Below are 57,671 nucleotides of genomic sequence, written 5' to 3' on the forward strand. Positions count from 1 at the left end.
ACGGCGGGGCGAGGACCGCCGTGGAGATCGAGGCTGATCCGGTAGCGGTCAGCCCGATAGTCCGCGATGGTGAACAGGACCGGCTTGTCCGCATCGTCGAGCACCACGCGCTCGATCCGCAGGAGCGCGTCGCGCGGTTCTATGCCCAGCAGGGCCGCGGTTTCGACGCTGGCATGGACCGCGGAAACGGTCTGGCGACCGCCCACGATCGTGATGTCGCCATCGTGAAGGTGCTTGAGAATGGGGGTCGAGGTCAGCGTTCGCTTGGTGATTTTCACGCCGAGGTCCGCCGGTAGCCAGCTGGTGACGACGCCCAGCGGCTCCTTGTCGGTGTGGCGGATACGGCGGGCCTTGTAGACGAGCGTGCCCACCGGCCTGTCGAGAATGGCGGCGATATCGGTCGGTGCCGGCTCCTTCGACAGGTCGAGGACTTTGACCGGCGTATTGCGGCCGAACGCCAGCAACGATTCGATGGCCTGCTCGACGTTCGCCTCGATCGGCACGGTGGACGCGCGATAGACCACGCGGGTGCCGGTGCGCCGCCGGCGTTCGACCAGCTTGTTGGCGGCCAGTTCGTGCAGCGCACGCCTTGCCGTGATCCGCGAGACGCCGTGCTGCGCCGCCAGTTCATGCTCGGTCGGCACAGAAGCGCCGAACGGAAGGCGTCCGCCCAGGATGTCGTCGCGCAGGGCGAGGAAGATCTGGTGATAGAGCGGAACCGCGCCCGCCCATTGCGGGGGAGCGGCCTCTGCGAAGACGGTTTCGGTTTCTCGCGCCATCCTGTCTTCGTAGTCGAGCGGCGCCCTTCGGTACAGTGCGAACCTTACGGCATTTATTTGTTATATTGATATATCAAATAGGCCTGATATGGTCGCGGCATGACCAGGACATTGTTCGAAAAGATCTGGGACGCGCACGTTGTCGCGGACCTGGGAGACGGTGCCGCACTGATCGCCATCGACCGGGTGCTGCTGCATGAACGGACCGGCGGCGTCGCCTTGCGCAGCCTTGCAGCCGCGGGCCACGCGGTGCTGGCACCGGAACGGGCTTTTGCCACGATGGACCATGTCGTCGATACCCGTCTGGGCCGCGGCGATGCCACCGTCATGCCCACGGGCACCGACTTCATCCTCTCCACGCGCGAAGCCGCACGCGAGGCGGGCATCACCGTCTTCGACATCGGCGATCCGCGACAGGGCATCGTTCATGTCATCTCGCCGGAGCAGGGCATCATCCAGCCCGGCTACACACTGGTCTGTCCCGACAGCCATACCTGTTCACAGGGCGCGCTCAGCGGGCTGGCCTGGGGTATCGGCTCCAGCGAAGCGGAACATGCACTGGCCACCGGGACGCTGCGCATCCAGAAGCCGGGAACGATGCGGATCACCGTGACCGGGCGGCTGGCGCCGGGCGTGACCGCCAAGGACCTGGCCCTGCACATCCTTTCGCGCATCGGGTCTGCCGGTGCGCGCGGCATGGTGCTGGAATATGCCGGGACCGCGATCGCCGACCTCGACATCGAGGCACGCCTCACCTTGTGCAATATGGCCACCGAGCTGGCCGCCTTCACCGCGATCATCGCGCCGGACGCGAAGACACTTGCCTATCTTGCCGACCGGCCGTTCAGCCCGAAGGGAGAAATGGCCGAGCTTGCCCGCGCGGCATGGCGTGACCTCGCCAGCGACACCGGCGCCCGCTTCGACCGCGAAGAGCAGTTCGACGCGGCGGAAGTGGCGCCGATGATCACCTGGGGCACCAGCCCGCAGCATGCAGTGCCGCTGGGTGCGGAGGTCCCACGCGCTGCCGACCCGGCCCGCGACGCGGCGGAGGCCGTGGACCGTGCGCTGGACTACATGGGGCTGGCTCCGGGACAGGCGCTCAAGGGCCTGCCGATCGACGCGGCCTTCATCGGTTCCTGCACCAACAGCCGCATCTCCGACTTGCGCCGCGCCGCCGATGTCCTGCGCGGGCGGAAAGTTGCGCCGAACATCCGCGCCATCTGCGTTCCCGGTTCCACCGCAGTGCGCATGGCAGCGGAAGCCGAAGGGCTTCACCAGGTCTTCCTCGACGCCGGTTTCGAATGGCGCGAGGCGGGCTGCTCGATGTGCTTTTTCGCAGGCGGAGAAAGCTTCGGCCCGCAGGAGCGCGTCGTCAGTTCGACCAACCGCAACTTCGAAAGCAGGCAGGGACCGGGAACCCGAACGCACCTTGCCTCGCCGGAAACCGTGGCGGCTTCGGCCGTTGCGGGCCGCATCGCCGCCCCTGCCGAACTGGGAGACGCATGATGACGCCGTTCACTTCGCTTACCGCAGGCGCCGCGCCGCTGCTGCGCGACAATGTCGATACCGACGCAATCATTCCCTCGCGCGAGATGAAGACCGTCGGCAAGACCGGCCTGAAGGACGGGCTGTTCGCGGGCTGGCGCTATACCGAAGTGGGAGGCCGCGAGCCCGAGCCCGGCTTCGTGCTGAACCAGCCCGCTTTCGCAGAGGCCCGCTTCCTCCTGTCGGGCAGCAATTTCGGATGCGGCTCCAGCCGCGAACACGCCGCCTGGGCGCTTGCCGAATATGGCTTCCGGGCCGTGATCGCCGGATCCTTCAACCCGATCTTCCGCGGCAATTGCGTGCGTAACGGCATCGTCCCCGTGGCCCTGCCGCAAGACGCGATCGCGACACTGGCACAGGAAGCCCCGGAAGCGATGACCGTCGATCTGGTCGCACGGAAAGTCCGCGCGGCATCGGGCGCAGTCTGGACATTCGAGATCGAGGACGAAAGCCGTCAGATGCTGCTGGAAGGGCTCGACGCGATCGCCCTCACCCTCCTGCGCCGCGCGGAAATAGAGGCTTTCCTGGACGCCGACTGCCGCCGCCGCCCCTGGATCTATCCCGGGGCGACGACCGGCACGGTCAACTGATCGTCAGGCCGCCGCCAGCAGGGCGGCGGCCGCGAAGCCCGCGAGCTTTCCGAAAGTGGTCGCGGTCAGCAGGCCGTTGCCTGCAAGATATCCATCGGCGCCCGGCCCGGACACCCCCCGCGCCGCGCCGCCACCGGCGAAGAGGTTCGGGAGCGGCGTGCCGTCCGGTCGCAGGACCCGCGCATCGCCGTCCACCACCAGCCCGCCCTGCGTATGGAAGAGCGCTCCGGTGACTTTCGCCGCGCGATAGGGCGCCGCCAGTAGCGGTTTGCCAGTGAAGTCGCGGCCAAAGGCGTCCTCCTCATGGCCCGCGACCATGTTCGCCACACCGGCAATCGTTGCCGCCAGCACGTCTCCGGGAAGACCCGTCGCCCCGGCGAGCGCAGCTTCATCCGCAGCCTCGATCACGGCACCTGCGGACAAGGCATCGCGATAATCGTCGAACTGCAGCATCAGCCGGTGCAACCGCTCGTCGAAGATCGACCAGGCCACACCCCCCGGCTGGGCATTGACCTTGGCGGCCTGCTCCGAATAGCCGGCCGCCTCGTTGGAGAAGCGTTCGCCGCGGGCGTTCACCTGGAAACCGCCCTCCACGATCAGGGGCCAGAGGATCGGCACGCCGTGGCCTGCGGCAAGGCCGCCATGCCCCTGATATCCGCTCATGTCCGCAGTCGAAGCGCCCAGAGCCTCGCCCCAGGCGACGGCATCGCCCTTGTTACCGGGATGACCGTGGAAGACGGCCCCTTCCATTTCCGGGATGAAGCGGCGCACCATCTCGCCGTTTCCGCCGAAGCCGGAGCAGGCCAGAATCAGCGCGTCGCAGCCGATGTCTTCCTCCGCGCCGTCCGGGCGGCGGATACGCACACCGGTCACGCGGTCGCCATCGGCGTGAAGTCCCTCGACGGTCGCTTCGGTCAGCAGCGTCACTTCGGCACGCGCGCCCGCCGCTTCCAGCGCGCCCATCAATTCGCCGCCCGAGCGGTGCGGCGTTCCGTACATGCGGCGCGCGCTGTGGCCGGGGTAGAGAAAGCCGTCCACAAGTTCCAGCGGCACGCCGTGGCCATCGCGGAGCCAGGCCACCGTATCCGCCGACTGTTCCGCCAGCCGCAGCGCGAGTCCCGCGTCGGTCCGGCCCTTCGTCTTGCCGAGCATGTCGGCGGCGAAGCGCTCCGGGCTGTCGTCGATCCCGGCCGCGCGCTGCTCGGGCGTACCGGCCGCCGGGATCAGGCCGGTCGACATCGCCGTGGAGCCGAGAGGCGTGCGGTCGCGTTCCAGAACCAGGACTTCGACGCCCCGATCGCGCAAGGCCAGCGCTGCGCTGAGGCCGGTCGCGCCGCCGCCGATCACGATGGCCGGAAACGCCATCTCGAAGGCGGACGGAGAGGTTGTTATGATGTTGGGCATGCAGTTTTTCCGGTCGTTCAGCGGGTCATCGAAGGCGGCGTGGCAAGCAGTTCCATGAGCGAACGGCAGCTTTCGGCATTCTCGAGGTCGGCAACGGCGCGCTCGATCGCGCTGGAGACGGCCTCGCCCCAGACCGGGTGCGCAAGCCTGCGGAACTTCGCCAGGATCTCGTCCGGGGCGTAAGGGGTTTCGGTATCGCCGCGATTGACGCGCGTTTCGCCGGTAAGCCGCCGACCGTCCTTCAGCGTGATGGCAAGCCGCGCAGGCCTTTCGGCAGGAAGCGCCGAAGTCATGGCGCTATCCTCGCGCACACGCACACGGGAAGCCAGGTCCAGGATCGCGGGGTTTTCCAGCGCCTTGGGACGGAAGGCCTCGGGCGATGCTTCGCCGTGAACCAGCGTCGTGGCGATCGCGAAGGGGATCGAAAACTTGCCGGCCAGCATCGTGCGCGGCGCGGGCCCGTCGAGCTGGGCGGCCCAGATGTAGGTATCGACGTCGATGGACTCGATCCGGTCGGGATCGATGCGCCCACCCTCGCCTGACACCAGCGTTTGCAGCACGTCGAGCGATGCATGGGTATAGCGGCAAGCCGCATGCATCTTGAAATAGTTGCGGGCGATCTCCCAGCGCTTACCAAGGTCTTCCACCATGGCGTCGGGAGAGAAATCCTCGGCGACAATCCCGCCGTAGACGGTGGCGACCGCATCCGCTTCGCCCTTGATCCCGGCGCAGGCCATATCCCATGCGAGCAGGCCGAGCTGGTTGGAGAGGCCTGCGAAGCTGTTGCGCACTGTCGCACCTTCCAGCATTGTCCGGCGGCTCGTCGCGATGCCGAGCCCGGCAGCGATGTTGATAGTATTGGCCATCCCGGCGCTATCCGCGCCTGCAAGGCTTGCAGCAGCAACGGCGGCGCCGACCGTGCCCCAGGTGCCGTGCGGGTGCATCGTCACCCGCAGTCGCGAGGCGATGCCGATGCGCGACCCGATCTCGTAGCCCAGCACCAGAGCGCGCAACAGCGCCATGCCAGCACAGTCACGCGCGGCGGCGAGCACGGCAGGCACGACGTGGATCGCCGGATGGCCCCGCGCGAACTGGTTGCCTTCGTCCAGCTCCAGAGTGGTCCCGGCAAGGCCGCCGAGAAATGCCGCCTCGCCTTCCGATGCAGAGGCGCCGCTGCCGATCACGCTTGCGGGACCGCCTTGCGCGCGTCTCGCCACCAGGGCAGCGACATCCGTTTCCTGCATTCCGGCGGCGATCACGCCGATACTGTCGAGAAGGACGAGGCGGGTTCGGTCCAGAACGGCCCGGGGCAGCGCGGCGGCGCGCTGTTCCACGGCGAAAGTCGCCCATCGGTCCAGCCATCCCGAGACGGGCTGGGTCAACAGGACACTGGCGGGGACAACATGGCTGTCGGTCATGACGGGTTCCTGTTCGGTTCAGCTATCGGTTGCGGAAAGGTCGCCCAGGCGGGCTGCGAGTGCGGCGAGCAGTCCTGCGGCGACCAGCGGGACAGCAAAGGACGCGAAAGTGACCCAGAGCGGCAGCTTGGCGGCAAGCAGCGCGCCGCCGGCCATCGGGCCGATGATGGCGCCGCCGCGCCCGATACCCACGGCCCAGCCGATCCCCGCTCCGCGTATCCGGGCCGGATAGAGCTTTGCGGAAAGCGAATAGAAGCCGGTGAAGCCGCCCTGGAGCGTCAGGCCGAGTGCGAAAGCGGTCAGGAGCACCAGAGCCAGCGGCATCTGCTGGGCGAAGATCATCATAAGGACCGCACAGATCACGAAGAAGACCGCGATCAGTCGGCCGATGGGGCGGCGAATGGCAAGCCATCCGATCAGCAGGCCGCCGACCGCACCGCCCATGTTGAAGATGCTGCCCGCCCACAGGGCCTTGGCCTGACTCAGCCCGCCTTCGACGGCCAGCTTTGGGATCCAGCTCGTCACGAAGTAGAGCACGGAGAAGCTGAGGAACGTCGCAAGCCAGAGCGTTATCGTCGGGCGCAGGAGAGCGCCGGAGAGGAGGTCGCGCGGCTTGGGCAGGCTGCCCACCTCGTCGCGAGGCGGCAGAGATGCCAGATCAGCCCAGCCCATGCGGCGGCGCAGGCCGTTGCTTCGGGCAAGGGCACCGGCAGGCTGGCGCGTCTCCAGGAAAGTCACCGATTCCGGCAAAAGCGCCCAGACGATGGGAAGCAGGATCGCGCTGATCACACCGGCGCCGATCAGGGTGGCCTTCCAGCCGAAAGCGGGAATGGTGACGAGCGACACGAGGCCCGTGACGACCGCCCCCACCGGATAGCCCGCCTGGAAGATGCCGATCGCCAGCGAACGGTGTCCGGGCGGTCCATATTCGCTCACCAGTGCGGCGACGCTGGCCAGCAAGGTGCCGATACCGATGCCGGTGAGCGCACGCAGCGCCGAGAACACGACGATGTTATCGGCGAAACCGCTGCCGATGGCGCCGACCGTCATCAGTACGAGCGCGAGCAGAACCGTAGGCCGCCGCCCCCAGGTGTCGGCAAAGGGTGCCACAGCCACGCAGCCCACCATCATGCCCGCAAGGCCCGCACTGAAGACCACGCCGAGCGCGGCAAGGCCGATGTTCCAGTCCGCCGCCATGGCCGGGGCGACATAGGACATGATCAGCAGGTCCATGCCGTCGAGAGCGTTGATGGCCGCGCAGATCGCGACGACCAGAACCTGCAGCGACGTCCAGCGGCCCGGGCGAACCTCCTTCGCCATCCGTGCATCGGCCGCGATGCTCGCGTTCATCACGAGCGCTCCGGCAGCACTGCGGCCGGGGCCGAGGGCCATGGCACATATGCAGGGACACATCCCCGATTTTCGGGCTTCCGCATCGCTTCTCTCCTAATGACAGTCGCCGCATCCGAGGCTTGCGGCATATCTGCTCGGCCCGCTTGGGACCGCAGTGCGGCCCGGCAGAAGCCGGCCCATGCTATGGACCGGGCAGGTCGAGTCAAGCTTATTATGTATTATTGATATAACAATTTATACCACATCACAGCAGCAGGTAGATCGTGCCGGAAAGGTTCAGGGCATCCTTGAACCGGCCGATGAACGAGGGGTTCTTCAGGTAGGCGGCGGCAGGGGTCAGATAGAGCCCGTTCGTCACGTGAAACGTATAGCTGCCCGTCACCGAAAACTGGTGATCGTTGGCATGCAGCCCCCGCGCCCGGTTCGAGCGGATCGCATCGGGCGAGTACTTCGTGTAGCCCACGCGCAAGGCCGCGGAATCGAGCGGCCGCGAGGCGAAGGGAGCGATCTGGTAGATCCGCCCCTCGTAGAACTGCGTCATCGTATTGACGTCGTCGGGCGCCCAGAACACGCTTGCCCCTGCATAGAAGCCTTTGCCGGGGCGGGTGACATCGGGCTGGGTCAGCTGGAAGTCCGCAGCCCCGTAGAGCGTCTGGTTGGCCGAAGTCCCCCGGCCGTCGAAGCGGGTATAGTCGGAATCGTTGTACATCGCGCCGGCACGCACCCAGATCTGCTTGCCCGACGGCGATGCGGCGCGCTTCACGCCGACCTCCGCTATGCCTAGCGGCCCTGCCCCCTTCATGGTAAGCGCGACGCCCGGTCCGTTATGATCCAGTTCGTAGTTGGTGCCAGCAGGCGCAGTGCTGCGCTGCACGCCCAGCTTCACGTAAGTGCCTTTCTTGAAATGGAAGGTCAGGTTCGCCGTGGGCGTCGAGGCCGGGTCCGCACTGAGGCCGGCCTGGATCGGAATAAGCCCGGTGAGACCGGACGACAGAATCGGACTGCCTCCGGCGAAAAGGCCGACGAATTCGTAGTAGTTGGGCATGATGCCGAATTTCAGCTCGATCTTTCGGTCGGCAAAGCTCTGGTAGAAGGCCAGGTTGCGGATGCCGACGGTATTCTTGCCGTTCGGATCGAAGCTGGTGAGCTGCGAGTTGTACCCCAGGATCAGCCGCGAATTGGGCAGGCCGACCTTGTTCAGGCCGATCGTCGCGATGACGTTGGTCGCCTGGAACTGCAGCGTCGGGCGCTGACCGTTGTAGCGCTGCGGGCTGCGCGGCTGCCCCGTTTCCAGCGGATTGTAGACGCCGACGACGCTGATCCGCGCCTGAAGGCCGATATCCCGCTCGGCCAGCCAACTGCGGAACCCTCCCGTATCGCGCAGGACGGAGTCGGCCGCACCGGGGACGCTCGTGGTGAGACCGGGCTCGGCGAGTTCGTCGAAATGCCGGAACTTGGCGGCCTCGTCATCTGCCTGCGTCCGCGGCGCTATTGCCGGATCGCGCGGCAGCACGGCCGCTTCGGTCGGTGCCTGAGCATCGGGTGCCTGAGCATCGGGTGCCTGAGCATCGGGTGCCTGCGCCTGTCCGGCGTCCGCCGCGCCGTCAAGGCTCTCCTGCGCGATCGCCGGAACGGAAAGGAAGCTGGCTGCAATGGCCGTGGCCGACAGACCGCTCGCACGGCAAAGGGTTCGCGCAATCGCGAGTGACATGGTTATTCTCCCTGTAGGTATCTGCCCGCCAAGCGGCGGCTTATTTCATTTCATCGAGCCGCTCACCTCTCGGGCGGGCACGACCGAAACCCGGCGACCGGCGGCTGACACCGGGCAGCATGTGATGCTGTTCACCCTGAACGATGACATCGTCATTCCCTTATCCGGCATCCTGCGACCGCCCGAACGCAAACGGTCGCTCCTCTTGGATGCGCCGGTGCCTGATCGAGTGCGTTACCCTCTCGAATCTCCTGCGAACCGGGCCACTTGCCCGGTCACCGCGAAGACAGCCGCATCCTATGAATCGTGTCGGGCGAGTCAATCATTTTGTATTATCGTTATAACAATATGATTTTTGAAAGCCTCCCCCGAGATCGAAGCGACCGCTACCGGCTCGACAAGAAGGGCCTGCGGAATTTGCAAAAGGCGAAGCCGCCTCGCGTTCCCGACGCTATTCGCTCGGGATACCTTGCAGGGCACGCCGGCCGAACGACCAGCTTAACCATATCGAAATCTGCCTGGTGTCAGTTGGTGCCTTGACGTGATCCCGCGCCAGCGCCTCTGAAACAACCTTGCCGGACGACCCCTTCCATGAAACCAACCAAGGCCGCCAACGACCCGGTAACCGCGACAGTTCCGGGGATGGAAGTCGATCCCGCCGTCTACAAGACCCTGCTGGAATCGACATTGGCCATTCCATGGAAGATCGACTGGGCAACGATGCGGTTCGCCTACATAGGCCCGCAGATCGAACCGCTCCTCGGCTGGTCCCAGGACAGCTGGATCTCGGTGGACGACTGGTCGTCCCGTATCCATCCCGAAGATCGCGAGCATGTGGTCAACTTCTGCGTCTCGCAATCGATCGCAGGCAAGGATCACGAAGCCGACTATCGCGCGCTGAACAAGGATGGCGGCTATATCTGGATTCGCGACGTCGTGCATGTGGTGCGACGCGAGGACGGTGAGGTCGATAGCCTGGTCGGCTTCATGTTCGACATCAGCGAGCGCAAGCGCATCGAGCACGAACTGATGATGATGCAGAAAAAGCTTGAAGCGCTCTCGTTCGAGGATGGTTTGACCGGGACGTCCAACCGGCGCCACTATGACGAACGGCTTAAAGCCGAGTGGAAGGCCGCTCAGGCCGGACAGCATCCCCTGTCGTTGATCCTGCTCGATATCGACCACTTCAAGGACTACAACGATTTCTACGGCCACATTCAGGGCGACGAATGTCTGGTCAGAATAGCTGGCGCGCTAAAGACGATCGGAATTCGCCCTCGAGACATTGTCGCGCGCTGTGGTGGCGAAGAGTTCGTCCTGCTGCTCCCGGAAACGGGCGAAGCCGCGGCGGCAGCTCTGGCAGAGCGTTGCCGTGCCGCGATCGAAGACCTGCAGATCCGGCACGAAAGGTCCAGTTGCAGCGCGTTCGTAACGGCAAGTCTCGGCGTCGGGACGGTCATTCCGCCTTTCGACAGCGATGCACTCCACTTCTGCGATGCAGTCGACAAATTGCTCTATTTGGCCAAGCAGGAGGGGCGCAATCGCGTCAGGTCCGCATATTCGTCAATAGCAAGCGCCACTTGCTCCGGCGAAAGCTGAGAGTGCCATGAGGAGGGTCCGGCGAGCGCCCGAACCCTCCCTCCGGCAGGATCAGAACTGATAGCGCAGCGTCAGAGTCACATTCCGCGGCTCGCCGTAGGCGAGCTGGTTGTAGAAGCCGATCTGCGAGTAGTACTTCTTGTCGAACAGGTTCTCGACGTTGATCTGCGCCGAAAGCCCGTTCTGCAACTGGTAACGGGTCATCAGGTTGACCAGCGCGTAAGGCTTGACCTTCAACCGTTCGGCATCGCCGGTGACGGCATTGGTCGTGTCGGTATAGCTCAGGCCTTCCCAGTTGACGCCGCCGCCGACGGTCAGCCCGTCGAGATCGCCGCGGAAACCGTAAGTCGTGAACAGGCGCAGCAGCTTCTGCGGATAGAGCGAATTGACGCGCACGCCGCTCGCATCCTTGGCCTTGAACTGGGTATAGTTGGTGGCGATCTGCCAGCCCGGCAGGATCTCGCCGTTGGCCTCGATTTCGAAGCCGGTGCTGTGCGCGCCCTTGGCGGCGCGATAGGCTAGGCCCAGCGTCGGATCGCCGTTGACGTACTGGTCGGGAATCTGCTGCCCGAGATTGTCCTGTTCGATGCGGAAGATCGAGATCGCCGTGTTCAGCTTGCCGCCGAAGAAGGTGCTCTTGAGCCCCCCTTCGTAGTTCGCGCCGGTCACGGGCGGCAGATAGTTGGCGTTCTGATCCTGGAAGTTCTGCGGCGTGAAGATCTTGGTATAGCTGGCGTAGATCGTGTGATTGGAGGTCAGATCGAACAGCACGCCCGCATAAGGCAGGAAGCGGTTCTTGTCCCCGTAGTCGGCCGAGGCGCCGTAGGACACGCCGCTACGCTCCCAGGATGCAAGACGGCCGCCGACGATGACCTTGAGCGGATCGGCCAGGGACAGGCGCGTGGCGGCATAGTAGCCCCACTGCTTCGTCCTGGTATCCACCACCTGGCTGCTGGCGCCCCAGCTCGGTTCGGGGAACGAACCGTCCCATTCGAAGAAGTTGCCCGGCTGGGCGGTGGCACCCGCGGCACGGCTGTAGAAGGCGAACTCCTGCGAGGCATAGCTGGCGCCTGCAATAAGGTCATGTTCGCGGCCGAACATCTGGTACTTCCCGGTAACGCGGATGCCCACGTCGTTCTGCGCGGCGCGGCCCTTGTAGTTGGCCGCCATCGCGCCGAGCCCTTCGCCGGTATCCTTGTCCACCGTGCCCGAGAGATAGAGCAGCCGCATGTCGCTCTTGTTGAGCGTGCGATTGCCATAGACCGTCACTTGCCAGTCGTTGCCGATATCCTGCTGAAGCCGGGCGAACATCGTCTGGTTGGTGGACTTCCAGCTCGTCCAGTCGGCACCGATCGTCTTCGAACGCGACCAGTCGGTGCGGGTGCCGTCCGAGAACCATACCGGCAGGCCGCCCCATTGCGTGCCGCGCGGGTCGATGTCCTGGTAGCTGATCCCGGCGCTGACATGCGTGTCCGGCGTGAGGTCGGCATCGACGACCCCGTAGAGCACCAGCTTCTTGTTGTGGAGCAGGTCCGTGAAGCTGTCGCCTTCCTCGTACTTGGCGACGCCGCGCACGCGGATCGTGCCGTCGGAGGTCACCGGCGCTCCCACATCGGCCATGACCGAATAGTTGTCCCAGCGGCTTGCCGTGGCCATGACCGAGCCGGTCAGTTCGCGCGCATCGGCGTGCTTGCGGATGAGGTTGACGGAGGCGGAAGGATTGCCGGCGCCGCTCATCATGCCGGTGGCACCGCGCACGATCTCCACCCGCTCGTAAAGCGCCACGTCGAGCAGCGTCTCGCCTGCGCTATAGGCGGTCTCGTATTGCACCGGGATACCGTCGATCTGGTAGTTGTCGATATCGAAGCCGCGCGCCGAGAACCCGTTGCGGGCATTGTCGAGCGCGCGCGAGGATACGCCGGCGGCATTGTTGATGACGTCGGACAGGGTACGGATGCCCTGGTCCTCAAGGCGCTGCGCAGTCATCACGGTAACCGACTGCGGCGTTTCCTGAAGGCTGAGCGGCAGGCCCGTCGCCGATCCCAGCTTGTCGTCCGTCGTGTAGGAACCGGTGACGACGATGTCGCCCTCCGCTGACTGGGCAAACGCGGCGCTGGGAAGGCCCGCTGCCAGCGCAAAAACCGACACGCTCCGCAGACAGGCGGAGGACTTGAGAAAACGATTTATCTGCATGGATTGCTATTCCCCGAACCGACGCGACCATCACGCTATTGCGACGCGATCGCATTTGCGAGTGCGGCTAGAAGAGCCTCCGGGAAAAGTCAATCCGCCGATCCAAGCCTCACGAAGATCTCGTCCGGCCAAGGACGCGAGTTTCCAAATGGCGCTCTGCCGGTACAAAACATCCTGTTGGCAGAATGCCGGTGCGAAAATCGCGGACTACGAAGATCATCACCTCGGCGAAATCTTTCACCGAGGCCAAGACGCGCCTTGCCGCAACCGGCAGTCGTTCGGGTTAATCCCGCAACACCTCATGATTTGCCCCGATGGACGGCGCAGGCTCGCTCCTTAGGCTAATGCGAGGCGAGTTGCGAAAGGTTGGGTTGATGAACGATCGCGCGATCGGCGAGGGCTATATCTATTTGCTGGGTCGGGCCCTGGTGGTGCGGCAGGAACATATCGACCGTGGCGCTGCGGATTTCGCGTTCAACAGGATCAAATACAACCCGCTCGGCACAGCCGATTTCGTCAATCCCAACTTCGATGTCGCCTACCTCGAAGCGTGGATCGGCGTGGATCCCCAAACGCCAGCCATCCTTGAAGTGCCCCGTATAGAGGGCCGCTACTACACCGCCCAGATCCTTGACGAATGGGGCGAAGTGATCACCAATATCAACGAGAGGATCTTTCCGAGCAAGCCCTGTGGGAAGTTCGCGTTGGTCTACCCCAATTCGTCAGCGCCGATACCGGCCGATACCGGACGGATAGAACTTCACTCGGCCAAAGCCAAACTGCTTGGGCGTGTCGAACTGAAAGGGGATCCCGATGGCGCGGTCGCGCTTCAAGAAGCGTTTAGGCTGAACAGCCTGGGCACACCGACAATAGCCGACGCTGCGCCGATGCCGCTTTTCGGTAATGACGAATTGATCGGTGTCGATATCTTCGACACTGTCGAAGCGGTGCTGGCAAGTGCCCTCGATGTCTCACCTATCGCGGCAAGCATGCAGCAGCAGGTGCGCGCTATTGCCGCTCGGATTGCAGGCGATGCGGACGAGCGGGCCCGTGTCGATGCGCTGATCCGCGAAACGATCGTGCCGCGCTTCAAGCAATACGTATTCACGCAAAGCGGGCCCTATCGCAACCATTGGGTCGGCGGCGCCGCAGCAGGCAACTACGGCAGCGATTTTCATATGCGCGGCGCGATCAACTATGCGGGAATCTGGGCCAACAACATCGGCGAAGTCACCTATTACGTCGCAATGAAGGACGCCGATGGCCAACCGCTGGACGGCGATAATGCCTATGCAATCCACTTCCCGCCCGATCAGTTGCCCGACACCGTGGTCGATGCCTATTGGTCGGTCATACTGGTGGACCGAACCGACTTCCGCGTCGTTCCCAACGATCTGAAGCGCTATAATTTCAACAACCATTCGCCCCTGGCCAAGGAGGCCGACGGGTCGCTCAAGATCGGCATCGGCGCCGCTCCGGTGGCCGGTATTTCGGAATCGAACTGGCTCCCTGCCGCAGCCGGGAAACCCTTCTCCCTGACCTTTCGCACCTATGTGCCGCGAGAAATTGTGCGCACCGGCGGCTGGTCACCCCCGGTGGTGACGCGCGTGAATTGAACCTCTTCACTGGAGAAAGCCATGTCGCAATCTTTCGCGCCGGAAACGATCGCAACCCGGATCGGGCCGCTCACCTTCAGCCATGCGATGCCCGACGGCTATCCCGCCGCCGAAACACTGGACAAGCTGTTCGACGAACGCGATTTCCAGCGGGCCTGCCAGGCCTATCTATGGTCGCTGCCGCTGGTCGGGTTCGAACAGTGGAAACATGAGGCGAGCGCGGCCCTGGGGGCAGCGAATGGCCAGATCGTCGCCTACCTCAGCTATGCCGACAAGATCGGTGTGCTCACCCCTAACGCGACGACGCCTTACTATGTCGGCTTTGCCGATCTGTCACAATCAGGCCCGCTGGTCCTGGAATTCCCACCCAGCGGGATTCGCGGTGGTCTGGTCAATGTCTGGCAGCAGGGGCTTGAAGGCACGGAACCCGGCAGGAAATATCTGCTGCTTGGACCGGGGCAGGATGCCCCCGCGGAGGCCGGAGAACTGGAAATCCGGGAACTGTCGAGCTTCGGGATCATGATCGGAATCCGCATCACGGTTACCGATCCGGCAGAGGCGAAGGAGGTCCTGTCGCAGCTTCGGGTCTATCCGTTCAGTCAGCGGAGCAATCCGCCCCCAACCGAAATCATGGCCGCGGCCGAGCGCCCTTGGCATGGCACCCAGCCGCGCGGGATTGCGTACTGGGAACGACTTGCGCAAGTGCTTGAACGTGAACCGCTGGGCGAACGCGACCATTTCTATCGCGAGATGTTGAAGCCTCTCGGGATCCAGCAAGGAAAGCCATTCGCGCCCGATGCCCGTCAAAAGGAATTGCTGGAGCAGGGCGCGCTGGTAGGCGAGGCTATGGCCAAGGCCAACACATATGACCGGCGCTTCGCGGGAACGCGCTACCGCGAGGGGACCCATTGGGACCATGCGCTGAACCTCAATCCCGACGATCCCGACGAATACTGGGGCCGGCTCGATGAACGCGCGTCCTGGTTCTACGAGGCCTATTCGGCCGCAGCGGACATGTCGCCGAACAAGCCGGGCCCGTCTTCGGCCTATCTCGGCGCCTATCGCGACAGCGCGGGCGAATGGCTTGATGGCGGCAGCCATTACATTCTGCGGGTACCATCGAATCCGCCGGCCAATCTGTTCTGGTCCGTGACGCTCTACGACCTCGACAGCCGTTCGCTGATCCTCAACTCGCAGCAGATTGCCGACCGCTCCTCCAGGATGGACCTGCGGACCAATGCCGATGGATCGGTCGATATCCATTGCGGGCCGAGCGCACCCGAAGGATTTGAGCACAACTGGATACCCACGGTTCCGGGCCGCGGCTGGTTCGCCTATTTCCGACTTTACGAGCCGACCCAAGCCTATTTCGAGGCCAGCTGGGCGTTACCGGATTTCGTGCGTCAGGACAGGGCAGGCGCTGAATCGGGTTAGTTCGGCCGCTCACCAGCGTCGGTACGCACCCAGGAACCGGCCATCCGTTTCGCAGCAGCAGTTGAAGATTCTGTGCCTTCGCTGCCGTCATGCGAGCCCTGGACGATATCGCAATGTCCACATCCGGCGATTCAGTTTGGTAGCACCACACTTTCAAGAACGACGGGTTCTGCTGGCCGAAACTGCTCTGAAAGACCGTTTGCAGTGCTACGATAGAAAATCGGCACTGCGCGATGGACGCAGTGCCGATTTTCGCTTTCGCTTGGCCTCAGCCGTTCAGCCTGTCCTTGATCGCCTTTGCAGGCGCAAAAGTCAGCTTCTTCGACGCCGCGATCTGGATGGTTTCACCGGTCGAAGGATTGCGGCCTTCACGCGCCGGCGAATCCTTGACCTTGAATTTGCCGAAACCATTCAGCGAAATCTCGTCGCCTGCGGCAGCTGCATCGGCAATCGCAGCGAAAACGGCATCGACGGCCTTCTTCGCATCAGCCTTGGTTACGCCAGTCTCGGCGGCCAGCTTCTCGGCGATTTCGGCATTGTTCATTAGGTAATCTCCTGCGCTCTTTAGGGATTGTGACGGCGTAAATTAGAACTGGTCGAAACGGCCAGCAACGCTGCCTTGGTAAACCCTGTGCACAGCTTCGCAAAATCCAGCCGCGATGTGCCCGAGATCGGACGGGTGTTGTCCGGCATTTCCTCGCGCGTTTGAGCCAAAAGCTTCATGGGCCGCCCGGCCACACCCTGAACCGCGCGGGGACGATCGCGATACCCCGCGCGACGGATCCATGCCGAAGACCGCACTACCGCCGCCATAACTGAAGAGACTGCCCCAATGACGGCAACCTCGACCGCAACGGCGCAAGCTCAGAAATAGAACTCGACCGGCACCACCAGTTCGATCCGCTCGCCGGGAACGTCGTCGGGCGGCGGAGGCAGGGGGGATGTTCGCCGGGGCAAGGCCAGCGCCTCGCGGTCCAGCAGGGCAAAGCCGCAGCCCTTTTCCAGCGCCGCGCTCAGCACCTGGCCCCGGCGATCCACCGTGAAGCGCACCAGGACCGTGCCCTGCTGGCGGCGCGCCCGCGCGGAGGCGGGATAAGTCTTCACCGCATTCAACCGGCCCAGCACGCGGGCATGCCAGGTGTCCGGCCCTTCGCTGCCGCCGCTCGGCCGCTGCGCCTTGGGCGGAGCGGCAGGCGGCGACGCGGCAGGCGCGGCAGGCGCGGCCGAGACCGGAACCGGCGGGGCTGGCTCTCCCGCCGCGATGACGATCGGCACCGGAACCGGCGGGGGAGAGGGCCGCGGAACCTCCGCGGCCGTCGGCGGCGTTTCCGCCTCGGCCTCCTCCGCCTGTTCCTCCGGCACCGGCGCTTCCTGCGGCTGCGCCTGGTCGGCGACGTCGAAGGCCGCCACATGCGGCGCAGCCGGGGCCGAGATCACCGCCGCCCCCCAGCCGAGCAGGACAATCAGCGCCAGCGGCAGGCAGAAGACCAGCGCGGTGAGCACCAGCGCCGAACCGCGCCGGGGCTCCGGGCGATAGCCGCCGCCGATCACGATGTCTTCAAGGCCCGCCCCCGTGCGCATCAGCATGGCGTCAGTACCGGGCGCGCAAGGTGCCCATGACGCGGCGCGGCGTGCCCGGATAGAGATTGTTGTCGCCCTGCACCGCCTCCACGAAGAAGCGGTCGGTCAAGTTCTCGGCATTGACCGAAACTTCCCAGTGCTGGTTGAAGGCATAGCGGATCGAGGCGTCGAAGGTCTCGTAACCGGCGATGGTGAAGCGGTTTTCGAGGTCCACCTCGCGCTTGCCCACGACGCGAATGCCGCCGCCCAGGGTAAGCCCGGAAAGCGCCCCTGCCGAGAAGCCGTAGCTGGTCCAGAACCGGCCGCTGAAGCGCGGAACCCCGTTCAGGCGATTGCCCACGGCATAAGTGTTGTCCCGCGTGATCTCCGCATCGAGGTGGCTGGCATTGGCGATCACGTTCCAGCCGGGCAGGATTTCCCCGGTCACGTCGATTTCCAGGCCGCGCACGCGCTGCTCGCCGGTGAGGATCGAGAAGTCCGGGTTGTCGAGGTCCTCGGTGGCGACATTGCGCTTCTTGATCTGGAAGGCCGCCGCCGTGATCGAGAGGCGGTCCAGCAGGTCCAGCTTCACGCCTGCCTCGAACTGTTCGCCTTCTTCGGGATCGAGCGGAGTGCCGTCCACCAGTTGACCCTGCTGGGGCTGGAAGCTCTGGGTATAGCTGGCATAGAGCGAGACCGACGTGCTCGGCTGATAGACCAGGCCGGTGCGGAAAGTCAGCGCATCGTCCTTGGTCGGGGTCTCGTCACCTGCCAGATGGTCCCAGGTATGCGATTTGGCGCGGTCGTAGCGCAGGCCAGCCAGCGCCTTCCAGTGTTCGCCCAGCGCGATCTGGTCCTGGAGATAGAAGCCCCAGTTGCGCGCCTCGAAGTCGTAGACGTTGTTCACCGTCGCCACCGGCACCGGCGTCACGCCGTGGACCGGCGCCACCATGTCGATCGGCGCGATATTGGCGCGGGCGGACCAGAACGCGAACTCGCCCCGGTTATGTTCCACGCCCGCCATGATGCGGTGCTCCAGCGGGCCGGTGAAGGCGTCGGCCAGCGCCTCGAAGCGCATGGTCAGGTCCTGCGAATCCTCGGTACGGTTGGTGATGCGGCGGCGAACCATGCCGTCCGAAAGGCCCTGGAGATCGACGGCGTTGTGGTCGGTCACCAGCGCATCGGTGTAGCGCCCGGTGAAGCGCAGCATCAGCCAGGGATTGACCTGACGCTGCGCAGCAAGGCCCAGCACCAGCTTTTCCGCGCCGGTAGTGGACCAGCGCTCGCCATAATACGTACGCGCATTGTGGACATAGTTGCCGTCCTCGTCGGCGATCAGCCCGCGATCGAAGGGGACTTTCTGGTCCACGTAATCGGCGGTGAGGTCCACTTGCGTCAGACTGTCCGGCTGCCAGCGCAGCGCCGCCGCGCCGAAGGCGCGTTCGCTCGGGCGGGCACCGTCGCGAAAGCCGTCATTGGTCTGGATCGCGCCGGTCGCGCGCGCGGTCAGCGTGCCCGAGGCGTTCAGCGGCCCGGTCACCGACATTTCCCCGCGATAGAAATCGAAGCTGCCGCCCTGGAAGCTGCCGTCGAAATGGAACTCCCGCGAAGGCGCGCGGGTGACGATATTGATGATGCCGCCCGGCTCGCTCAGGCCCACCATGACCGAGGCCGGGCCCTTGAGTACTTCCACCCGCTCGACATTGGCGAGGTCGAAGAAGGCTTCGGGCCGGTCCATGCCGCTGGTCAGCGGGAAGCCGTTGATCGCATAGCGCGCGCTGACGAAGCCGCGAATGCTGTAGGTTTCGGCGCGGTTTCCGGCGGTTCCGTTGAGCTGCACGCTGGAGACGTTCTGGATCACGTCAGTCAGGCGTACGGCGGACTGGTCCTCGATGACGGTGCGCGGGACGATCTGGATCGACTGGGGCACATCTCGGATCGCCGTGTCCGTGCGGGTGGCGGTGGCGCTGAGGGTAGCGCGATAGCCGGGCACCGGGCCGGTGGCGGTCTCTATCACGCCGCCGCGCGCAGCCGCAGCGCCCGCGCCCTGTACCCGCACCGGACCGAGCACGGTGCCGCCCGCGCCGGTGCCCTGCGGTGCGGGTGTCAGGCGCACCGAACCTGCACCGGTGGTCCGATAGCCCAGGCCCGTGCCCGCGAGCAGCCCGGCCAGTGCCTCGCCCGAGGACTTGCTGCCGGAAATCGCCGCCGAGGTGCGTCCGGCCACGTCGCCTGGTTCGTAGCCGACCTGAACGCCCGACTGGCGCATCCAGGCGACCAGGGCATTTTCAAGCGGCTGCGCGGGAATGTCGTATGTGCGCGTACCCGCCTCCTGCGCCGTCGCCATGGACGGCAGGACCGCCAGCGGCAATGCAGCGCTGGCAAGCAGCCCCATAACAAGGCGTGTCGAAACCGAATTCATGTAGTCCCCCGTCGAAAATGCCGTGACCGCCCTGAAGGGCTGATATTGCAAGGCGCTCGCAATATCGTTCATGCCATTGACGCTCGGGCGGGGGGACCACCCAAGCCGGCGCGCAAAAAAATTTGCAGATCCGGTTTGAATTTAGCGGGAGGGACGCCTCAGCACGACCACGCCGCCCGGCAGACGGAGCCGTTCAAGCCCGCGCATGGCGGCCAGCGTGTCGAGCGCCTCGTCCGGCCGGTCGGCGCGGAAGCTGCCGCTGATCGGCGGTTCGTGGGAGAGGTCGCCCATCGTGAAGACCGGCGCGCGGCGATAGCGGGCCAGCGCGCCGATCGCGGATTCCAGCGGCACCTCGCGCAGCAGGAGTTCGCCGCGCCGCCATCCCGCGATCCGTTCGGCGGGGATGGCGGCGAGCGCCGTCGCCTTGCCGTCGGCCCCGAACTGCGCCTGCTCTCCGGCGTGGAGAACGAGGCCGCCCATCGCGATCGCGCCCTCGGTAACACCGGCACGGGTGCGGCCCGAAGTGTCGTCCACCTCGAAAGCCGTGGCGATATCCCGCACCGTGCCGTCCGCCGCCGCGACCCGGAAAGGCCGGGCATCGCCGTGGCGGACCGCGAACCAGGCCCGTCCCTTGAGCAGGCGGACGCTGCGCGCCTTGTCGTCGTAATCGACGGCAATGGCGCTTTCGCTGTCGAGCACGGCCCGCGACCCGTCCGCCAGCGGCACTTCGCGGATCTCTCCGGCTGCGGTGCTCGCATCGGCGCGGGCCCAGAGCCATACGGAAGGCGCCGCGAACCAGACGAGCGCGGCGGCGGCAGCGACCGGCAGCCATCGCCAGTTCCCAGGGCTGCGCGCGGCCGGCGCGGTCTGCGGTGCGCTTTCGAAGGCGTCGCGCAAGGATTCGAGATCCTGCCAGGTCCGGCGTTCGTGCAGGAACGCTGCGCGGTTGCGCGGATCGGCGGCGGTCCAGCTGTCCAGCGATTGCAGTTCCTCGGCCGACATGGTGCCGGACGACAGGCGCACGAGCCATTCGCGCGCCTGCTCGCCGCGCATTTCGGCCGTATCCTTGCCCTGCCTGTCCATGATCGCCCTGATCTCTCCGCCCATCTACAATGACTAGACGCGCGGCGCGCGGCGCCACCCAACCCGTCGTTCCTGAATAGCCGTCATTACAATTGTGGATCGCGCCCGTCACGCGCGGCGGCCAGCGCGTTCAGCGCCCGGCGGATATGGTTTTCCACCGTGGTCGTGCTGATCCCCAGCCGCCGCGCGATGGCGGGCTGGCTCTCGCCCTCGAAGCGGTTGAGGCGGAAGATCGTGCGGGTCGGCTCCGGCAGGGCGGCGGCGGCGGCCCGCACCCGCTCCAGCACCTGACTGGAATCGACGATGCGATCCTGCCCGGGCGCATCGTCGCTTTCGGACAGTACCGTCTGCACGGCATCGGCCAAAGCCCCGCGCCGCTGCTGGGAGCGCCGGAAATCGAGGGCGAGATTGCGCGCCAGACGAAACAGATAGGCGCGCTTGGACAGGATCGGGCGCCCGTCGTCCATGGCCTGGACCTTGAGCCACATCGACTGGACGACTTCTTCCGCGTCGGCGGGATCGTCGACGATACGCTCCACCCGGCGCAGCAGGGCGGCACGCTCGGCAATGATCATGGTGGCAAGAGCAGCGGAGTTTCCAGCCATGGCGCGGCGTTAGTGCTATTGCGATGAATATGCAATATGATCCGGGCCAGGGCACTTCGTCGCTTCAGAAGAAGCGCGGAATCGGCCCGATCTGCGGCGTCCGGTCCGGCAGCGGCACTTCCTCGTCCTCGACATAACACCAGCCCCAGCCCTCGGGCGGATCATAGCCCTCGATGATCGGATGGCCGCTATGGTGAAAATGCGCCCGCGCATGGCGATGCGGGGAATCGTCGCAGCAGCCGACGTGGCCGCATTCCCGGCACAGGCGCAAGTGGACCCAGCCGCTGCCGATCCTGAGGCATTCCTCGCAGCCCCGCGCGCTCGGCGTGACGTCGCGGATCGTGGACAAGTGATGGCAGGTCATGCGGCAGGCTCCGCAAGGCGCGCGAGCGCGGTGTGGATCTGAGCGATGACGGCCGCCCCTTCCCCCACGGCGGCGGCGACGCGCTTGGTGGAACCTGCGCGGACGTCGCCGATGGCGAAGACGCCCGGCGCGCTCGTTTCCAGCGGCTGCCCTGCCCTGCCGGTGACCACGAAGCCCTTGCCGTCGGTCTCCACGCAGTCGCTGGCCCAGTCGGAATTGGGATCGGCGCCGATAAAAAGGAAAAGATGATGCAGTTCGAGCCGGGTCGTACCGCCGGGGGACCGGAAGGTTGCAGCGGTCAGCCCTTCCTCGCGATTGCCCTCCAGCCCCTCCAGCTCGGCGCCGACATGGATCTCCACATTGTCGAGCGCGGCGATGCGGTCGATCAGGTAGCGCGACATCGTCTGCGCCAGTTCGTGCCGGACGAAAAGATGCAGGCGGCGCACTTGCGGCGCGAGATAGACGATCGCCTGCCCCGCCGAGTTGCCGCCGCCGATCAGCGCGATCTCTTCCCCGGCGCAGAGGCGCGCCTCTACCGGAGAGGCCCAGTAGTAGACGCCCCGGCCCTCATAGTCCGCCAGCGCGGTAACGCCCGGTCGCCGATAGCGTGCCCCGGCGGCGATCACTACCGTACGGGCGCGGATCCGGCTGTCGTCCGCCATTTGCAGCAACAAGGTATCGCCCCCATTGCAGACCAGGCGCTGCACTTCGGCGGGGATCGCGATCTCCGCCCCGAACTTGATCGCCTGGTTGAAGGCGCGGCCCGCCAGCGCCTGACCGGATATGCCGGTAGGGAAACCGAGGTAGTTCTCGATCCTTGCCGAAGCGCCCGCCTGCCCGCCCATGACCCTGCCGTCCAGCACCAGGACCGAGAGCCCTTCCGAAGCGCCATAGACCGCCGCCGCCAGTCCGGCAGGTCCCGCGCCGATGATGGCGACATCGAAAACGCGCTGCGGGTCGAGCGGCCTCGCCAGTCCCAGGCATCCTGCCACTTGCGCATTGCTGGGACGCCGCAGCACGGAACCGTCGGGGCAGACCACCAGCGGTATCTCTTCCGGGGCGACCCCCAGCCTTTCCAGCAGGGAACGCCCCTCGTCCTCGCGCGCGGGATCGAAGACCACGTTGGGATAGCCGCTGCGGGTGAGGAAATCCTGCAGGCGCACGATATCGGCCTCATGCGGGTTGCCGATCAGGATCGTGCCCGCCGCGCCCTCTCCGATAAGCCCGACGCGCCGCAGGATCAGGGCACGCATCATCAGTTCACCGATATCCGCCGATCCGATCATCAGCCCCCGCAAGTGCGCGGCATCGAGCGGGAAGGCCGTGCAGCCGCGCTCCCCGGCGCTGGCCCCCGCGATCGAGCCGCGCCCGGAAAGCTGGTTGACCTCGCCGGTGAACCCGCCGGTGACATGAACGGTGACGACGGCGCTGCGGTCCAGCCCGTCCCGCCGCTCGACGCGCATCTCGCCATCGACCACGATCCAGCATGGCACGTCGCGATCCCCGATCCGGTAGACCGCCTCACCCGGCGCGAACCGGCGATCCGGCCCGCTGGCGAAGCGCCGGATCAGCCCGATCTGGGCCGGACTGAGCGTGGGAAACATCTGGTGCTTGCGATCGGCGGGGCTGTTCATCGCGGCAATCTCCTCGGAGGCAATTGCGAATGCAGGCACGAATGTGCGCGAAACCGGGGGCTGCGGCAACCATACCCGCGTATGCCCCGATGGACCTCGCCGAGTCCCCAACCAGCGTATAGTTACCGGGAGCGGCCGGATCGGGCATTCTCTCGGAGCCGGAGCATCACCGGTAACAACAACGGGTCCGAATTGCGTGAGTCATGTGAACACTGCTGGAAGATCGCCGCGCGCGCCCCTGTTCCGGTCGGACCGGTCGATCGCGCTGGCCGCCCTGGCATCGGGCCTGACCGTCTTCGCCCTCGACATCTTCAGCCCGCTGCAAGGCGCGGTGGCGGTGCTCTATACCTCGACCGTCCTGATCGCCTCGTGGTCCAACCGGCAAGCGGCCACCGTCCTGGCGGGCGCCGGCTGCAGCCTGATGGCCCTGGCCGGATTCTGGTACAGCCACTGGGACGCGCCGCTGGGATCGCCCGCGATGCGCCTTGGCGTTGCCCTCTTCGCCATCGCCATGATCACGATGCTCTCGGTACGCCACCGCTCCGCGCGCGATACATTGGCCGAGCAGGCCCGGATGCTCGAACTGACGCATGACACCGTCGTCGTGCGCGGCCCAGACGATACCATCCTCTACTGGAACGAGGGCGCCGAGCGTCTCTACGGCTGGACCCGCGCCGAAGCGCTGGGCAGGCCCGCGCAGCACCTGCTCCAGACCGTCAGCGAAGGGAACCCCATGGCCGCCGTCGATCTGGCGGGCACATGGTCCGGCGAGATCAGCCGCGTGCGCAAGGACGGCACCCGCATCGTTCTGGAAAGCCGCTGGCTCGCCCGCCGCGACACGCTCGGGCGCGAAACGGGCATCTTCGAGACCAGCGCCGATATCACCCGCCAGCGCGCCGAAGCCCAGGCCCGGCGGCAATCGGAGGAGCGCTACCACACGATCTTCCATGCCGCCGGCCTGCCCATGCTGGAAATAGACCTGTCCGGCGCCAAAGCGGCGATGGCCGGGGCCGCGCCGCAGGATATCGAGGGTGGCGACGGCGCGGTCATCGACATCGAACTGGTCAACCGGGCAGCGGCGAAATCCGTCATCCTCGACGCCAACGAGGCCGCCGTGCAGCTTTTCGGCGTGAACGAACGCGCCGACCTGATCGGCGGCTCCCTCCTGCGCTTCCACACCCCCTCAGCGGAACAGTCGCTCGGCCGCCTGCTCGCCGCCCTCGTCGCCGGACGCCGCGATATCGAGGAGGAGGCCCAGTTCCTGACCGAAAGCGGCGCGCTGGTCGATGTCGTGACCCGGCTGACCCTGCTGGAGGACGACGACAGCTGGAGCCGCCTGCTCATGCTCTGCATCGACGTCACCGAACGCTATCGCATGCAGCGCCGCCTTGCGCAGGCGCAGAACGAACTGACCGAAGTGAACCGCACCACCACGCTCGGCCAGGTCGCCGCCTTCATCGCCCATGAACTCAACCAGCCGCTGACCGCGATCTCCGCCTTCGCCAGTTCCGGCAAACGCTGGCTCGCGCGCGAGGCGCCGGGCGCCGTCGAGGTTGCCGACTGCCTGGACAAGATCGCCCTCAGCGGCCACCGCGCGGCCGACGTCATCGCCCGTGTCCGCCGCCTGTTCCGTAAGGGAGAGACCGAGCAGGTGGACGTGGATATGCAGGTCCTCATCCGCGAGACCGCCGGCCTGCTCGACCGGGAACTGCGCGAAAGCGCCGTGACTCTCCACCTCGGCGCCGCGACCGACCTGCCGCGCGTCACCGGCGACCGGGTGCTGCTGCAACAGGTCCTCGTCAATCTCATCCTCAATGCCCGCAAGGCCATGAGCATCGCGGCGGACAGCCCCAGGGACCTGTGGATCGAGGCCGCGCGCGCGGACGGGATGATCGCAGTGGACGTGATCGACAGCGGCACCGGACTGCTCTGCGATCCCCGGCAGATATTCGAGCCGTTCTTCTCCAGCCGCGAGGACGGGATGGGCATCGGCCTGTCGATCAGCCGCTCGATCGTCGAACAGCACGGCGGCACGATCGAGGCGGCCAATCGCCCCGAAGGCGGCGCGCGTTTCCGCTTCTCCATCCCCGTCGCCGTGCAGACTGCGACGGCCTGACATGACCCATCCGTCCTTCCCCCCTCAGGACAATCCTCTTGCTTCTGAAAAAAGTTTCGAAAACCGGGCGCGCATCGTGCCGCGCCTGATCGCCATCGTCGACGACGATCCGCTGGTGCGCGCCTCCATCGACAGCCTCGTGCGTTCCGAAGGCCTGCCGACCGCCGTATTCGCAGGCGGCGAGGAACTGCTCGGCTTCGATCGGCCCGACGAGATCGGCTGCGTGGTCACCGACCTCAACATGCCCGGGATGACCGGCCTGGAACTGCAAGGCGCCATTGCGGCCATGGGCTGGACCGTGCCGATCCTGTTCATGACGGCCTTCCCCACGCCGGAGGCCCAGATGCAGGCCCTGGCGGCAGGCGCGCTCCAGTTCCTGACCAAGCCGGTGGACCCCGACGAACTTCTCGACGCAATCGGACAAGCAATCGCATGAAGATCGGGATATGGCCATGATCGCCCAAGCTGCCTGGAAGCGCTTGCCGCCTGGAGGAATCCCCATGAGCGAATGCAGCGCGTTGCCCGGAAACGACGCGGGACTGGTGATCATCGTCGATGACGAACCGCTGGTCAGGGAGGCGATGGACAGCCTGCTGCGCTCGGCCGGTCTCGACACGCTCAGCTTCGGCTCGGCGCAGGACGTCCTCGACGCGCAGTTGCCCCTCGTCACCAGCTGCCTGGTGGTGGACGTGAGCATGCCGCAGATCGGCGGCTTCGAATTCAAGTCCCGCCTGGCCGACCGGGGTGACGACATCCCGATCATCTTCGTGACCGGCTACGGCGACATTCCCATGAGCGTGAAGGCGATGAAATCCGGCGCGGTGGACTTCATTCCCAAGCCCTATCACGATCAGGACCTTCTCGACGCCGTCACCGTCGCCCTCTCACGCGACCGCGAACGCCGCGCCGCGCGGCTCGACCGGGAGGCCGGACAGGCGCTCTACGACCGCCTCACGCCGCGCGAAAAGCAGGTCATGGCCGGTGTGTGCCGCGGCCTGCTCAACAAGCAGGTGGCAGGCGAACTGGGGATCGCCGAAATCACGGTGAAGCTGCATCGCTCCAGCCTGATGAAGAAACTCGGAACAAGAACAGTCGCCGACCTCATCCGCATCAACGACTTCCTGGCGCGTCAGCAGGCGTGATCACTCCCGGCCGATGCAGGCTTGTCACCCCATCAGGGCGGCAGGTGCCAGAAGAAGCGCGCCGGCAATGCATGCGGCGCCTGCCAGACCCCACCAGGAGATCCCTCTTGCCGCGACGCGCCACGCACCGCGCAGCCGCGTTGCGTAGATGATGACGCCCGTCACGGCCAATCCGGTCAGCAGGGATCCGAAGAGGAACCAGACGACCTTGCTGGCAAGACCGCCCCATGTGCCGAAATGCAGCGGATCGGCCATCTCGGAGATGCGCTGGTGGGCGGACAGGGCCGGTCCTTCGAACGTCAGCAGCACTTGCGACGTGGAAGGATCGATCCAGACGGAATTGGCCTTTTCCGTGGTCAGCCAGGACTGCGCCGCGCCCTGAAAGCCAACTGCACGGACACCGGGAAACGGATACTGGATGCGCCGAATATCCAGATCGGGGAAGCGTTCCCTTGCCCGGTGCGCCAGACCATCCAACGCTGCACCGACAGGCTGCGCCAGGTCCTGCGACCGATCCGTTTGCAGCACAGGGTCAAGGGGGAGCAGAACCGGCGCAGACGCCCCCAGCAGCTCGACGAGATACCAGATGCTCGTCGCGATCACGAGCGACAGGAACCACAGGCTCCACAATCCGGCCAGACGGTGCAGGTCGCCGCTGGCAGTGCGCCAGTCGCGCCAGCGGGGCCGACGCAGAAAGCCGCGCCAGAACTTCTTGTAGGTGACCAGACCGCTCACGAGGGACGTCAACAGCACGAACGCGAAGCCGGTGACGATGGGCAGGCCGATGGCGACCGGAAGCATCAGCCGGCGATGGAAGTCGCGCAGAAATCTCTGGGCGCCGCCGAACCCGGCCACACGGTTGACCCTTCCGGTCGCCGGATCGACAAGGACGCGGCGTCGGTGCCCGTCCGGCGCTTTCATGACGACGACGGTGGCAAACCAGGGATCCGGCCCGCGTTCGATCAGATCGATGTGTCCGCCCGGAACGGCAGCGAGGGCGTTGGCGGCGATCGTCCCCCAACTGGCCCGGTCCCGCACGCCCGGCGAGGCGCGCATTGCCGGGTCGGCCAGCCAGTCGATCTCGTTGCCCATGACCGCCAGCGTGCCCGACAGCAGGATCACCGTCAGGAATACCGAGAGCTTGAGGCCGAGCCAGGCATGAAGGCGCCACCAGCGCGAGCGCGGTTTCGGCGTCTTCCTCCCGGTCGGAACGGGGATATGTTCGTTCACGGCGATCAGAAGCGGTAGCCGACGGTTCCCGTGAAAGTCTGCGGATCCCCGTAGCGGCAGGCGTTGACGCCGCTGGAAAGGCAGGAGGTGTATTTCCTGTCGAACAGGTTCCGCGCGTTGAAGGCGAAGCGCCATGGGCCGGGCGACCACTCGGCTATGGCATCGACCAGCGCATAGGCGGCATTGTCGAACGTCGCGCCGATGATGTTGCTGTGCCCGATGTAGCGAACGCCCGCGCCCAGCTTCACATCCGCCAGGCCCAGACGGTCGAGCCGATAGTCCGCGAATGCCGAAAGGGTCTGGCGAGGTACGAACGTCGGCCGCTGGCCCTGCTCACCCGGCGTATTGGATCGGGTGATCTCGGCATCGAACCAGGCATAGGCCAGCAGCAGGTTGAGATCCTGCAGCACTTCCGCCTGCGCCTCCGCCTCGATGCCGCGCACGCGGATCTCGCCGGTCTGGACGCTGAAGCCCGATGCCTCCGCCCGGGTATCCGGGGTCAGCACGTTGGTCTGGGTCAGCTGATAGGCCGCGGCGCTCAGCAGCAGCTTGGAGCCCGGCTTCTGGTAGCGGATACCCGCCTCGATCTGCTCACCCCGACTGGGCACGAAACGGGCGCCCTCGAAAGTCGTGCCGATCTGCGGCGCGAACGAGCGGGCGTAGCTCGCGTAAGGCGCAAGGCCGTTGTCACCGGCATGGACCAGGCCCGCGCGCCAGGTGAAGGCGTCATCCTTCTGCTCGGTATCGACCTCGGTTGCCCGCAATCTGGTGCGGTTGCGGCTCCAGTCCTGTCGGCCGCCCAGCACCACGATCCATTCCCCCAGGCGCATCTGGTCCTGGAAATAGAGGCCGATCTGGCGACTGCGGACATCGGCGCCGCGATTGCGGCTCTGGCGCATGTCCACGACCGGAACCGCCCCGTAGACCGGCTCGTAGATATTGATCGGCGTGACCGACCCGTTCTGGAAGCGGTCGTTGCGATACGTGGGCCGGTAAACGTCGAGACCGGCCATCAATTCGTGCCGTACCGCACCGGTGTCGATGTCGAAGGCCAGGCGATTGTCGGTCGAAAGCGCGGTGGTCTTTTCTCTCCGATAGCTGACCGTGCGGGCAAGGCTGCCTGCTGCGGTCACGGCGCCGACCTGGAGGTAGTCCCAGGCCAGTGTGCCCTCGTAGTATCGCAGAGCGCTCTCGAAGCGCAGCGCGTCGGAGAAGCGATGGCTGAAACGGAAACCGGCGGTCCATTGATCGGCATCGTAGCGATCGAAATCGGGCTCGCCCACGAACCGGTCGCGCGGGATCGGGCCGAGAGGCAGGCCTTGGCCGGTCACCAACTGAACGCTGAGCGGCGCCGCGAAATCCATGCGGATTTCCTGATAGCTGCCGAGTAGCGTCAGTTCGGTATCCTCGCCGATCCGCCAGGTCAGGGCCGGTGCGATGAAGCGCTTGTCGTCCTTGATGTAATCGATGTCGGTATTGGAATCCCGGATCAGCCCGGTCAGTCGAACGGCAATGCTGTCGTTCAGCGGCCCGGTGAAATCGGCAGCCAGCTCCTTGCGCTCGAAGCTGCCGTACTGCGCCCGCACTTCTGCGAAACGGGTGAATGAGGGGCGCTTGCTCACCGCATTGATGATGCCGCCGGGGCCGAGCTGGCCGTAAAGCACCGAGTTCGCACCGCGCATCACTTCGAGCCGCTCCAGCGAGTACGGCTCGATGCCGCCGCCGTAAGTCGATGCCTGGGGTTTCAGGCCGTCCAGCAGAATGCTGCCATCGGCCGTATTGACCGGAAAGCCGCGGAGATAGACGTTGTCCGCCGACCGCGCGAAGCTGGCGGGCTGTGTCGCCAGGCCGGGCGTATAGCCCAGGCTTTCGCTGATCGTCTTGGTGTTCATCGTCTCGATGAAGCTGGCATCGACGACGGAAACGGATTGCGGCGTTTCCAGCAGCACGGCGTCGGACTTTCCGACAGACACCGCGTTATCGATGCGCGCGGTGACGATGATCGAATCCTGTACCGGTTCGCGCGGTGCATCCTGAGAGATCCGCGGCACCAGACGGTAACCTCCGCGCCCGTCAGGCTGTGCCGACAGTCCGGTGCCGGTCAGAAGCATCTCCAGTGCCTGCCCGATCGGGAACCGTCCCTTGATCCCGGCCGTGTGTTTCCCGCGCACGATATCGGCATCGGCCGATATCATCGTGCCGGCCTGCCGCCCCAATCGTGCCAGCGCTGCGCCGAGTGCGCCCGAGGGTACATCAAAGGCAATCGCCACCTGTGTTTCCTGCGCCGCTGCGGCAGGCACGGCAGAAATGGAAATGCCGGAGAGAAGGACGATCGACGCGGCACCGCGCGCAAGGCTGGACTTGAGATTGAACATGAAACTTCCGCCAATGAATTGCTTTCACTGAACGGGACGGACGAGTTCGCCGAACGGCTCGCCCCCGGTGAAAAATTATCGCGGCCCGATCACCAGCGTACCATCGGGCTGGCGCGCGATGGAGAGATCGGCGGCATCGGCCACGCCGGACAGCGCCCGATCGGGTTCGCTCAGGGGATAGCTTCCCGTCACGTTGCGCCCAAGGAGCTGCCCCGGATCGAAGCGGACGGAATGCTTTCGATAGCGGGCGATTTCCGACAGGACCTCGACGACGGGCCGGTCATCGACTTCCAGCCAGCCGCTGGTCCACAGCGATGCCCGGGCAGCGTCGATCCGGCCGAGCCCGACAACACCGCTTGAAGTGATCCGCGCCTGTTCGCCGGGGCCGAGCGTTCGGCAAGCATTCGGCAAGTCCGCAGGACAAATCCGCACATGGGACTCGGTTACCATGACGCGCGTGCCCGCACTGTCCCGGCGCACGGAATAGGCCGTGCCCAGCGCAGTCGCCGTTCCATCGGCGGTACGGATAACGAAAGGACGATCCGGTGCCTTGGCGACATGCACGAAGACCTGCCCGCGGGCCAGGTCGACGATGCGCTCGGACCGCGTCAATGCGACGGTCACCGCCGCATCCGTATCCATCACGAGGTCCGATCCGTCCTCCAGCGCCACGGTCTTCACCTGGCCCCTGGCGGTTTGATATCGCGCCGTCTCGTCGGCGCTTCCTGCGAAGTGGAGCATGCTCCATCCCGCCACGAGGAGCGCTACGGCAAACCCGCCGGCGGCTGTCCTCCGGCGTGTCAGACGCGCCTGCGCGGCCCGGCGCAATGCGGCGTGCTCCAGGTCGCCTGCCGCATCCAGCGAACTGTCGAAGGCGCGGATCGCATTCCATGCCGCCCGGTGCGATGGATGCGCGCTTTGCCATGCAACGAATTCTGCCCGATCGGCGTCGCTGGCCTCCTCGGAATCGAAGCGCGCCGCCCAGTTCGCGGCGGTTTCGATCACCGCCGGACTGGGCCTATGTTCAGTGGGCCTGTGTTCAGAGGGCCTGTGCTCAGTCGGCATAGGCTACGGTCACGCAGGCTGCATAAGCCGCCGCGATGTGCCGCTTGACGGTACTGATCGAAATGCCGAGCCGCTCCGCGATATCCGACTGGGCAAGCCCCTCGATCCTGCGCAGCAGGAACGTCTCTCGCGCCTGTTCCGGCAGGCTGTCCAGGACCCGCAGCACCGTATCCAGGAACTGCGCGGCTTCAACGATACGCTCCGGTGTGATCTCCTCGCCGTTCGCGGCATGAAGGGCCTGCGCATCGAGGATCGCGCGCTCTACATCCCGGCGGCGGATATCGTCGACGAGCAGCCTTCGCGCCACGGTGGCAAGGAAAGTGCGCGGAGTCTCGATCCGCAGTTCCGCCGATTTCTCGATCAGGCGGCAGTAGGTATCCTGAGCCAGATCCGCAGCACGATGCGGACATCTCGTCCGGCGGTGCAGCCAGGCGCGCAGCCAATCAACATGCTGGTCGTAAAGCGACCCCACGTCGATCGCTGCAATTGCACCCGGCATTGGCCCCCCTTGCCCTGACACCGGCAGAAGCACGCGAGAGCAATCGATCACCTAATGCAAATGCAAGGCATTCGCAACATGCTGCCGAACCTTCAGAACCTGATCCCCAAGCGGGCATAGTAGAAACCACCGCTCAGCCCGAACGGCGCGAAATTTCCGTAGGCACCCGAACCGTCGGCGGCGATGATGCCGTTTCTCTTGGGATAGACATCGAAGAGATTGTTGGCGCCCAGCGCGATATCGAGATTGTCGGTGATCTGATAGCCAAGCTCTGCATCCGTGACCCACTTCGCGCCGAATGTACGGTCGGACGCGGCAACGTTGCTGGACTCCGTGTACTTCCCGAAACGCGTGACCCTGAGCAGCGCCCTGATCCTGCCCAGCGACCAATTGTTGGACAGCACGACCTTGCTGCGAGGGAGCGCGACCACCAGGTCGCGCTGCGCCTGTCGTCCGAACAAGGTGACGTTGAGGCTGCTGAGTTCCTCCGGGTTGTCGATCACATGGAGGATCTTCGTCCGGTTGTAGCTGTAGGCCGCGTTGAGGCGGAACGTGCCCAGCGAAGCGGTGTCGAGCGTATATTCGCCCACCACGTCCACGCCGCGCGTGCGGGTATCGATGGCATTGGTGAAGAACTGGGCACTGTCCACGTCGTCGATGCCGTTGGCGACGAGAATGTCCTTGATCGCGCTTCCGCCGTTCGAGGCGGTTCCCAGGAATTCCGTTTTCACGATGCGATCGTCGATGCGGATCTGGTAGGCGTCGATGGTGAGGCGGAACGGGCCGGTTTCATAGGTGACGCCCGCGGTGAAGTTCAGCGATTTCTCGGGCTTCAGCGGCCTGGCGCCAAGCGCGACGGCCGCCGCGCTGTTGACCGGCAGGAACTTGGAGACGGTGGAGACGCGCTCGTTCCCGATCAACGTGACAGTGTTCTGCGTGGTCGAGAATGCCGTCTGCGCCAGCGAAGGCGCACGGAAGCCGGTGTTGACGCCGCCGCGCAAGGCTAGGCCCCTGGCCAGTTCCACGCGGGTGGAGGCCTTGGCGCTGAACGTATTGCCCGCACTGTCCGAATAATGCTCGAACCGGCCGGCAAGGCCAAGGAACCAGCCCGGCGTCAGATCGGTCGAGACATCGACATAGGCCGCCAGGTTGTTCCGGCTGATGCTGGACTCGTCGGCGGGGGATGTGCCGGTAAACGAGACGAGGCCCGGCGAAGGAGAGCGGCCGCCGTAGAGCTGGCCGAACGGTGTGTCGTCCACCGGGATCACGTAGCCGCCGTCACGGTAGGAGTCCGGCTCCCCGGCAATGTTGCGAAAGCGCTCCCAGCGGTGCTCCACGCCCAGCGACAGGCTGACCGGCCTTGCGAGGCCGATATCCACGTCGCGGCTCAGGTCGAGGTTGTTCACCCACAGGTCCTGCTTCTGGCGGCCCATGAAGAAACTGCTCTTGCTGTCCGGCCCGATCGAGGGGTTGAGCGTGTTTTCCGCGCCCAGCTTCACGTTGTCGCGACCGTAGCTGCTGGAAACATCGAGCGACCAGCCCAAAAACTCGGTCCGCAGCCCGAGCGCGGCCTGCCAGTCCCATTCCCAGATGCGGCGATAGGCCTGGAAGCCCGCCGGATAGAGCTGCGGCAAAACCGAGGCCCCGGACGTATTGGCCGCTCCGCCATAGCCGGTCGGCGCGGCAAAGTAGGCACCGCGTGCGTCGTTGATGTTGCGGTAGCTGAGCGTGGAGAACGAATAGAGCGTGGTATCGTCACCCACCGGCAGTTCGGCGTTGTAGCTGGTATTGACGATCTTGTCGCGGTTGGAGCGCCCATAACCTCCTGCGATCAGGTGGTTCGCATCCGCCTCGCGCGGGTCGGGCTGGCCGTTCACCAGGGGATAGACATAAGGCACCGGTTCCGCCGAGGAATCTGCGCGGTCATGATATTTCGCCTCTACTGAAAAGCGCACGAAACCGCCGTCGCCCAGCGGGGTGCCGTAGGACCCGGACACTTGCGCCAGCGCCCCGCCCTTCTCGTAGAGCTGGCCGCCTGTGACGGACAGTTCGCCGCCACTCGGAGTGTTGTCGAGGATGATGTTGATGACGCCGGAGATCGCGTCCGAACCGTATTGCGCCGCCGCGCCGTCTCTCAGGACTTCGATCCGGCCCACCGCGCTGGTGGGTATGAGATCGATGTCCACCGGCGTAGAGCCGCCCGAAATGCGCGAGAGGTTGTTGATGAGCGAGGTGGTGTGGCGACGCTTGCCGTTGACGAGGACCAGCACGTAATCGCCCGAGAGCCCGCGGATCGAGATCGGGCGAACGCTTGCCGAAGTGCCGCCGCCGCCCAGTGCCGGCATGCTCAGCGAGGGGATGATATTGCCGAGGATTTCCTTGAGGCCGGTGCGGCCGGTGCTCTTCAGTTCCTGCGGGCTGATCACGTCGATCGGCACCGGGCTGTCCGCAACCGATCGCTGGATGCGCCCACGCGCGCCGGTAACGACGATGGCGGGCCCTTCGGCGGCGGCTGCTGCCGCCGCGTCGGCGGGAACTTCTTCGGCGATCTCTTCTGCCCGCGCCGGTGAAAAGGCAACAAGTGAAGCGCCGGCAAGTAAACTGGAAACCAAGAAATTTTTCACATCAGCCCCCGAATTGGAAACACGAGAGCTTCGTGCCATCTCAACCAATTTAGTTGAAATTGAATTGCCTAATCTCAATCCAAGTTTTTCTTGATTCAGACATTCAATTCAAAGGCATTATCAAGAGACCTGGCGGATTTGACCTCGCCAAATTTCTGGAATGTACTCAGAACGACCTGCTGATCCTTGATAACACCATTGTCGATCGGCACGCGCAGCCGAACATTCTTCTCTGCCGTTGCGCGTGCGATCTGCGGCGGAAGGCCGGTTTCCTTCGCCAACACCGCACCATATTGATCGACATGGCCTTTCGCCCATTCGAGCGCCTTCGCCTCTCGCCGGAGGAAATCGGACAATTGCTCCCGCTTGCTCGCAATGGCGCTTTCGGGTGCGACCTCGAAACCGTAGCCCTGGACGAAATCCTTACCGTCCACGACGATACGATCCCCTTCCGCCTGGGCCGCCGCGACATAGGGCATCCAGGTGGACCAGGCGTCGACGGCGCCGCTTTGGAGCGCCGCGCGGGAATCGCTGGGAGAGAGGAACACGATCCTGACGTCCTCGGAGCGCAAGCCGGAAGCGATCAGGGAACGCAGCACAAGATAATGACCGACGCTGCCGCGCGTGGTGGCGATCCGCTTGCCCTTCAGGCCCTTGCCGTCATGGACGGGTGAACGGGCCGGCACCAGGATCGACAACGCCCCTGCCAGCCTTGTCTGCGTGCGCTGCGCGCCCACCGCCTTGATCGGGCTTCCGGCCTGATAGGCGAACTGGAACGGTGCATCGCCGACAAGGCCAAGGTCCACCGCACTGCTGCCGAGCGCTTCGAGCAGATTCTGCGCGGCCGGGAATTCCGACCATTCGACCTTGTACGGCGCGCCGTCGAGCACGCCGGAGGCCAGCATCAGCGATTTGGTGCCGCCCTTCTGGCTGCCGACGCGCAGCACTTGCGCATCCGCGCCGCCGCCCCGGCCGCAAGCGGCCAGGGCGACGGTCGTGGCAAGTCCTGCAAGCAGGTTACGTCTGTCGAGCATAGATCAGAGGTCCGTCCAGAGCGGTTCATCCGCGATCAGGATGCGGTGCAGCTCGCGCGGGAAATCGCCGTAGTTGCGCACCGCGAAGTGTACCGTGGCGCGGTTGTCCCAGAACGCCACCGTTCCCGGACGCCAGGAAAAGCGCGCCTGAAGGTCCGGCCGCTTGTACTGGCGCAGCACTTCCTCCAGCAGTTCGCGGCTCTCGGACAGTTCCAGGCCGAGGATCTGCGGTTGCTGCGAGAAATTGACCCAGAGGATCTTCTGCCCAGTCTCCCGGTGGGTGCGGACGATCCTGTGCGCGACGATGGGGTAATCGTGCCCCGAAAGCTCCAGCGCGGGCACGAAGTTGTGCGTGACATGCCTGCCTTCGAGGCGCGCCTTGAGCTCGGGCGACAGCGTTTCATAAGCCAGGTTCGCGTCGACCCAGATCGTATCGCCGCCCACTTCGGGCAGGTTCACGTCGCGCAGCACCGCCCCCCAGGTCGGCACCAGCCGCCAGCTCGTATCGGTGTGATAGGCCTCGCCCGCCCTGAGCTTGTAGCCGAGCTTCTTTTCGTATTCCCGGTCCTCGCGCGCGGCGATGGCGTGGACTTCCTTGTTCGCCGGGTCGTGGCGCGTGGTCGGATGGGTGTAGAGCGGGCCGAAGTTCGCCGCGAAAGCCGCCTGCTGTGCATCGTCGATCGACTGGTCGCGGAAGAACAGGACCTTCCATTTGAGCAGCGCGGCGCGGATGGCGGTGCGCAGTTCGTCGGTCAGGGGCCTGGAAAGATCCACGCCCTCCACCTCGGCGCCGATGGTCGGCTGCACGGGACGGATGACGAGACCGGCGCTCGAAACGTCGAAAGTGGAAGCGGTACTGGCCATCATTCTTCTCCTTTGCGTTCTGTCAGGCGGCATCGCGGCGCAGGCGCGCGGCGGTGTTGCGGTTTTCGGGAACCTCCAGCCCCAGCGTTTCGCGCAAGGTGCCGCCGGGGTAGTCGCGCTTGTAGATCCCCCGCGCCTGCAGGATCGGCACGACATGATCGACGAAGACCTCGAGCTGTCCGGGGAGGGATTCAAACAAATTGAAACCGTCCGATCCCCGCTGTTCGAGCCAGAGCTGGAAGCGGTCGGCGATCTGTTCGGGCGTGCCGGTGAAATGGCTGCGCGGCGTGGCGACGCGCAGGGCGATCTCGCCAAGGGTCAATCCCTGCTCAGCGGCTTTCAGCACTTTCTCGGACGCGCTCTGATTGCTCCTGCGGCCTTCTTCGGCGACATGTTGCGGGAACGGCCCCTCGGGATCGTAGACGCTGAAATTGTGGTCGTTGAAAGAGCGGCCCAGCGCCCGCAAGGCGTTCTCCAGGCTGACCAGACCCGCCAGTTCGCCATGGAGCCGCTCGGCCTCCTCCTCGGTCGAGCCCACCACCGGCCGGCCGCCCGGAAGCACCAGAAGCTGCTCCGGGTCGCGGCCGAAACCGCGTGCCCGCGCCTTGACGTCGGCGTAGAAGGCCTGGCCTTCGGCAAGATCCTCCTGATGAGTGAAGATCGCCTCGGCATGACGCGCGGCGAAGTTGCGGCCATCCTCCGAGGAACCCGCCTGGAAGATCACCGGCTGACCCTGCGGCGAGCGCGAGATGTTGAGCGGGCCCTTCACCGAAAGGAACTCGCCCTTGTGGTTCAGTTCGTGGAGCTTGCCCGGATCGAGGAATTGGCCGCTGGCCTTGTCGCGAACCAGGGCGTCATCCTCCCAGCTGTCCCAGAGCCCCTTCACGACTTCGAGGTATTCCTCGGCAAGGCGATAGCGCACATCGTGGTCGAGGTGCCTGTCGCGCCCGAAATTGGCGGCGCTGCCCTCCAGCCACGAGGTGACGACGTTCCATCCGGCCCGGCCGCCGCTGATGTGGTCGAGCGAGGCGAACTGGCGGGCGAGGTTGTAGGCCTCGGTATAGCTCACCGTGGCAGTGCCCACGAGACCGATGCGATGCGTCACTGCCGCCACTGCCGAGAGGATGGTGAGCGGCTCGAAGCGGTTGAGATAATGCGGAGAAGAGCGCGCGTTGATCGAAACGCTGTCTGCCACGAAAAGATAGTCGAACTTGCCGCGCTCGGCCACCTGTGCCTGCCGCGTGTAGAACGACAGGCTGGTGCTGGCATCGACTTGCGCTGCCGGGTGGCGCCAGTCGTCCCAGCCGGGGCCGACGCCGTGCAGGATGAAACCGAGTTTGAGTTGGCGGGTGCTCATGTCATTCCTCCTTCTGCGTGGGTTCAGGCTATGCGGGCAGGCGGAACCGAACCAACGCGGATGGCTGATAGGAAGGTGAGTATTTCCAAAGCGCCGATGGCCGGAATCAGCCTGCCAGCGCGACTTTGTCCGTGCCCTCGCGCGCGGCGACCTTGGCGCGGACCAGCGGGATCAGGTCGCGGCCATAATCGATCGCGTCGGCCAGCGGTTCGAAGCCCCGGATCAGGAAGTGATCGATGCCGATATCGTAATATTCGAGAAGAGCATCGGCGACCTGTTCGGGCGTGCCGACAAGGCCGGTGCTGTTGCCCGCGGCGCCGGTAAGCGCGGCCACGCCGGTCCAGAGGCGGGTATCCCGGCGCTGGGTCTGCGCCGTTTCCAGCAGGCGCAGCGATCCGGCATTGGGCGGACGGTGACCGCTGGTGGGCAGGCCCGCCGCCTCGCGCTGCGCGCGCACTTTCTCGGTGATCGCATCGGCTTTCTTCCAGGCCGCTTCCTCGGTGTCGGCGATGACCGGCCGCAGCGAGAGCGAGAAGCCGGGATTGCGCCCATGCTGCGCGGCGGCGTGGCGCACCGCACGCACCGCTTCGCCCACCTGCTCCAGCGTCTCGCCCCAGAGCGCGTAGACATCGGCATGGCGACCGGCCACCTCGATCGCCTCGGGCGACGAACCGCCGAAGAAGACCGGCAGGTTTTGCGGCTTCACGGCGCTGAAGCCTCCGCGCACCTCATAGAAGCGGCCGGAGTGATCGAAGGGCGCGGCTTCCGCCCATTCGCGCTTGAGCACGTCCAGGTATTCGTCGCTGCGCAAGTAGCGCTCGGCCTTCAGCGTATGGACGTCCCCGTCGCGCGCCATCTCTTCATCGGCGCCGCCGGTAATGATGTGTACCGCAACGCGTCCGCCGGAAAGCTGGTCCAGCGTGGCAAGCTGCCGCGCCGCCAGCGTCGGCTGCGTGAAACCGGGCCGGTGCGCCACAAGGAAACCGAGGCGCGTGGTGATCGCCGCGGCATGGGCGGCGACGATCTGGCTCTCCGGCGAACTGGAACCGAAGGGAATCAGCACCCGGTCGAACCCGCCCGCTTCCTGCGCGCGGGCGGCCGCGTCCACATAGTCACGGTCCAGCACGCGTGAGCGTGGACCGGCGTGGATCTCGGAACTGTCGTTGAAGCCGATATAGCCGATGAACTTGACGGTCATGATGCGCGTACTCCCTGAGGGATCAGATAAAGGGGGGGATCAGATGACAAAGAAGCCGTGGGTGCCGTCACGCTCGAGTTGCGCGACAAGGCCATATTCCCAGTCGAGATAGGCCTGCATGGCCGCCTCGCGGTTGTCGGTGCCCTCATAGGGCCGCTTGTACCGGCCGTGCGGTCCGCGCGGCGGCGGCGCGCCGTCGTCACCGGTTTCGAGCGGTCCGTCGAAGGCATCCGCCAGCACCAGCACTTCCCAGCCGAGCTGGGCGAGCCACGAAGCGGTCATGTCCGCGCGGGAGCCAAGGTCGTCGACCAGCACGATGCGCGCGCCGCGCACGGGCGCGAAATGGTCGGTTTCCTGCACGAGCTGGCCGCCCGGCGCGTTGCGGAATCCAGCCGGGTGCCCGGCGGCGAAGTCGGCAGGCTGGCGTACGTCGAAGCGATAGAGCGTGCGATCGCTGTCCGCGATCAAGCCCTTCAGGTCGGCGCTGTCGATCCGCCGCACCCCGGCGCGATAGGCAACGTCGCGGGCACGTTCCCTGGCAAGATCGTGTCCGCTGCCCTCGCCCTTCTCCACGCTCTCCTGGCGCCCGGTTTCCAGAGCCTGCCCCGCCAGGGTCCAGCCGATCGTGCCGTTGCGCAGCGCGAAGATGCGGTTGGGCAAGCCGGCATTGATAAGCGACTGGGTACCGATGATGCTGCGGGTGCGGCCGGCGCAGTTGACGATGATCGTCGTGTCCGGGTCGGGCGCGGCGACAGGCGCGCGCAATACCAGTTCGGCACCCGGCACGCTGCGCCCACCGGGGATGCTCATTGTCGCATATTCGTCGAAGCGGCGCGCGTCGAGAATGGCGATGTCAGCCTTTTCCTCGATCAGCGCCAGCACGTCCGGTGCAGGCAGAGAAGGCGTATGGCGGCGATGCTCGACCAGTTCGCCGAAGGCCTTAGAATAGCTGTTCACGTCCTCGAACAACTCGTATCCCGCTGCCTTCCAGCCCGCGAGGCCGCCCTCCAGCACATCGGCTTGCGTATAGCCGAGCGCGCGCAGCTGATGCAGCGCCGGTTCCGCCAATCCCTCTCCGTCATCGTAGACGACGATCGGGGTATTCTGGCGCGGGATACGCCACGGCGCTTCGAGGGCGATGCGCTGCAGCGGAATCTGCGCGGCGAACAGCGGATGGCCGAGCGCGAACAGCGCCTCCTGCCGTACATCGATCAGGGCGATCTCGCGGCGGGCGAGCAAGGCGCTGCGAATGGCTTCTGGAGAAACGCTCATGCCCGGATCACTCCATTCCAGAGGTTGGGCAGGACCGCGTTTGCATAGCCCGAGATGAAAGGACGCTCCTCCCCACTGTCGCGGTAGGTCGCGCGCTCGACCGCGCCGATATTGGCGCCGTAGACGTGGATCGAGATCGAGACGCGATCGGCAAAGGCATTGGCGACGCGGTGAATGTCGCCCGCCTGCGGATCGATCGCTTCGACTTCGCCTGCCCGCAGTTCTCCGGTCGCCCCGGCTTGCAGGAGCGTGCCGTCTTCCCGGCGGCGGTAGTTCCGCACTGTCTCCGCCCCCCGCAGGACGCCCACGAGGCCCCAGACGCGGTGATCGTGAACCGGCGTCGCCTGCCCCGGCCCCCAGACGAAGGAGACGACGCTGAAGCGCTCGGCGCTGTCGCAATGGAGCAGGTATTGCTGGTAGCGCTCGGGGTGCGGGCGGGCGAAGGCTTCGGGCAGCCAATCGTCCTGCGCCACCAGACGCGCCAGCAGATTGCCACCGCGTTCAAGGATCGCTGCCTGCCCGGCGCCGCTGTCGAGGATATCGGCAAACCCCGTCACGAAACGGCGCAGCGGAGCGATGTCATGCACCGGGACCGCGAGAGAGACCGGCGCGTTCATGCCAGACCTCCGGCATGAAGCGCGATGACCTCGGCAGGCGAAGGACCGTCGGACAGATGACCGCCGAGCGCACGCAGCAGGCGGTCGCGCAGACCGCGCGCGACATGGCCGCGCTCGCCGCGCGGGGCCTCTATCCGCTCCTGGGTGACGATGCGGCCCTGATCGAGCAGGACGATCCGATCCGCCAGCGCGATCGCCTCGTCCACATCGTGGGTGACCATCATCACCGCGGGGCGATGCCGCGTCCACAGCGACAGCACGAGTTCGTGCATCCGCAGCCGCGTCAACGCATCCAGCGCGGCGAAAGGCTCGTCCAGCAGCAGCAGGCTCGGTTCGCGCACCAGAGCACGGGCAAGCGCCACGCGCTGCGCCTCGCCGCCGGAAAGCGTCAGCGGCCATGCCTCCAGCCGGTGGCCGAGGCCGACCTCGCGCAGGGCATCCTCGGCCCATCGCCGTACATCACCCTGCCGCAGGCCGAGCGCGACGTTGCGCCAGACTTTCTTCCACGGCAGCAGGCGGGCATCTTGAAACACGACGGCGCGGGAATCCGGCACGACCACGTCCTGCCCCGGCGCGGGATCCAGGCCCGCAAGGGTCCGCAGCAGCGTGGTCTTTCCAGACCCGGAACGCCCGAGCAGCGCCACGAACTCGCCCGGCGCGATTTCGAGATCTAGGCCCGAAATGACAGTGGTTTCGCCAAAACGCCGGACGAAATCCTTCAGGCGCACCACCGGCTGCCGAGGCGGAAGCTGTGGCTGCGAGCGGCGCAGACCATGGGTTCGAGCGTTCATATTCTTATGCTCCGGTAGGATTGGCTGAGCCCGCCAAGGGCCCGGAATGGCGCCGTTCACTGCGTGACAATGCTGGGCCGCCAAGCAAGGGCGCGCCCCTCGACCGCGCGCACCAGCGCGTCCGCGGTCAGACCGAGACCCGCGTAGATCATAAGGCACACGACGATGATGTCGGTGCGCATGAAATCGCGGGCGTTATTGATCAGGTAACCCAGCCCGGCCGATGCATTGATCTGTTCGGCCACGACCAGAACCAGGATCGCCACGGACAGCGAATAGCGCAGGCCGACCAGCAGCGACGGCAAGGCTCCCGGCAGAATGACGTGAAAGACCAGTTCGGCACGGCTGAGGCCGAAACTCCGAGCCCCTTCGAGCAGCCGAAGATCGACGCCCCGGATACCGCTGTAGAGGTTGAGATAGACGGGAAATATCGAGGCGAAGGCAATGAGCGCCACCTTCGGCGTTTCACCGATGCCGAACCAGACTATGAACAGCGGGGTCAGGGCCAGTGTCGGTATCGTGCGCTTGATCTGCATGAGCGGATCGACCGCCACTTCCCCCTGCCGGGAAAGACCGGCCACGAGTGCCAGCACCACGCCGATGGTGACGCCGATCACCAGCCCCAGAGCGATCCGCAGGAACGAGACCCACAGGTTCGCCGCAAGCTCGCCAGAGATCGCCATGCCCCAAAGCGTTGCCACGACTTTCGAAGGCGCGGCCAATGTGCGCTCGGGGATGAGCCCGAGACGGGAGCCTGCTTCCCAGGCGGCCAGGAAGACCAGGGGAGAAAGCCATCGGGCGCTGGTTAGACGGGCAATGAGGCGTCGGGTCGGGGTCATCGGTTCTTTCGTCCAGGATCGGCCGAAAGAAGACACAGCATTCTCAACCTATTCAATTGAGTTTTGCCGATTCAGGTATCAGCGATGCTCATAGAGCCTGGAAAAGCTGGCGGTCGTCTCGATCAGGCGTGCCGGATTCAAGGCGAGTTCCGCGCCGGAACGCAGGAGTCACGAACAAGGCCACGAACAAGGATTGCAATCAATGCTGCAATTTCTACTAATTTGGTTGAGAATGCAGGACAGCCTACCTGTCTCGGCGCCGACCTTCCAACCGCGAGTGATTCGAGCATGCCCGTCAATCTTCCGACCAATCTCCTTCGCAGCTTCGTGGCGATCGTCGATACCGGTTCCATGCTCCATGCTTCCGAACGCGTTTACGTCAGCCAGTCAGCGCTGAGCCTCCAGATCAAGCGGCTGGAAGAGCTGCTCCAGCAGGCGCTTTTCCATCGTGAAGGGCGGCGTCTCACGCTCACGCCATCCGGCGAACTCATGCTCGATTACGCCCGCAAGGTGCTCAGCATCCACGATGAGGCCGTGGCTGCCGTCGCAGCAGGGCATTTCACGGGGCCTGCCCGGATCGGCATGGTGCAGGATTTTGCGGAAATGCTGCTCTCTGGCCTGCTCGCCCGCTTCGCGGAACTGCACCCGGAGGCCCAGCTCTATTCGCGTGTCGCCGGAACGGCCGAACTGCTCGGTCAGCTCGAACGGCGCCAGTTGGACATCGTATTGGGATTTGCGGCCAACAACGATCCCAATGCCATCGCCAGTGCGCCTATGGCCTGGTACGGCAAGCCCGAACTTGCCTTGCAGGATACCGTGCAACTCGCCGTCCTGGAGCCCCCCTGCCGCTTTCGCGAGGCCGCGATCAGGGCACTGGAAGACGCCGGACGATCCTATCGCATTTCCGTCGAAACCCCCAATCTCACCGCCTTGCGCGCCGCAGTCGATGCGGGATTGGGGCTTACCTGCCGCACGCACCTGTTCCTGCGCGAACAACCGCTCGTGGAGCCGGGACTGCCAGCCTTGCCCAACGTCTCCTGCATTCTTCAGACGGCACCAGGCCTCGACGGCCCGACCAGCCAGCTGGCAAAATTGGCTCGGGAAGTCGTGGCGACGCTTTAGGGGTAGGGTTCGGTTCAGGCAGAGCGGAAGGCCAATAAACCAGCGTGCGGTCACGTATTTGAAATTTTAAACAAAGCCCGATTTGTTCTCGTTATTCCCGCCTTCCCGCGCCTCCTAGACTGGCGGTGGACCAGTATCGCGGGAACAAGACGATGAGTAAAAGCCTTGAGGACCGTTTTGCCGAATTGCAGGCTGAGCGTGTACGCACCTGGAATGAAGACCAACTGGCGCGCAATGCCTTGCAGCGCCGGTTGCTCACTGAACGTCACGATCCCGCGAAGTTGCCGCAAGTCGGCGATGCCATCGCGCCGTTCACCCTGATCGATCAAGACGGCCGCGAACTGACGCGCGACGACCTGCTTGCCCAGGGCCCGGCCGTCCTGCTGTTCTTCCGTTTCGGCGGCTGTCCGGCCTGCAACATTGCCCTGCCCTACTACAACGAAACGCTCTGGCCGCACTTGCGTGAAAGAGGCATTCCCCTGGTCGCAGCAAGCGCGCAGATCCCGGTCGATCGCAGCCTCATCGACCGTCACGCCCTGGGTTTCACCGTCGCCAGCGATCCCGACTATGCCCTGGCCCGCAGCCTCGGAATCACGTTCCTGCCGGAAGAGCAACCGAGGGTCGAACCCGGTGCGGCCTGGATCGGCGCGACCCTTGGCACCGACAGCTATGAAATCGATCAGCCCGCCGTGCTGGTTCTCGACGAAACGGCACGGGTCCTGTTCTTCGAGGCCAGCCCCGACTGGCTGCTGCGGACCGAAAGCGAAGCGATCCTGGCCGCGCTTGCCATCGTCGCTTCTCCATCGATCAACGAAGCAAGGTAGACCTCAACGAGAGCCCGGTCCGCGTCAACTGCGCGCACAGGGGCCAAGCGCGGCCAAGACCATGCGATAATCCGCGTAGGCTTGCTGCTTGGCCGCGAAAGTCCCCGAAACGTAAGCGCTCTGCGGGGGCGAAGGCGGCAGGAAGCAGGCGAGGTTGTACCATGCGAGTGTCTCTTTCGCGGGCGGCAGCAATGCGCCTGTTGCCACTTCCGAGAAAGATACGCCCCAGCTTGCCGACTGGCCGGGTTCGTGCCGCACGGAGATCGTGGCCGGGCCTTTTGCCGTATCCAGGAAGATCTGGGTCAGCCCGCGTTCCGCAAGGTTACCCTGCACGAAGCCGAGTTCCCTGACGCGGGTGACCGGCGCCGATGTTGCGGGTGAAACCAGCGCGCGCAGAACCGACTGCAGCCTGCTTTCGCGTTCCGGCGACCAGAGTTGCTGCGCCGTGGGTTCGACCAATTTGAGTTCCTGGGGCCGACCGGGGACGCGCGAGGCGAAAAGGAAGACGTCCTTTCCGGTCAGATCGGCTGCTCCGTTCGCGGGTTCCGCTGGCATGTCCACCAGATAGCGCAGCGAACCGCCGATACCGCTTTTGCCGTAGAGCAGAGCGCGCGTCGTTGCCTGTGCATAGTAGCGCCGGTGCGTCGGCGGCAGCGTGCCGGACGTCGCCGCAACCGGCTCCATGCGCGTGACCCGCGCCAGCACGACGAGATCGGCCTTCCTCGAAAGCTCGACGGTATCGGCATATGTGGCCTGATCCGCGAGGCGGGATCGGACTTGAGCCATGCCGGTATCCGGCGCGGCCAGACAAAGGGCGGTCGCAAGGCCCAGCAGGGCGGAAGAAAGACGGGCAGTCATGGATCAGCTGTTCCACCGAGAGGGCATGGAAGCGGAAGCGCTTCCTTCCCGTTCAGGACTACATGCGGCGTCCCTGGCGAGAAACGCAAGATCCGATCCCGACGGTCGCTGGAAAATCCTCAGCCCGAATTCCGGCATGACCGCGAGCAGATGGTCGAAGATGTCGGCCTGGATCGTTTCATATTGTGCCCAGACCGTCGTTGTCGCGAATGCATAGATTTCGAGCGGAAGGCCATTCTCGCTGGGCGCAAGCTGACGCACCAGCAGGGTCTTGTCGTCGGCGATATCCGGCCGCGCCTTCAGATAGGCCAGGACATAGGCGCGGAAAGTGCCAAGGTTGGTCAACCGCCGTGCATCGAGGACTTCGCTGGGAGCATGCTCCCGGTTCCAAGCCTGCACTTCGTCCTGACGCTGCCGGAGATAATCGCGCAGCACACCGAACCGCGCGAATTTCGCAAGATCGGCCTCATCGAGAAAGCCGATCGAATTCTGGTCGATCATCAAGGCACGCATGATCCGGCGACCGCCGGATTCGGACATGCCCCGCCAGTTGCGGAAGCTCTCCGTAATCAGGCGATAAGTGGGGATCGTGGTGATCGTCTTGTCGAAATTCTGAACTTTCACGGTGTGCAGGGCAATGTCGATCACATCGCCGTTGGCATCGAGCTTGGGCATCTCGATCCAGTCGCCCACGCGCACCATGTCGTTCGAACCGATCTGCACGGATGCGACGAGCGAGAGGATCGTGTCCTTGAAAACCAGCATGAGAACCGCCGCCATGGCGCCGAGGCCTGACAGGAGCAGCAGAGGCGACTGGTTCATCAGCGCCGCCAGGACCAGGATCGCGGCTGCGGCATAGACCAGCAGGTTGGCCACCTGGACGTAGCCCTTGATCGGCCGGTTCCCGGCATCGGGGCGGCGCTGGTATAGCTCGTTGCCGAGCGTCAGCGTCGCTGTCACGGCAAGGGCGAGGGTCAGGATGATGATCACCGCGCAAAGGCTGTGGACGAGCGAGACGAGCCCCGGCGGCAGCCCCGGCACGGCGGCGATGCCCACTTGCACGATCACGGTCGGCAGGATGTTCGAAAGGCGCGCGGCGATGGCGCCGACATGCCGGGCTTCCGCTTCGAACGGGCTGCGCCCGAGCAGGCGAAGCACGCCCTTGAGCACGATCCGCTTAGCGACCCAGTTCGCCAGGGCGGCACCGGCCAGCAGTGCGAGAAGGGCCATGCCCGTCTGCATCCAGGGCTCGCTCGCCCAGGGCAGATCCAGGGTTGGAAAACGGAAAGTCGATGGGGATGGGGTAGGCAAGACGGTTCCTCAAAAGGATCGGTACGGTGACCTGTTCAGGTCCTTGGCAGCGGCTTTCCGGCGCTTTCCGGGGTGAATTCGAGCGCGAGAAGACCGCAGAGGCAGGCCAGGATCATGACGTAGGCAGGCACCAGCGGGTTGCCTGTCACATCGATGAGCCAGGCGTTGACGACAGGTGCCGTGCCTCCGAACAGCGAGGTAGACAGGTTGTAGGCCAGCGCAAAGCCCGCAAATCGCACCGAGGTGGGGAAGAAGGCCGGAAAGGTCGCCGAAATCGTCGCGAGTTGGGGCACATAGAGCAGGCCGAGCAGCACGTAGCCGATCGCCGCCTGTACCGGGCCTAGGCCCATGAGATGGTAGAGCGGGATCACCAGCAGGGTGAGCCCCAGCAGCGATGCCCGCCACATCGGCTTGCGACCGATCCGGTCGGACAGGGCACCGGCGAACGGGAGCAGGAGCATCATGAACAGCATGCCGGAGATCGGCACGATCAGGGCCGTGTCGGTGGCAAGGCCGAGACGGCGCTCCAGATAGGTCGGCATGTAGCTCAGCAGCGTGTAGTTGACCACGTTAAGGGCGATGACGAGGCCGCTCATCGCCAACAGGGGGCGGCGATAGCGGGAAAGCAGGTGGCGAAGTCCGGCTGGTTCCGCCTCTCCGCTTTCGCGCTGTGCCTCCGCTTCCTGGAACAATGGCGTCTCCGCCATGCGCGCCCGCAAGTAGAGGCCGACCAACCCCAGCGGTCCGGCCAGCAGGAACGGCAGGCGCCAGGCCCATTCGCGCATTGCCGTATCCCCCAGCAGCAGCGAGAAGCCCAGCATCAGCAGGGCGCCGGCGCTGAAACCGGCTAGGGTGCCCACTTCCAGAAAGCTGCCGTAGAAGCCGCGCTTCCCGTCCGGGGCATATTCGGCCATGAAGATCGCGGCACCGCCGTATTCGCCACCGGTGGAGAAGCCCTGCACCATGCGCAGGACCACGAGCAGCGCGGGTGCCCAGCCGCCGATCGCGGCATAGGAGGGGATGAGACCGACGCCGACAGTGGCACCGGCCATGAGCAGGATCGTCAGGCCGAGCACGGCCTTGCGGCCATAGCGGTCTCCCAGCGGCCCCCAGAACAGGCCGCCGAGCGGACGCACCAGGAACGAGATCGCAAAAGTGGCAAGCGCGAACAGCGTCGCCTCCGCCGTCTCGCCGGGAAACAGGGCGGCGGAAATGTAGCTCACGCCATAGGCGTAGATCCCGTAATCGAACCACTCGGTGGCATTGCCGATGGCGGATGCGGAGATGGCTCTGCGCAAGTCACGCGGCGCGGCGCTTTGTATTTGAGCGGGCAGTATTCTGGCGGGCGGATTCAATGACGGCTCCCTGTTTCCCCGGGCTCGTCCGGTGCTGCGGATGTTTCCGAGGCGAGCGGATCGAGCGAAGCGGCCAGCGGCGAGGTGCGCGGCAGGCCGACGTAGTTTTCCTGAAGGTGGGCGGGCACGGGGGCCGACTTCGCCTGCCGCAGCAGCGCGAACGAAAGCGCGGCGCTCGCACAGGCGGCAATGAACAGGAACAGTCCCGAAGCCCCGGTCAGAGACACGGCCAGGGATCCCGTGGCCGGTCCGGCAGCGGCGCCCAGCGAATAGACGAGCACGAGACCGCCGCTCGCCGCCACCCGCTTTTCCGGCGCGAGGTGGTCGTTGGTATGGGCCGCGCACAAGGGATAGAGCGCGAAACTCAGCCCTCCGAACAGGGCGCCGAGCCCGAGCAGCAGCACCCCCGCCTCCGCCGTGAGGGCGATCGTCAGCGCGGCGGCCAGCGTTCCGGCGAAAGCGAGCACGATGACCTTGCGGCGGTCGATGCGGTCGGACAGCCAGCCGAGCGGCCATTGCAGCACCACGCCGCCCAGGATCACCACGCTCATGAACAGGGTGGTCTGCGAAAGATCCATGCCCAGCCGGCGCGCGAACACGGCGCCAAGCGCATAGAAAGCGCCGAGCATCACGCCGGTCAGCCCGGCACCGACCATGCCGAGAGGCGAGGTTTGGTAGAGTTCCCGAAACGGCAGCGGCGCGAAATCGCCCGTTTCGGGCGCGGCGATCCGGGTCAGCAGCACAGGGATGGCCGCCAGGGAAATCAGGATCGATCCCACCAGCAGCGGCACCGCCGGTCCCCCCGCTCCCAGGCGGATGAGGAACTGCCCCGCCGCCTGCCCGCCGTAGAGCATGATCATGTAGCCGGCCAGCACCATGCCCCGCCGATCCGGTTCGGCGCGCTCGTTCAGCCAGCTTTCCACGCAGACGTAGATCCCCGCCAGGCACAGTCCATCGAGGAAGCGCAGCGCGCCCCAGAACACGGCATGGGTATGGAGCGCATAGGCCAGCGTATCCGCGCTCAGCAGCGTGACGAAGGCCGCGAAGGCCCGGATATGGCCGATGCGCCCGACCAGGGCTGGCACGCGGACCGACCCCAGGGTGAGCCCGGCGAAATAGGCGGTGCCGACGAGACCTATCGCCAGCGCACCGCTTCCCGCCCGTTCCAGCCGCAACGCGACGAGCGTGTTGAGGAACCCGCCGCCCGCCATGAGCAGGAAGATGGCGATCAGCAGGCTGCGGACGGGAAGGATGGCCTTTAGCATGATGTCGATGCTAGCATGATGATGCGGCGCCCGTTCCGCCGGAGTGCGGCAAAGGGCGCCTTTTCCCGGTCAGGCCGCGGCGCGGTCGGTGGCGGTGCCTGCCTCGACCAGGGCCGCGTGGAGGGCGCGGACGGCTTCCTCGAAGTCCTGCGCCGCGACGATGAACTGGACGTCCACGTTACGGATCTGATGCTGGAGCGCGACGAGGCCGATGCCCGCGCCGTCCAGCGCGGCAAGGGCGCGGGGTACCAGTCCGGGCTCGGACAAGTCGCTGCCGATCACCGAGACCATCGCCACTTCCTGCGCGGTCACCACCGATCCGGGCCACTGCGCGCGCAAGTCATCGACGATCTGCGCGGCCTGTTCGCTGCCGGTGCCGCTGAGGTAATGGGTGATGGTATTGGCGTTGGAACTCTTGCTGACGATCCAGGCGCCGTGGCGGGTCAGCGTTTCCAGGATCGCCGCGTCGTAGCCCTTCTCTCCCACCATGTCCTGCTCGAAGAATTGCAGGGCCTGGACCGAAGCGAGCCCGGTGACGATCTCCACGCGCGGTGCTTTCGAAACGTAGTCGCCCTCGATCAGCGTGCCCTCGTCATGACGTTCGAACGTGTTGCGGACGCGCAGCGGGATACCCGACTGGCGCAGGCCCCTGCCCGCACGCGGATGGATCGCTTCCATGCCCAGGTTCGCGAGCTGGTCGGCCACGTCATAGTTGGTCCACCCGATCTTGCGCGCCCGGCTTTCGCCGACGAGACGGGGATCCGCGCTGGAGAGATGGAACTCCTTGTGGATGACCGCCTCGCGCGCGCCGGTGACGACAGCGATGCGGGAGAAAGTCATCTCGGAGTAGCCGCGGGCATAGCGGCGCACCATGCCGCCTTCGCAGCCCGCGTAGCCGGTAACGATCGGCATCTCGCTTGCAAGATCGATCGAAGCGAAGGCACTGCGGATGCGTTCGTCGAGATCGACCAGATCGTCCTGGCTCCAGACGGAAAGATCGACGAAGACGGCATTGACGCCGCGATCGCGCATAAGCAGCGCCGTGGAGTGCGCCGCATGGGCCTCGCCCAGACCGGCCAGCATCTCCCGCAAGGTGGCGATCTGCTCGGAGAGGCGGAAATGGCCGTGGCGGCGCAGGCGATCGAGATCGTCGAGGCAGGATTCCAGCGCGGCGATCCGCTCTGCGACGAAACGGTCCGCTTCCTCGCGGCTTTCCGGGCGCGCGAACATTTCGGCATTGCGCGCCCACATGGCGCCCAGCACTTCGGTCAGCGCGGTGCGCCATGCGCCCGGCGCCTCGTTGCGCACGAAATGGCCGTGAACGCCCGGCTCGCCGCTCTTCTTGTGCTCGAGCAGCAGATCGGTCATCCCGGCATAGGCCGAGACCACGAAGATCCGGTTGTAGAGATCCGCGCCCTTGCGTCCGGCAATCAGCACGTTCTCGAAGACGGTGGAGGTGGCAGCCATGGACGTGCCGCCGATCTTTTCGACGCTGTGCGTTCCCGTCATGCCGCTACTCCCTCGACAAGTCCCTCGATTGCGCCGGAAATCGGCACTACCGGCGCGAAATCGCGCGCGGCGATGAATTCGGGACGCGGCGCGGGCGCGGCATAGGGCGTCGTCAGGCGATTGCTCGCGGCGTTATAGACCAGAAAGGCATTGGCGCGCGGGAAAGGCGTGATGTTCCCGTTGGAGCCGTGCATGATGTTGCAGTCGAACACCACCACCGTACCCGGCTTGCCGACCGGCGCGTCGATCCCGTGGCGATCGGCCAGCTCGGCCAGGCTGAGTTCGTCGGGAACGCCGTATTCCTGGCGACGCAGGGACTGGCGGTAATGGTCCTGCGGCGTTTCGCCGACGCAGGACACGAAAGTCCCCTGCGAGCCGGGGATCACCATGAGCGGCCCGTTGTTCGGCGTGTTCTCCGCCAGCAGCACCGACATGGACAGCGCCCGCATCGCGGGCATCCCGTCCTCGGCATGCCAGGTCTCGAAATCGGAATGCCAGTAGAATTCCTTGCCCGCGAAGCCCGGCTTGTAATTGAGCCGGGTCTGGTGGAGGTAGACCTCGTCGTCGAGCAGGAAGGCGGCGACACCGGCCAGCCTCCGGTCCGCGGCAAGGCGGGCCATGACGTCGCTCTGGGCGTGGATCTCGAAGATCGAGCGGACTTCCCGGCTGCCGGGTTCGGCAATGACCGTCTCGTCCTTGAGGCCGGCGGGGTCGGCCAGGAGGCGTCCGGTTTCAGCCTGCAGTGCGGCGACTTCCTGCGCGGAAAACAGGTTTTCCAGCACGAGATAGCCGTTCCGGTCGAACTGTTCGACCTGGGTTGCGGTCAGCGGCGCGGCGGGATGCCAGGCCCGCCGCGCAACGGGTTCGCCGCGCGGCTGGAGCCTGGGTTCGCTTTCGCATCGGGTGGGATAGAGATCCTGCATCGTTTGCCTGTCCCTCCCTCAGTCAGCCAGAGCCGGATAGGCGCCGTTCTCGTCATGGACCTCGCGGCCGGTGACGGGCGGATTGAAGGTGCAGGCGCAGAGAATGTCCTCCACCGGGCGCACGATATGGCGGTCATGGGCATTGAGCGCATACATCACCCCCGGCTTCAGTTCGTGGGTCTCGCCGGTGCCGAGATCCTCGATCGTGCCGCTGCCCTGAAGGACGAGCACGGCTTCCAGATGGTTCTGGTAGTGCATGTGCAGTTCCTCGCCCGCGAACATCGTGGTGACGTGGAACGAGAAGCCCATGTCGTCGTCCTTGAGCAGCAGGCGGTCGCTGACCCAGCCCTTGCCCTGGACATGACGGTCGGACTTGCGGATATCTTCGAGATTACGAACGATCATTGGTTAATTCCTTTATGCTGGGATCGGGCTCAGGCGGCGACGCCGAGCTTGCGGGTCGCGGCGAGCGCGGGGAGCGCCTCGGCCACGGCTTCTTCCAGAATATCGAGACCGGCGTTGAGCAGGGCATCGTCGATCACCAGCGGTGCCAGCACCTTGACGATCTCGTCGTAAGCGCCGCTGGTCTCGATGATCAGGCCCTGCGCGAAGCAGGCGGCGGTGATCTTTCCGGCCACCTCGCCGCTGCCCACATCGATGCCGCGCATCATGCCCCGGCCGCGGGTGGACAGACCGTGGCGGACGGCGATCGCTTCGAGGCGGCGCTCCAGGATGCCGCCGCGGCGGGCAATATCGTCGGCGAAGGCCGGATCCGCCCAGAATTCGCGTAGGGCCGCCGTGGCCGTCACGAAAGCGTGGTTGTTGCCCCGGAACGTGCCGTTGTGCTCGCCGGGGGACCACTGATCGAATTCCGGCCGCATCAGGGTCAGCGCGAAGGGCAGGCCCATGCCGGAGAGCGACTTGGCCAGCGTGACGATATCGGGCGTGAAGCCCATGCCATCGAAGCTGAAGAAGCCGCCGGTGCGGCCGCAACCGGCCTGGATGTCGTCCACGATCAGCAGCGCGCCGTGCTTGCGGGCGATGGCGGCGATCCGGCGCAGCCACTCGGGCGAAGCGGCATTGAGGCCGCCTTCGCCCTGCACGGTCTCGACGAGGAAGGCCGCAGGCGCATCGAGCCCGCTGGACGGATCCGACAGGCGCTGTTCCAGCAGTTCGGCCGTATCGACATCCGGCCCGTAGTAGCCGTCGAACGGTTCATGGCTGACATGGCTGAGCGGCACGCCCGCGCCGCTGCGCTTGCCCGCGTTTCCGGTACATGCCAGCGCGCCCAGCGTCATGCCGTGGAAGCCGTTGGTGAAAGCGATCACCATCTCGCGCCCCGTCACCTTGCGCGCCAGCTTGATGGCCGCCTCGACGGCATTGGTGCCGGTGGGACCGGTGAACATCGCCCGATAGTCGAGCCCGCGCGGCTCCAGGATCACTTCCTCGAAAGTGCGCAGGAACTCGCTCTTGGCCTTGGTGTGGAGGTCGAGCGCATGGGTGACGCCGTCACGGGCGATATAGTCGATCAGGGCCTGCTTCAGCACCGGATGATTGTGTCCGTAGTTCAGCGAGGAGCAGCCCGACAGGAAATCGAGATAGCGCCCGCCCTTGCTGTCGTGCAGCCAGACGCCTTCGGCGCGGTCGAACTGGCGGGGCATGGTGCGCGAATAGCTGCGCACCTGGGATTCGCGGCGGTCATAGATGCTGGTATCCGGCGCATGCGCGCTCGGCTGGGGAATCGTCGTCATCTGGAGGAATTTCCTGTTCAGTTGGACGGAGTGAACGTGGACGGAGTGAAAGGCAGGGGCGAAATGCTCGCCTGCCATTCGGTATCGTGCGCTCCGGCGAAATGGGCATCGCGTTCGAAGCGCGGGGAGCGCGTCAGCACGGCGCCGTGGCGCCGCGCGAAGGCGGAGAAAAGAGCCCAGGAGGCCGCGTTCGCCTCGGTAATGGTCGTGGTGAGTTCACGCGCGCCGCGCGAAGCGCTGCGGGCGATCAAGGCGTCGAGCATGCGCCCGCCAAGGCCCTCCCCGCGCGCCTCGGCCGCCACGGCGACCTGCCAGACGAAGATCCGGTCGGGATGAGAGGGCGGACGATAGGCGGAAATCCAGCCGAGCAGCCGGCCTTCTCTTTCGGCGACCACGCAAGTTCCGGCAAAGTCGCTGCACTGGAGAAGATTGCAGTAGGCCGAGTTGCCGTCGAGCGGCGGCGAGGCCGCGATCAAGGCGGAAACGGCAGGCCCGTCCTCGGCACTGGGTTCGCGCAGGACAATAGCAGCGCCGGAATTTCCTTCCGCGACGCCGCCCTCGTCACGCGCGCGGATTGGGCTCGCGGAATCGCTCCGCGGGCGAACTTCATTCACATTATCATCAAATATTACTTCACCCTCCGAAGCACGTTCGCGTGCTTGGCTGTTGCCATGTCATTCGTGGTTCTCGCGTATTACCATAGGGATTGCGAGGAGATGCGCAACAGCACGGTGTCGAAAAGTTCGTTTTCACACCGTCATGGAACTGCAATTAATTCGATTTTCGAAGCATCTTCATACTTGGCGCAAACCCGCAGGAAAGCTAGCTGTCGGGCATGGAAATCGATCTCACACCGGCGGCACTTCTGGCCCTGCGAAAAATTCTCGACGCGGCCGAGCTGGAGAACCGGAAAATGGCCGCCGCGACGGGCCTTACCTCCTCGCAGGCACTGGTGCTGCGGCAGATCGGAGGCCACGAGACGATCACGCCGAGCGCCGTCGCGAGCGCTCTGGGATTTGGACAGGCGACGATCACCAACATCGTCGATCGCCTGGTGGCGGCGCAGCTCGTGACGCGCACGCGTGGCCTTGCCGACAAGCGGCAGGTCATGCTGCAAGTCACCGAACTCGGCCGGGAAAAGCTGAAGGCCTCACCGTTTCCGCTCCAGATGCGCTTCAGCCAGGGCTACGCCGGTCTTGCCTCCTGGGAGCAGGCGATGATCCTGGCTGCGCTGGAACGGCTCGATGGGCTGCTGACGCCGGAGGCACCCGCACCGGCCCGACAATCTGGCGCCTGATCGAACCGCCCCGCTTTACCTCCGCGCGCCCATGAAGCTCTCATTTCGCTGCACTTTTGCACGGCATAAACTATATACGGCTGAATATAGCGAATCGTCGGAACGGCGACAGCGCAAAACATGGGGGCTTTTCATGCGTTTCGCATCCGCTTGCGCGGTTACTCTTTCCTGCATTCTTGCCGCGCCCGCTTTCGCCCAGTCGGAAGTGCCCGCCGATCAGGACGCGCAGCGCGGCAATGCCTTCACGCTCGGCCAGATCATCGTCACCGCGCCGGCGCCCGACGGGCCTGCGATCGCCTCGTCCACGCTCGATGCCGAGGCGATCACCCTGTTCCAGCGCAACAGCCTGGACGACGCGGTGAACCTGATGCCGGGCGTCTCGTCATCGAACAGCGGCGGTTCGCGCAACGAGCGACTGATCAACGTGCGCGGCTTCGATCGCTATCAGGTGCCGCTCTCGATCGACGGCATCCGCGTCTACCTGCCTGCCGACGGGCGGCTCGACTACGGCCGCTTCCTCACTTCCGATATCGCCCAGGTGCAGGTGGCCAAGGGCTATGCCTCGGTGCTCGACGGACCGGGAGCGATGGGCGGCGCCATCAACCTCGTCACCCGCAAGCCGGTCAAACCGATCGAAGCCGAAGCGCGCGGCACCCTCAATCTCGGGCGCAAGGGGGAATACACCGGCTACAATCTCTTCGCACTGCTCGGCACCAGGCAGGACAAGTGGTACGCGCAGGCCAGCTATACCCGCAATTTCACCGATCACTGGGATCTTCCCGGCAGCTACGAACCCAGCGCCGGATCGGCCGAGGACGGCGGCCACCGCGATTTCTCGCGCACGGCCGACTGGCGCGTGAACGCCAAGCTGGGCTTCACGCCCAATGCCACCGACGAATACTCGATCAGCTATACCCGGCAGGAAGGGTCCAAGAACGCGCCGCTCCATGTGACCGATCCCGCCGCCTCGCAGCGCAACTGGTCGTGGCCTTACTGGAACATCGACAGCCTCTATTTCCTCTCGACCACCGCGCTGGGGGACCGGGCGACGCTCAAGACCCGCATCTATCGCAACGGGTTCGACAACCTGCTGCGCGCCTTCGACGATGCCAGCCAGACCACCCAGACCAGGGCACGCGCCTTCAACAGCTATTATGCCGACACCGCCTGGGGTGGATCGGCGCAGCTTGACGTGGCGGTCAGCGATATCGACCGGCTGAGCATTGCCGCCCACTACCGCCGCGACAAGCATGTCGAATGGCAGCAGGCCTTCCCCTCGGGCGAGACCGAGCCGAAGCAGACCAGTGTCGAGGAAACCTACAGCATCGCCGCCGAGAACAAGCTCGACCTGACTTCGGCACTGGCCTTCACCGCCGGCGTCAGCTTCGACTGGCGCGACCTCTCGCGGGCCGAGGACTATGCCGGGGGGGCTCTGATCGAATATGCGCTGCACAACGGGCAGGCGCTGAACGGACAGGCGCAGCTGGTCTGGAGCGTCGATGCGCAGACCAGCCTGCACGCCGGCATTTCCGCGCGCGCGCTTCCCCACCATTTTCGAGCGCTTCAGCTCGCGCTTCGGCGGCGCCACTTCGAACCCGAACCTCAAGGCCGAGCGTGCGACCAATTACGAGATCGGCGGCGCGCGCGACTTTGGCCCGCTCCATGCCGAAGCGGCGGCGTTCTATTCGCACCTCGACAACGTAATCGTCGCTTTCCCGATGATCTATCAGGGCCAGTCGGTGACCCAGAGCCGCAACCTCGGCAGCGGCAACTACTACGGCGGCGAAATCGCGCTGACCGCGCAGTTGGGCCGCACGCTGAGCCTGGGCGGCAACTACACATATACCCACCGCGATCTCGACGATCCGACCAACACCGCGTTCCAGCCGACCGGAGTGCCCACGCACAAGGCTTTCCTCTGGGCCGACTGGTCGCCGCTCGAAAGGCTGCATGTGCTGCCGAGCGCCGACATCGCCTCGGACCGCTGGACGGTGAACACGGCGGGCACGCGCTACTACCGCACCGGCAGCTATGTGCAGGCCAATCTCACGGCGAACTATGCGCTGGGCGAAGGCGTCGAAATCGGCGCGGGTGTGCGCAACCTGTTCGACGATTATTATGTGCTCACCGATGGCTTCCCCGAGCCGGGACGCAGTTTCTTCCTGAGCTTCGGCTTCAAGTACTAAGCGAAAGCGGGGCGGCCGAGATCAGCCGCGCCGGATCCTGCGCCGCCAGACACGGCGCAGATCGCGGCGAACCTTGTTCCATGCCATCCAGGTTCCCGTCGCGCAGACCAGGGTTACGGCTGCCAGTAGCGGCAGCACCACGAAGTCCCACCAGGGCCTCTTGCGCAGCACCGGGAAATCGAGGCTGTGCAGGCCGTCCTGCAACCAGCGGAAACCGCGCCCATTGCGGTCGAAGGCGCGCAGGATCTGCCCGCTGGTCGGGTCGATGTAGAGACGCGTGGTCTCCGCATCCGCCAGCACCGCACGCCAGACCGGCAGCGGAGCGGCGAAGCGGTGGCGGTAGTAATAGGCGTCCTCATCCTCCAGCAGAGCGAGCGACGAGGTTGCAGGGCCGCCTGCCAGCGCGCCGCGCAATTCGCGCTCGGTCAGCGCGGAGGCCTGTCCGGCCGCGTCGAACCGCTGCGCGGCGCCGCTCCGCTTGGAAACCAGCAGGAAGATCCTGCCTCCCAGCGGCGCGGTTTCGATCCGCAGCGCTCCGTCCGGGATATCGTGCATGGCGGACAGCGCCTGCCTGACGTCGCGCCATGTCATCGCACCGGCCAGTCTGTCCCTTTCGGCAAGGCCCGCCATGCTGTCGAGAAAGCCCCACGGGTTCATCGAGAAGAGGCCGCTCGCCACCCAGGTCAGGGTCAGCAATCCGAAGAACAGCCCGAAGACGTGATGCCACCACCAGAGCCCCTTGTAGGGCGAGCCGATATGACCCTCGCGCTTGCGGCGGACGCGGGCGATGCCGGCCCAGATGCCGGTCACGGTCAGGAAGCAACCCGCCAGCGAGGTCCAGACGACCACTTCGTTCCACAACGCCCTGTTCTGCCGCAGCATCGTGGGATAGAGCCAGTGCGGCACCGCGCCCAGCCAGCCCCAGAAGCGCTGGAAG

At 65.4% G+C, this 57,671-nt stretch carries 49 protein-coding genes and 1 pseudogene (2 of these 50 cut by a window edge); 13 read left to right on the plus strand and 37 right to left on the minus strand.

All coding sequences use genetic code 11. The features are described 5' to 3' along the window. On the minus strand, positions 1-779 hold the 5' portion of the coding sequence (locus NTCA1_RS15440) for a GntR family transcriptional regulator (RefSeq protein WP_133084481.1). 7 nt of this gene lie to the left of the window's left edge; only the first 779 of its 786 coding nucleotides appear in the window; its start codon is at positions 777-779; the stop codon falls past the left edge of the window. A gap of 99 nt (positions 780-878) precedes the next feature. Between NTCA1_RS15440 and NTCA1_RS15445 the strand changes: the two genes are divergently transcribed. Next, entirely contained in the window at positions 879-2,285 is a 1,407-nt protein-coding gene (locus NTCA1_RS15445; protein WP_133084480.1) for a 3-isopropylmalate dehydratase large subunit, read from the plus strand. Continuing rightward, positions 2,282-2,914 carry a 3-isopropylmalate dehydratase small subunit gene (leuD, locus tag NTCA1_RS15450; RefSeq protein ID WP_306439295.1) on the plus strand — a complete coding sequence of 211 codons (633 nt, stop codon included), beginning with the start codon at positions 2,282-2,284 and terminating at the stop codon, positions 2,912-2,914. The genes NTCA1_RS15445 and leuD overlap by 4 nt, the downstream gene beginning before the upstream one ends. 3 nt (positions 2,915-2,917) lie before the next feature. On the opposite strand, the gene NTCA1_RS15455 is transcribed toward leuD, so the two are convergent. The 4 genes from NTCA1_RS15455 to NTCA1_RS15470 form a co-directional block, all read right to left on the minus strand. Next, positions 2,918-4,318 carry an FAD-dependent oxidoreductase gene (locus NTCA1_RS15455; protein WP_236549362.1) on the minus strand — a complete coding sequence of 467 codons (1,401 nt, stop codon included), beginning with the start codon at positions 4,316-4,318 and terminating at the stop codon, positions 2,918-2,920. 17 nt (positions 4,319-4,335) lie between these two features. Beyond that, positions 4,336-5,736, minus strand: a complete 1,401-nt coding sequence (locus tag NTCA1_RS15460; RefSeq protein ID WP_133084479.1) for an MmgE/PrpD family protein — start codon at positions 5,734-5,736, stop codon at positions 4,336-4,338. Positions 5,737-5,754: 18 nt separating this feature from the next. Next, complete coding sequence (locus NTCA1_RS15465) at positions 5,755-7,086, minus strand: MFS transporter (RefSeq protein WP_159831157.1); 1,332 nt, start codon at positions 7,084-7,086, stop codon at positions 5,755-5,757. Positions 7,087-7,333: 247 nt separating this feature from the next. After that, positions 7,334-8,800, minus strand: coding sequence for a carbohydrate porin (locus NTCA1_RS15470; protein ID WP_133084477.1), 1,467 nt, complete (start codon positions 8,798-8,800; stop codon positions 7,334-7,336). A gap of 591 nt (positions 8,801-9,391) precedes the next feature. On the opposite strand from NTCA1_RS15470, the gene NTCA1_RS15475 reads away from it, so the two are divergent. After that, positions 9,392-10,399: a GGDEF domain-containing protein gene (locus tag NTCA1_RS15475; protein ID WP_201282500.1), complete on the plus strand. Its 1,008-nt coding sequence runs from the start codon at positions 9,392-9,394 to the stop codon at positions 10,397-10,399. Positions 10,400-10,450: 51 nt separating this feature from the next. On the opposite strand, the gene NTCA1_RS15480 is transcribed toward NTCA1_RS15475, so the two are convergent. Further along, positions 10,451-12,592 carry a TonB-dependent siderophore receptor gene (locus tag NTCA1_RS15480; RefSeq protein WP_133084476.1) on the minus strand — a complete coding sequence of 714 codons (2,142 nt, stop codon included), beginning with the start codon at positions 12,590-12,592 and terminating at the stop codon, positions 10,451-10,453. Between the two features lie 374 nt (positions 12,593-12,966). Between NTCA1_RS15480 and NTCA1_RS15485 the strand changes: the two genes are divergently transcribed. Together NTCA1_RS15485 and NTCA1_RS15490 are read left to right on the plus strand one after the other, a co-directional pair. Further along, positions 12,967-14,208, plus strand: a complete 1,242-nt coding sequence (locus NTCA1_RS15485) for a DUF1214 domain-containing protein (RefSeq protein WP_201282501.1) — start codon at positions 12,967-12,969, stop codon at positions 14,206-14,208. Between the two features lie 21 nt (positions 14,209-14,229). Beyond that, complete coding sequence (locus NTCA1_RS15490) at positions 14,230-15,642, plus strand: DUF1254 domain-containing protein (protein ID WP_133084475.1); 1,413 nt, start codon at positions 14,230-14,232, stop codon at positions 15,640-15,642. Between the two features lie 268 nt (positions 15,643-15,910). On the opposite strand, the gene NTCA1_RS15495 is transcribed toward NTCA1_RS15490, so the two are convergent. The 7 genes from NTCA1_RS15495 to NTCA1_RS15525 form a co-directional block, all read right to left on the minus strand. Then, complete coding sequence (locus tag NTCA1_RS15495) at positions 15,911-16,186, minus strand: HU family DNA-binding protein (protein ID WP_086491918.1); 276 nt, start codon at positions 16,184-16,186, stop codon at positions 15,911-15,913. Between the two features lie 320 nt (positions 16,187-16,506). Then, positions 16,507-17,229 carry an energy transducer TonB gene (locus NTCA1_RS28505; protein ID WP_201282502.1) on the minus strand — a complete coding sequence of 241 codons (723 nt, stop codon included), beginning with the start codon at positions 17,227-17,229 and terminating at the stop codon, positions 16,507-16,509. Between the two features lie 4 nt (positions 17,230-17,233). After that, positions 17,234-19,696, minus strand: a complete 2,463-nt coding sequence (locus NTCA1_RS15505) for a TonB-dependent receptor (protein ID WP_133084474.1) — start codon at positions 19,694-19,696, stop codon at positions 17,234-17,236. A 69-nt stretch (positions 19,697-19,765) separates the two neighbouring features. Further along, positions 19,766-20,707 carry a FecR domain-containing protein gene (locus NTCA1_RS15510; RefSeq protein WP_159831158.1) on the minus strand — a complete coding sequence of 314 codons (942 nt, stop codon included), beginning with the start codon at positions 20,705-20,707 and terminating at the stop codon, positions 19,766-19,768. A gap of 86 nt (positions 20,708-20,793) precedes the next feature. Further along, a complete protein-coding gene (locus NTCA1_RS15515; protein ID WP_086491914.1) occupies positions 20,794-21,312 on the minus strand; it encodes a sigma-70 family RNA polymerase sigma factor in 519 nt (172 codons plus the stop codon). Between the two features lie 64 nt (positions 21,313-21,376). Then, positions 21,377-21,676 (minus strand): UBP-type zinc finger domain-containing protein, encoded by a 300-nt coding sequence (locus tag NTCA1_RS15520; RefSeq protein WP_133084472.1) that lies wholly within the window; start codon positions 21,674-21,676, stop codon positions 21,377-21,379. Beyond that, positions 21,673-23,310 (minus strand): FAD-dependent oxidoreductase, encoded by a 1,638-nt coding sequence (locus tag NTCA1_RS15525; RefSeq protein ID WP_133084471.1) that lies wholly within the window; start codon positions 23,308-23,310, stop codon positions 21,673-21,675. The genes NTCA1_RS15520 and NTCA1_RS15525 overlap by 4 nt, the downstream gene beginning before the upstream one ends. A gap of 205 nt (positions 23,311-23,515) precedes the next feature. On the opposite strand from NTCA1_RS15525, the gene NTCA1_RS15530 reads away from it, so the two are divergent. The 3 genes from NTCA1_RS15530 (at position 23,516) to NTCA1_RS15540 (ending at position 26,568) form a co-directional block, all read left to right on the plus strand. Then, positions 23,516-25,426, plus strand: coding sequence for a PAS domain S-box protein (locus NTCA1_RS15530; RefSeq protein ID WP_159831159.1), 1,911 nt, complete (start codon positions 23,516-23,518; stop codon positions 25,424-25,426). A gap of 76 nt (positions 25,427-25,502) precedes the next feature. After that, on the plus strand, positions 25,503-25,862 hold the full coding sequence (locus NTCA1_RS15535; protein ID WP_159831160.1) for a response regulator transcription factor: 360 nt from the start codon (positions 25,503-25,505) through the stop codon (positions 25,860-25,862). Positions 25,863-25,926: 64 nt separating this feature from the next. Further along, the gene (locus tag NTCA1_RS15540) at positions 25,927-26,568 is read left to right on the plus strand and encodes a response regulator transcription factor (protein ID WP_133084468.1); all 642 of its coding nucleotides are present in this window, start codon (positions 25,927-25,929) and stop codon (positions 26,566-26,568) included. A 24-nt stretch (positions 26,569-26,592) separates the two neighbouring features. Here NTCA1_RS15540 and NTCA1_RS15545 read toward each other — a convergent pair whose 3' ends face one another. The 13 genes from NTCA1_RS15545 to NTCA1_RS15605 all read right to left on the minus strand — a co-directional run bounded on the left by NTCA1_RS15545 (position 26,593) and on the right by NTCA1_RS15605 (position 42,333). Next, positions 26,593-27,798, minus strand: a complete 1,206-nt coding sequence (locus NTCA1_RS15545) for a PepSY domain-containing protein (protein ID WP_159831161.1) — start codon at positions 27,796-27,798, stop codon at positions 26,593-26,595. A 5-nt stretch (positions 27,799-27,803) separates the two neighbouring features. Next, a complete protein-coding gene (locus NTCA1_RS15550) occupies positions 27,804-30,173 on the minus strand; it encodes a TonB-dependent siderophore receptor (protein ID WP_133084466.1) in 2,370 nt (789 codons plus the stop codon). 75 nt (positions 30,174-30,248) lie between these two features. Beyond that, positions 30,249-31,178, minus strand: coding sequence for a FecR domain-containing protein (locus NTCA1_RS15555; RefSeq protein WP_159831162.1), 930 nt, complete (start codon positions 31,176-31,178; stop codon positions 30,249-30,251). 49 nt (positions 31,179-31,227) lie between these two features. Further along, positions 31,228-31,737, minus strand: a complete 510-nt coding sequence (locus NTCA1_RS15560; protein WP_159831163.1) for a sigma-70 family RNA polymerase sigma factor — start codon at positions 31,735-31,737, stop codon at positions 31,228-31,230. A 92-nt stretch (positions 31,738-31,829) separates the two neighbouring features. Then, positions 31,830-34,349 carry a TonB-dependent siderophore receptor gene (locus NTCA1_RS15565; protein WP_133084607.1) on the minus strand — a complete coding sequence of 840 codons (2,520 nt, stop codon included), beginning with the start codon at positions 34,347-34,349 and terminating at the stop codon, positions 31,830-31,832. Between the two features lie 107 nt (positions 34,350-34,456). Continuing rightward, positions 34,457-35,395: an ABC transporter substrate-binding protein gene (locus tag NTCA1_RS15570; protein WP_086491904.1), complete on the minus strand. Its 939-nt coding sequence runs from the start codon at positions 35,393-35,395 to the stop codon at positions 34,457-34,459. Between the two features lie 3 nt (positions 35,396-35,398). After that, positions 35,399-36,259 carry a TauD/TfdA family dioxygenase gene (locus NTCA1_RS15575; RefSeq protein ID WP_133084463.1) on the minus strand — a complete coding sequence of 287 codons (861 nt, stop codon included), beginning with the start codon at positions 36,257-36,259 and terminating at the stop codon, positions 35,399-35,401. A 22-nt stretch (positions 36,260-36,281) separates the two neighbouring features. Continuing rightward, positions 36,282-37,616 carry an LLM class flavin-dependent oxidoreductase gene (locus NTCA1_RS15580; protein ID WP_133084462.1) on the minus strand — a complete coding sequence of 445 codons (1,335 nt, stop codon included), beginning with the start codon at positions 37,614-37,616 and terminating at the stop codon, positions 36,282-36,284. A gap of 106 nt (positions 37,617-37,722) precedes the next feature. Continuing rightward, positions 37,723-38,814, minus strand: a complete 1,092-nt coding sequence (locus tag NTCA1_RS15585; protein WP_133084461.1) for an LLM class flavin-dependent oxidoreductase — start codon at positions 38,812-38,814, stop codon at positions 37,723-37,725. A gap of 39 nt (positions 38,815-38,853) precedes the next feature. After that, on the minus strand, positions 38,854-40,086 hold the full coding sequence (locus NTCA1_RS15590) for a rhodanese-like domain-containing protein (RefSeq protein WP_086491901.1): 1,233 nt from the start codon (positions 40,084-40,086) through the stop codon (positions 38,854-38,856). Further along, complete coding sequence (locus tag NTCA1_RS15595; protein WP_133084460.1) at positions 40,083-40,703, minus strand: cysteine dioxygenase; 621 nt, start codon at positions 40,701-40,703, stop codon at positions 40,083-40,085. Before NTCA1_RS15595 ends, NTCA1_RS15590 begins: the two co-directional genes overlap by 4 nt. Beyond that, the gene (locus NTCA1_RS15600; protein WP_133084459.1) at positions 40,700-41,494 is read right to left on the minus strand and encodes an ABC transporter ATP-binding protein; all 795 of its coding nucleotides are present in this window, start codon (positions 41,492-41,494) and stop codon (positions 40,700-40,702) included. Before NTCA1_RS15600 ends, NTCA1_RS15595 begins: the two co-directional genes overlap by 4 nt. A 56-nt stretch (positions 41,495-41,550) precedes the next feature. After that, positions 41,551-42,333 (minus strand): ABC transporter permease, encoded by a 783-nt coding sequence (locus NTCA1_RS15605; protein WP_133084458.1) that lies wholly within the window; start codon positions 42,331-42,333, stop codon positions 41,551-41,553. 288 nt (positions 42,334-42,621) lie between these two features. Between NTCA1_RS15605 and NTCA1_RS15610 the strand changes: the two genes are divergently transcribed. Both NTCA1_RS15610 and NTCA1_RS15615 read left to right on the plus strand, forming a co-directional pair. After that, positions 42,622-43,455: a LysR substrate-binding domain-containing protein gene (locus tag NTCA1_RS15610; RefSeq protein ID WP_086491897.1), complete on the plus strand. Its 834-nt coding sequence runs from the start codon at positions 42,622-42,624 to the stop codon at positions 43,453-43,455. Positions 43,456-43,607: 152 nt separating this feature from the next. Then, positions 43,608-44,279, plus strand: coding sequence for a peroxiredoxin-like family protein (locus NTCA1_RS15615; RefSeq protein WP_133084457.1), 672 nt, complete (start codon positions 43,608-43,610; stop codon positions 44,277-44,279). Positions 44,280-44,303: 24 nt separating this feature from the next. Here the strand turns inward: NTCA1_RS15615 and NTCA1_RS15620 are convergent, their stop codons facing one another. The 9 genes from NTCA1_RS15620 to ectA all read right to left on the minus strand — a co-directional run bounded on the left by NTCA1_RS15620 (position 44,304) and on the right by ectA (position 53,775). After that, complete coding sequence (locus NTCA1_RS15620; RefSeq protein WP_133084456.1) at positions 44,304-45,137, minus strand: hypothetical protein; 834 nt, start codon at positions 45,135-45,137, stop codon at positions 44,304-44,306. Positions 45,138-45,140: 3 nt separating this feature from the next. Then, positions 45,141-46,367: a mechanosensitive ion channel family protein gene (locus NTCA1_RS15625; protein WP_306439296.1), complete on the minus strand. Its 1,227-nt coding sequence runs from the start codon at positions 46,365-46,367 to the stop codon at positions 45,141-45,143. A gap of 116 nt (positions 46,368-46,483) precedes the next feature. Continuing rightward, positions 46,484-47,746: an MFS transporter gene (locus tag NTCA1_RS15630; protein WP_236549363.1), complete on the minus strand. Its 1,263-nt coding sequence runs from the start codon at positions 47,744-47,746 to the stop codon at positions 46,484-46,486. Positions 47,747-47,799: 53 nt separating this feature from the next. Next, complete coding sequence (locus NTCA1_RS15635) at positions 47,800-49,068, minus strand: MFS transporter (protein WP_133084453.1); 1,269 nt, start codon at positions 49,066-49,068, stop codon at positions 47,800-47,802. Between the two features lie 69 nt (positions 49,069-49,137). Further along, complete coding sequence (locus tag NTCA1_RS15640; protein WP_133084452.1) at positions 49,138-50,577, minus strand: aspartate kinase; 1,440 nt, start codon at positions 50,575-50,577, stop codon at positions 49,138-49,140. Next, positions 50,574-51,500, minus strand: a complete 927-nt coding sequence (thpD, locus tag NTCA1_RS15645; protein ID WP_133084451.1) for an ectoine hydroxylase — start codon at positions 51,498-51,500, stop codon at positions 50,574-50,576. Before thpD ends, NTCA1_RS15640 begins: the two co-directional genes overlap by 4 nt. A gap of 18 nt (positions 51,501-51,518) precedes the next feature. Further along, entirely contained in the window at positions 51,519-51,905 is a 387-nt protein-coding gene (locus NTCA1_RS15650; protein ID WP_086491890.1) for an ectoine synthase, read from the minus strand. 29 nt (positions 51,906-51,934) lie between these two features. Next, positions 51,935-53,251 carry a diaminobutyrate--2-oxoglutarate transaminase gene (ectB, locus tag NTCA1_RS15655; RefSeq protein ID WP_133084450.1) on the minus strand — a complete coding sequence of 439 codons (1,317 nt, stop codon included), beginning with the start codon at positions 53,249-53,251 and terminating at the stop codon, positions 51,935-51,937. 17 nt (positions 53,252-53,268) lie between these two features. Beyond that, positions 53,269-53,775 carry a diaminobutyrate acetyltransferase gene (gene ectA / locus NTCA1_RS15660; RefSeq protein ID WP_086491972.1) on the minus strand — a complete coding sequence of 169 codons (507 nt, stop codon included), beginning with the start codon at positions 53,773-53,775 and terminating at the stop codon, positions 53,269-53,271. Positions 53,776-54,086: 311 nt separating this feature from the next. Between ectA and NTCA1_RS15665 the strand changes: the two genes are divergently transcribed. After that, on the plus strand, positions 54,087-54,548 hold the full coding sequence (locus tag NTCA1_RS15665) for a MarR family winged helix-turn-helix transcriptional regulator (RefSeq protein WP_133084449.1): 462 nt from the start codon (positions 54,087-54,089) through the stop codon (positions 54,546-54,548). Between the two features lie 216 nt (positions 54,549-54,764). Here the strand turns inward: NTCA1_RS15665 and NTCA1_RS28720 are convergent, their stop codons facing one another. Then, positions 54,765-54,956 (minus strand): hypothetical protein, encoded by a 192-nt coding sequence (locus NTCA1_RS28720; RefSeq protein WP_236549364.1) that lies wholly within the window; start codon positions 54,954-54,956, stop codon positions 54,765-54,767. On the opposite strand from NTCA1_RS28720, the pseudogene NTCA1_RS28725 reads away from it, so the two are divergent. Together NTCA1_RS28725 and NTCA1_RS28730 are read left to right on the plus strand one after the other, a co-directional pair. Beyond that, a pseudogene (locus NTCA1_RS28725) lies at positions 54,895-55,086 on the plus strand (TonB-dependent receptor plug domain-containing protein); the annotation flags it as partial. The gene NTCA1_RS28720 and the pseudogene NTCA1_RS28725 sit on opposite strands and share 62 nt — an antisense overlap. A gap of 961 nt (positions 55,087-56,047) precedes the next feature. Then, positions 56,048-56,734, plus strand: a complete 687-nt coding sequence (locus NTCA1_RS28730) for a TonB-dependent receptor domain-containing protein (protein WP_236549365.1) — start codon at positions 56,048-56,050, stop codon at positions 56,732-56,734. Positions 56,735-56,755: 21 nt separating this feature from the next. Here NTCA1_RS28730 and NTCA1_RS15675 read toward each other — a convergent pair whose 3' ends face one another. Then, positions 56,756-57,671, minus strand: partial view of a PepSY domain-containing protein gene (locus tag NTCA1_RS15675; RefSeq protein WP_236549366.1) — the 3' portion only. 617 nt of this gene lie beyond the right edge of the window; 916 of the gene's 1,533 nt are visible here — the last part of the coding sequence; its start codon lies beyond the right edge, outside the window — the gene reads right to left on this strand; its stop codon occupies positions 56,756-56,758.

This window comes from Novosphingobium sp. TCA1 (genome assembly GCF_009811895.1).
Taxonomy (GTDB): domain Bacteria; phylum Pseudomonadota; class Alphaproteobacteria; order Sphingomonadales; family Sphingomonadaceae; genus Novosphingobium; species Novosphingobium panipatense_A.

Coding starts and splice junctions, on each gene's coding strand:
- NTCA1_RS15445 (WP_133084480.1), top strand. CDS start 879: ATGACCAGGACATTGTTCGAAAAGATCTGGGACGCGCACGTTGTCGCG.
- leuD (WP_306439295.1), top strand. CDS start 2,282: ATGATGACGCCGTTCACTTCGCTTACCGCAGGCGCCGCGCCGCTGCTG.
- NTCA1_RS15455 (WP_236549362.1), bottom strand. CDS start 4,318: ATGCCCAACATCATAACAACCTCTCCGTCCGCCTTCGAGATGGCGTTT.
- NTCA1_RS15460 (WP_133084479.1), bottom strand. CDS start 5,736: ATGACCGACAGCCATGTTGTCCCCGCCAGTGTCCTGTTGACCCAGCCC.
- NTCA1_RS15465 (WP_159831157.1), bottom strand. CDS start 7,086: ATGAACGCGAGCATCGCGGCCGATGCACGGATGGCGAAGGAGGTTCGC.
- NTCA1_RS15470 (WP_133084477.1), bottom strand. CDS start 8,800: ATGTCACTCGCGATTGCGCGAACCCTTTGCCGTGCGAGCGGTCTGTCG.
- NTCA1_RS15475 (WP_201282500.1), top strand. CDS start 9,392: ATGAAACCAACCAAGGCCGCCAACGACCCGGTAACCGCGACAGTTCCG.
- NTCA1_RS15480 (WP_133084476.1), bottom strand. CDS start 12,592: ATGCAGATAAATCGTTTTCTCAAGTCCTCCGCCTGTCTGCGGAGCGTG.
- NTCA1_RS15485 (WP_201282501.1), top strand. CDS start 12,967: ATGAACGATCGCGCGATCGGCGAGGGCTATATCTATTTGCTGGGTCGG.
- NTCA1_RS15490 (WP_133084475.1), top strand. CDS start 14,230: ATGTCGCAATCTTTCGCGCCGGAAACGATCGCAACCCGGATCGGGCCG.
- NTCA1_RS15495 (WP_086491918.1), bottom strand. CDS start 16,186: ATGAACAATGCCGAAATCGCCGAGAAGCTGGCCGCCGAGACTGGCGTA.
- NTCA1_RS28505 (WP_201282502.1), bottom strand. CDS start 17,229: ATGCTGATGCGCACGGGGGCGGGCCTTGAAGACATCGTGATCGGCGGC.
- NTCA1_RS15505 (WP_133084474.1), bottom strand. CDS start 19,696: ATGAACGATATTGCGAGCGCCTTGCAATATCAGCCCTTCAGGGCGGTC.
- NTCA1_RS15510 (WP_159831158.1), bottom strand. CDS start 20,707: ATGGACAGGCAGGGCAAGGATACGGCCGAAATGCGCGGCGAGCAGGCG.
- NTCA1_RS15515 (WP_086491914.1), bottom strand. CDS start 21,312: ATGGCTGGAAACTCCGCTGCTCTTGCCACCATGATCATTGCCGAGCGT.
- NTCA1_RS15520 (WP_133084472.1), bottom strand. CDS start 21,676: ATGACCTGCCATCACTTGTCCACGATCCGCGACGTCACGCCGAGCGCG.
- NTCA1_RS15525 (WP_133084471.1), bottom strand. CDS start 23,310: ATGAACAGCCCCGCCGATCGCAAGCACCAGATGTTTCCCACGCTCAGT.
- NTCA1_RS15540 (WP_133084468.1), top strand. CDS start 25,927: ATGAGCGAATGCAGCGCGTTGCCCGGAAACGACGCGGGACTGGTGATC.
- NTCA1_RS15550 (WP_133084466.1), bottom strand. CDS start 30,173: ATGTTCAATCTCAAGTCCAGCCTTGCGCGCGGTGCCGCGTCGATCGTC.
- NTCA1_RS15560 (WP_159831163.1), bottom strand. CDS start 31,737: ATGCCGGGTGCAATTGCAGCGATCGACGTGGGGTCGCTTTACGACCAG.
- NTCA1_RS15570 (WP_086491904.1), bottom strand. CDS start 35,395: ATGCTCGACAGACGTAACCTGCTTGCAGGACTTGCCACGACCGTCGCC.
- NTCA1_RS15575 (WP_133084463.1), bottom strand. CDS start 36,259: ATGGCCAGTACCGCTTCCACTTTCGACGTTTCGAGCGCCGGTCTCGTC.
- NTCA1_RS15580 (WP_133084462.1), bottom strand. CDS start 37,616: ATGAGCACCCGCCAACTCAAACTCGGTTTCATCCTGCACGGCGTCGGC.
- NTCA1_RS15585 (WP_133084461.1), bottom strand. CDS start 38,814: ATGACCGTCAAGTTCATCGGCTATATCGGCTTCAACGACAGTTCCGAG.
- NTCA1_RS15590 (WP_086491901.1), bottom strand. CDS start 40,086: ATGAGCGTTTCTCCAGAAGCCATTCGCAGCGCCTTGCTCGCCCGCCGC.
- NTCA1_RS15595 (WP_133084460.1), bottom strand. CDS start 40,703: ATGAACGCGCCGGTCTCTCTCGCGGTCCCGGTGCATGACATCGCTCCG.
- NTCA1_RS15600 (WP_133084459.1), bottom strand. CDS start 41,494: ATGAACGCTCGAACCCATGGTCTGCGCCGCTCGCAGCCACAGCTTCCG.
- NTCA1_RS15605 (WP_133084458.1), bottom strand. CDS start 42,333: ATGACCCCGACCCGACGCCTCATTGCCCGTCTAACCAGCGCCCGATGG.
- NTCA1_RS15610 (WP_086491897.1), top strand. CDS start 42,622: ATGCCCGTCAATCTTCCGACCAATCTCCTTCGCAGCTTCGTGGCGATC.
- NTCA1_RS15615 (WP_133084457.1), top strand. CDS start 43,608: ATGAGTAAAAGCCTTGAGGACCGTTTTGCCGAATTGCAGGCTGAGCGT.
- NTCA1_RS15620 (WP_133084456.1), bottom strand. CDS start 45,137: ATGACTGCCCGTCTTTCTTCCGCCCTGCTGGGCCTTGCGACCGCCCTT.
- NTCA1_RS15625 (WP_306439296.1), bottom strand. CDS start 46,367: ATGGCCCTTCTCGCACTGCTGGCCGGTGCCGCCCTGGCGAACTGGGTC.
- NTCA1_RS15635 (WP_133084453.1), bottom strand. CDS start 49,068: ATGCTAAAGGCCATCCTTCCCGTCCGCAGCCTGCTGATCGCCATCTTC.
- NTCA1_RS15640 (WP_133084452.1), bottom strand. CDS start 50,577: ATGACGGGAACGCACAGCGTCGAAAAGATCGGCGGCACGTCCATGGCT.
- thpD (WP_133084451.1), bottom strand. CDS start 51,500: ATGCAGGATCTCTATCCCACCCGATGCGAAAGCGAACCCAGGCTCCAG.
- NTCA1_RS15650 (WP_086491890.1), bottom strand. CDS start 51,905: ATGATCGTTCGTAATCTCGAAGATATCCGCAAGTCCGACCGTCATGTC.
- ectB (WP_133084450.1), bottom strand. CDS start 53,251: ATGACGACGATTCCCCAGCCGAGCGCGCATGCGCCGGATACCAGCATC.
- NTCA1_RS15665 (WP_133084449.1), top strand. CDS start 54,087: ATGGAAATCGATCTCACACCGGCGGCACTTCTGGCCCTGCGAAAAATT.
- NTCA1_RS28730 (WP_236549365.1), top strand. CDS start 56,048: ATGCGCAGACCAGCCTGCACGCCGGCATTTCCGCGCGCGCGCTTCCCC.